53 protein-coding genes and 1 tRNA gene are annotated in these 55,326 nt (G+C 56.0%); 27 read left to right on the top strand and 27 right to left on the bottom strand.

Translation table 11 applies throughout. The annotated features are described in order from the left end of the window. The coding region (locus ACY692_RS06265) for a hypothetical protein (RefSeq protein WP_462324490.1) at positions 1 to 294 on the top strand (294 nt) is incomplete at its 5' end. A 258-nt stretch (positions 295 to 552) separates the two neighbouring features. Here ACY692_RS06265 and ACY692_RS06260 read toward each other — a convergent pair. From ACY692_RS06260 to ACY692_RS06220, 9 genes are all read right to left on the bottom strand, one after another. Further along, the gene (locus ACY692_RS06260; RefSeq protein WP_462324489.1) at positions 553 to 1,467 is read right to left on the bottom strand and encodes a universal stress protein; all 915 of its coding nucleotides are present in this window, start codon (positions 1,465 to 1,467) and stop codon (positions 553 to 555) included. Between the two features lie 125 nt (positions 1,468 to 1,592). Beyond that, the gene (tmcA, locus tag ACY692_RS06255; RefSeq protein ID WP_462324488.1) at positions 1,593 to 2,009 is read right to left on the bottom strand and encodes an acidic tetraheme cytochrome c3 TmcA; all 417 of its coding nucleotides are present in this window, start codon (positions 2,007 to 2,009) and stop codon (positions 1,593 to 1,595) included. A gap of 9 nt (positions 2,010 to 2,018) precedes the next feature. After that, entirely contained in the window at positions 2,019 to 3,341 is a 1,323-nt protein-coding gene (tmcB, locus tag ACY692_RS06250) for an electron transfer complex ferredoxin TmcB (protein WP_462324487.1), read from the bottom strand. A gap of 238 nt (positions 3,342 to 3,579) precedes the next feature. Next, complete coding sequence (gene tmcC, locus ACY692_RS06245; RefSeq protein ID WP_462324486.1) at positions 3,580 to 4,239, bottom strand: TmcC family electron transfer complex membrane anchor subunit; 660 nt, start codon at positions 4,237 to 4,239, stop codon at positions 3,580 to 3,582. A 27-nt stretch (positions 4,240 to 4,266) separates the two neighbouring features. Continuing rightward, positions 4,267 to 5,559 (bottom strand): electron transfer complex subunit TmcD, encoded by a 1,293-nt coding sequence (gene tmcD / locus ACY692_RS06240; RefSeq protein ID WP_462324485.1) that lies wholly within the window; start codon positions 5,557 to 5,559, stop codon positions 4,267 to 4,269. Positions 5,560 to 5,798: 239 nt separating this feature from the next. Further along, the gene (locus ACY692_RS06235; protein WP_462324484.1) at positions 5,799 to 8,282 is read right to left on the bottom strand and encodes a transporter substrate-binding domain-containing protein; all 2,484 of its coding nucleotides are present in this window, start codon (positions 8,280 to 8,282) and stop codon (positions 5,799 to 5,801) included. Positions 8,283 to 8,322: 40 nt separating this feature from the next. Next, a complete protein-coding gene (locus ACY692_RS06230; RefSeq protein ID WP_462324483.1) occupies positions 8,323 to 9,261 on the bottom strand; it encodes a TIGR01777 family oxidoreductase in 939 nt (312 codons plus the stop codon). A gap of 55 nt (positions 9,262 to 9,316) precedes the next feature. Beyond that, complete coding sequence (locus ACY692_RS06225; RefSeq protein ID WP_462324482.1) at positions 9,317 to 10,108, bottom strand: ABC transporter permease; 792 nt, start codon at positions 10,106 to 10,108, stop codon at positions 9,317 to 9,319. Then, the gene (locus tag ACY692_RS06220) at positions 10,105 to 10,761 is read right to left on the bottom strand and encodes an ABC transporter ATP-binding protein (protein ID WP_462324481.1); all 657 of its coding nucleotides are present in this window, start codon (positions 10,759 to 10,761) and stop codon (positions 10,105 to 10,107) included. Before ACY692_RS06220 ends, ACY692_RS06225 begins: the two co-directional genes overlap by 4 nt. A gap of 444 nt (positions 10,762 to 11,205) precedes the next feature. Between ACY692_RS06220 and ACY692_RS06215 the strand changes: the two genes are divergently transcribed. After that, positions 11,206 to 11,742 (top strand): FmdE family protein, encoded by a 537-nt coding sequence (locus tag ACY692_RS06215; RefSeq protein WP_462324480.1) that lies wholly within the window; start codon positions 11,206 to 11,208, stop codon positions 11,740 to 11,742. Positions 11,743 to 11,810: 68 nt separating this feature from the next. On the opposite strand, the gene ACY692_RS06210 is transcribed toward ACY692_RS06215, so the two are convergent. Further along, positions 11,811 to 13,085 carry an OmpP1/FadL family transporter gene (locus tag ACY692_RS06210; protein ID WP_462324479.1) on the bottom strand — a complete coding sequence of 425 codons (1,275 nt, stop codon included), beginning with the start codon at positions 13,083 to 13,085 and terminating at the stop codon, positions 11,811 to 11,813. Between the two features lie 363 nt (positions 13,086 to 13,448). On the opposite strand from ACY692_RS06210, the gene ACY692_RS06205 reads away from it, so the two are divergent. The 18 genes from ACY692_RS06205 to ACY692_RS06120 all read left to right on the top strand — a co-directional run bounded on the left by ACY692_RS06205 (position 13,449) and on the right by ACY692_RS06120 (position 32,382). Further along, positions 13,449 to 14,030 carry a TetR/AcrR family transcriptional regulator gene (locus tag ACY692_RS06205; protein WP_462324478.1) on the top strand — a complete coding sequence of 194 codons (582 nt, stop codon included), beginning with the start codon at positions 13,449 to 13,451 and terminating at the stop codon, positions 14,028 to 14,030. A gap of 542 nt (positions 14,031 to 14,572) precedes the next feature. Beyond that, positions 14,573 to 14,953, top strand: coding sequence for an NADH-quinone oxidoreductase subunit A (locus ACY692_RS06200; RefSeq protein WP_462324477.1), 381 nt, complete (start codon positions 14,573 to 14,575; stop codon positions 14,951 to 14,953). After that, positions 14,929 to 15,459: an NADH-quinone oxidoreductase subunit B gene (locus ACY692_RS06195; RefSeq protein ID WP_462324476.1), complete on the top strand. Its 531-nt coding sequence runs from the start codon at positions 14,929 to 14,931 to the stop codon at positions 15,457 to 15,459. Before ACY692_RS06200 ends, ACY692_RS06195 begins: the two co-directional genes overlap by 25 nt. Beyond that, a complete protein-coding gene (locus tag ACY692_RS06190; RefSeq protein WP_462324475.1) occupies positions 15,456 to 15,983 on the top strand; it encodes an NADH-quinone oxidoreductase subunit C in 528 nt (175 codons plus the stop codon). The genes ACY692_RS06195 and ACY692_RS06190 overlap by 4 nt, the downstream gene beginning before the upstream one ends. 9 nt (positions 15,984 to 15,992) lie before the next feature. Next, positions 15,993 to 17,138, top strand: coding sequence for an NADH-quinone oxidoreductase subunit D (locus tag ACY692_RS06185; protein ID WP_462324474.1), 1,146 nt, complete (start codon positions 15,993 to 15,995; stop codon positions 17,136 to 17,138). Beyond that, a complete protein-coding gene (nuoH, locus tag ACY692_RS06180) occupies positions 17,135 to 18,106 on the top strand; it encodes an NADH-quinone oxidoreductase subunit NuoH (protein WP_462324473.1) in 972 nt (323 codons plus the stop codon). Before ACY692_RS06185 ends, nuoH begins: the two co-directional genes overlap by 4 nt. Positions 18,107 to 18,259: 153 nt before the next feature. Beyond that, on the top strand, positions 18,260 to 18,754 hold the full coding sequence (locus tag ACY692_RS06175) for a 4Fe-4S binding protein (protein WP_462324472.1): 495 nt from the start codon (positions 18,260 to 18,262) through the stop codon (positions 18,752 to 18,754). Positions 18,755 to 18,759: 5 nt separating this feature from the next. Further along, the gene (locus tag ACY692_RS06170; protein ID WP_462324471.1) at positions 18,760 to 19,263 is read left to right on the top strand and encodes an NADH-quinone oxidoreductase subunit J family protein; all 504 of its coding nucleotides are present in this window, start codon (positions 18,760 to 18,762) and stop codon (positions 19,261 to 19,263) included. Then, complete coding sequence (nuoK, locus tag ACY692_RS06165; protein ID WP_462324470.1) at positions 19,260 to 19,568, top strand: NADH-quinone oxidoreductase subunit NuoK; 309 nt, start codon at positions 19,260 to 19,262, stop codon at positions 19,566 to 19,568. Before ACY692_RS06170 ends, nuoK begins: the two co-directional genes overlap by 4 nt. Before the next feature lie 3 nt (positions 19,569 to 19,571). After that, positions 19,572 to 21,065, top strand: coding sequence for a monovalent cation/H+ antiporter subunit D family protein (locus ACY692_RS06160; RefSeq protein WP_462324469.1), 1,494 nt, complete (start codon positions 19,572 to 19,574; stop codon positions 21,063 to 21,065). Positions 21,066 to 21,352: 287 nt separating this feature from the next. Continuing rightward, the gene (locus tag ACY692_RS06155; RefSeq protein ID WP_462324468.1) at positions 21,353 to 21,622 is read left to right on the top strand and encodes a hypothetical protein; all 270 of its coding nucleotides are present in this window, start codon (positions 21,353 to 21,355) and stop codon (positions 21,620 to 21,622) included. Then, positions 21,606 to 23,381, top strand: coding sequence for a Na(+)/H(+) antiporter subunit D (locus tag ACY692_RS06150; protein WP_462324467.1), 1,776 nt, complete (start codon positions 21,606 to 21,608; stop codon positions 23,379 to 23,381). Before ACY692_RS06155 ends, ACY692_RS06150 begins: the two co-directional genes overlap by 17 nt. A 69-nt stretch (positions 23,382 to 23,450) precedes the next feature. Next, positions 23,451 to 24,965, top strand: a complete 1,515-nt coding sequence (locus tag ACY692_RS06145) for a complex I subunit 4 family protein (protein ID WP_462324466.1) — start codon at positions 23,451 to 23,453, stop codon at positions 24,963 to 24,965. A 2-nt stretch (positions 24,966 to 24,967) separates the two neighbouring features. Continuing rightward, positions 24,968 to 26,395 carry an NADH-quinone oxidoreductase subunit N gene (locus tag ACY692_RS06140; protein ID WP_462324465.1) on the top strand — a complete coding sequence of 476 codons (1,428 nt, stop codon included), beginning with the start codon at positions 24,968 to 24,970 and terminating at the stop codon, positions 26,393 to 26,395. Between the two features lie 515 nt (positions 26,396 to 26,910). Further along, positions 26,911 to 27,663, top strand: a complete 753-nt coding sequence (locus tag ACY692_RS06135) for an OmpA/MotB family protein (RefSeq protein ID WP_462324464.1) — start codon at positions 26,911 to 26,913, stop codon at positions 27,661 to 27,663. Beyond that, positions 27,660 to 28,544 (top strand): motility protein A, encoded by an 885-nt coding sequence (locus ACY692_RS06130; RefSeq protein WP_462324463.1) that lies wholly within the window; start codon positions 27,660 to 27,662, stop codon positions 28,542 to 28,544. Before ACY692_RS06135 ends, ACY692_RS06130 begins: the two co-directional genes overlap by 4 nt. Positions 28,545 to 29,095: 551 nt before the next feature. Further along, the gene (locus ACY692_RS06125; RefSeq protein ID WP_462324462.1) at positions 29,096 to 30,187 is read left to right on the top strand and encodes an ABC transporter substrate-binding protein; all 1,092 of its coding nucleotides are present in this window, start codon (positions 29,096 to 29,098) and stop codon (positions 30,185 to 30,187) included. Between the two features lie 2 nt (positions 30,188 to 30,189). Beyond that, positions 30,190 to 32,382 carry a hybrid sensor histidine kinase/response regulator gene (locus ACY692_RS06120; protein WP_462324461.1) on the top strand — a complete coding sequence of 731 codons (2,193 nt, stop codon included), beginning with the start codon at positions 30,190 to 30,192 and terminating at the stop codon, positions 32,380 to 32,382. 112 nt (positions 32,383 to 32,494) lie between these two features. On the opposite strand, the gene ACY692_RS06115 is transcribed toward ACY692_RS06120, so the two are convergent. From ACY692_RS06115 to ACY692_RS06100, 4 genes are all read right to left on the bottom strand, one after another. Beyond that, positions 32,495 to 32,671, bottom strand: a complete 177-nt coding sequence (locus ACY692_RS06115) for a hypothetical protein (RefSeq protein ID WP_462324460.1) — start codon at positions 32,669 to 32,671, stop codon at positions 32,495 to 32,497. A gap of 207 nt (positions 32,672 to 32,878) precedes the next feature. Further along, positions 32,879 to 33,493: a LysO family transporter gene (locus ACY692_RS06110; RefSeq protein WP_462324459.1), complete on the bottom strand. Its 615-nt coding sequence runs from the start codon at positions 33,491 to 33,493 to the stop codon at positions 32,879 to 32,881. Continuing rightward, complete coding sequence (locus ACY692_RS06105) at positions 33,490 to 33,762, bottom strand: LysO family transporter (RefSeq protein ID WP_462324458.1); 273 nt, start codon at positions 33,760 to 33,762, stop codon at positions 33,490 to 33,492. Before ACY692_RS06105 ends, ACY692_RS06110 begins: the two co-directional genes overlap by 4 nt. Before the next feature lie 85 nt (positions 33,763 to 33,847). Then, entirely contained in the window at positions 33,848 to 34,045 is a 198-nt protein-coding gene (locus tag ACY692_RS06100; protein WP_462324457.1) for a hypothetical protein, read from the bottom strand. Positions 34,046 to 34,058: 13 nt separating this feature from the next. On the opposite strand from ACY692_RS06100, the gene ACY692_RS06095 reads away from it, so the two are divergent. Continuing rightward, positions 34,059 to 34,613, top strand: coding sequence for a hypothetical protein (locus ACY692_RS06095; protein ID WP_462324456.1), 555 nt, complete (start codon positions 34,059 to 34,061; stop codon positions 34,611 to 34,613). A 266-nt stretch (positions 34,614 to 34,879) separates the two neighbouring features. After that, positions 34,880 to 35,551, top strand: coding sequence for a hypothetical protein (locus ACY692_RS06090; RefSeq protein ID WP_462324455.1), 672 nt, complete (start codon positions 34,880 to 34,882; stop codon positions 35,549 to 35,551). A 29-nt stretch (positions 35,552 to 35,580) separates the two neighbouring features. On the opposite strand, the gene ACY692_RS06085 is transcribed toward ACY692_RS06090, so the two are convergent. Beyond that, the gene (locus ACY692_RS06085) at positions 35,581 to 36,597 is read right to left on the bottom strand and encodes a bifunctional heptose 7-phosphate kinase/heptose 1-phosphate adenyltransferase (RefSeq protein WP_462324454.1); all 1,017 of its coding nucleotides are present in this window, start codon (positions 36,595 to 36,597) and stop codon (positions 35,581 to 35,583) included. 6 nt (positions 36,598 to 36,603) lie between these two features. After that, entirely contained in the window at positions 36,604 to 37,527 is a 924-nt protein-coding gene (locus ACY692_RS06080; RefSeq protein WP_462324453.1) for a ParB/RepB/Spo0J family partition protein, read from the bottom strand. A 180-nt stretch (positions 37,528 to 37,707) separates the two neighbouring features. On the opposite strand from ACY692_RS06080, the gene ACY692_RS06075 reads away from it, so the two are divergent. Continuing rightward, on the top strand, positions 37,708 to 38,115 hold the full coding sequence (locus tag ACY692_RS06075) for a hypothetical protein (protein WP_462324452.1): 408 nt from the start codon (positions 37,708 to 37,710) through the stop codon (positions 38,113 to 38,115). Here the strand turns inward: ACY692_RS06075 and ACY692_RS06070 are convergent, their stop codons facing one another. The 8 genes from ACY692_RS06070 to ACY692_RS06035 form a co-directional block, all read right to left on the bottom strand. Continuing rightward, positions 38,116 to 38,886: a ParA family protein gene (locus tag ACY692_RS06070; RefSeq protein ID WP_462324451.1), complete on the bottom strand. Its 771-nt coding sequence runs from the start codon at positions 38,884 to 38,886 to the stop codon at positions 38,116 to 38,118. A 161-nt stretch (positions 38,887 to 39,047) separates the two neighbouring features. Then, entirely contained in the window at positions 39,048 to 40,055 is a 1,008-nt protein-coding gene (locus tag ACY692_RS06065; RefSeq protein WP_462324450.1) for an NAD-dependent epimerase, read from the bottom strand. A gap of 140 nt (positions 40,056 to 40,195) precedes the next feature. Then, positions 40,196 to 41,548: a glutamine synthetase family protein gene (locus tag ACY692_RS06060; RefSeq protein ID WP_462324449.1), complete on the bottom strand. Its 1,353-nt coding sequence runs from the start codon at positions 41,546 to 41,548 to the stop codon at positions 40,196 to 40,198. A 132-nt stretch (positions 41,549 to 41,680) separates the two neighbouring features. After that, positions 41,681 to 42,430, bottom strand: coding sequence for a prephenate dehydrogenase/arogenate dehydrogenase family protein (locus ACY692_RS06055; RefSeq protein ID WP_462324492.1), 750 nt, complete (start codon positions 42,428 to 42,430; stop codon positions 41,681 to 41,683). Positions 42,431 to 42,522: 92 nt separating this feature from the next. Next, the gene (gene aroA, locus ACY692_RS06050) at positions 42,523 to 43,851 is read right to left on the bottom strand and encodes a 3-phosphoshikimate 1-carboxyvinyltransferase (protein WP_462324448.1); all 1,329 of its coding nucleotides are present in this window, start codon (positions 43,849 to 43,851) and stop codon (positions 42,523 to 42,525) included. 54 nt (positions 43,852 to 43,905) lie between these two features. Continuing rightward, positions 43,906 to 44,979: a prephenate dehydratase gene (pheA, locus tag ACY692_RS06045; RefSeq protein WP_462324447.1), complete on the bottom strand. Its 1,074-nt coding sequence runs from the start codon at positions 44,977 to 44,979 to the stop codon at positions 43,906 to 43,908. Between the two features lie 10 nt (positions 44,980 to 44,989). Next, entirely contained in the window at positions 44,990 to 45,961 is a 972-nt protein-coding gene (locus ACY692_RS06040) for a 3-dehydroquinate synthase II (RefSeq protein WP_462324446.1), read from the bottom strand. 243 nt (positions 45,962 to 46,204) lie between these two features. Continuing rightward, entirely contained in the window at positions 46,205 to 47,002 is a 798-nt protein-coding gene (locus ACY692_RS06035; RefSeq protein ID WP_462324491.1) for a 2-amino-3,7-dideoxy-D-threo-hept-6-ulosonate synthase, read from the bottom strand. Between the two features lie 440 nt (positions 47,003 to 47,442). Between ACY692_RS06035 and ACY692_RS06030 the strand changes: the two genes are divergently transcribed. The 3 genes from ACY692_RS06030 (at position 47,443) to malQ (ending at position 51,994) form a co-directional block, all read left to right on the top strand. Continuing rightward, positions 47,443 to 48,300 (top strand): DNA polymerase III subunit delta', encoded by an 858-nt coding sequence (locus tag ACY692_RS06030; protein ID WP_462324445.1) that lies wholly within the window; start codon positions 47,443 to 47,445, stop codon positions 48,298 to 48,300. A 243-nt stretch (positions 48,301 to 48,543) separates the two neighbouring features. After that, positions 48,544 to 50,439, top strand: a complete 1,896-nt coding sequence (gene glgB, locus ACY692_RS06025; RefSeq protein ID WP_462324444.1) for a 1,4-alpha-glucan branching protein GlgB — start codon at positions 48,544 to 48,546, stop codon at positions 50,437 to 50,439. 4 nt (positions 50,440 to 50,443) lie between these two features. Further along, positions 50,444 to 51,994, top strand: coding sequence for a 4-alpha-glucanotransferase (gene malQ, locus ACY692_RS06020; protein ID WP_462324443.1), 1,551 nt, complete (start codon positions 50,444 to 50,446; stop codon positions 51,992 to 51,994). On the opposite strand, the gene ACY692_RS06015 is transcribed toward malQ, so the two are convergent. From ACY692_RS06015 to ACY692_RS06005, 3 genes are all read right to left on the bottom strand, one after another. Beyond that, the gene (locus tag ACY692_RS06015) at positions 51,986 to 52,795 is read right to left on the bottom strand and encodes a hypothetical protein (RefSeq protein WP_462324442.1); all 810 of its coding nucleotides are present in this window, start codon (positions 52,793 to 52,795) and stop codon (positions 51,986 to 51,988) included. The genes malQ and ACY692_RS06015 overlap by 9 nt on opposite strands. Before the next feature lie 85 nt (positions 52,796 to 52,880). Beyond that, positions 52,881 to 53,342 carry a chemotaxis protein CheX gene (locus ACY692_RS06010; RefSeq protein ID WP_462324441.1) on the bottom strand — a complete coding sequence of 154 codons (462 nt, stop codon included), beginning with the start codon at positions 53,340 to 53,342 and terminating at the stop codon, positions 52,881 to 52,883. 155 nt (positions 53,343 to 53,497) lie between these two features. Then, the gene (locus ACY692_RS06005; RefSeq protein WP_462324440.1) at positions 53,498 to 54,823 is read right to left on the bottom strand and encodes a TolC family protein; all 1,326 of its coding nucleotides are present in this window, start codon (positions 54,821 to 54,823) and stop codon (positions 53,498 to 53,500) included. A gap of 426 nt (positions 54,824 to 55,249) precedes the next feature. Here ACY692_RS06005 and ACY692_RS06000 point away from each other — a divergent pair. Then, a tRNA-Arg gene (locus ACY692_RS06000) sits at positions 55,250 to 55,326 on the top strand.

Genomic DNA, 55,326 nt, shown 5'->3' with positions numbered 1-55,326 from the left:
ACCTCCCTGCGGGTCCAGGGCGGGCATGTGGTGCAACTGAGCAGCCCCATCTGCAAGCCCCCGAGTTCTTCGCTAGGCAGGGCCCATTTCGCAACGGCGAACAAGCGTCTGGGGACGATCCTGATCCCGACACTCTGGTTCAACCTGGGCATGCTCTGGCTGCTCACCCTGCTGCTGTATCTCTGCCTCTACGCCGATCTCATCAACCGCATAGCTGCGTGTGTGGATCGCTGGATGGGTACTAAAACAGCACTTCCCGGCACAAATAGCCATACAAGCAATCATTCCGGATAGATTCGCAGAGGGGCACCCCCCGAATCGCCCGTTTTGTCGAGCCCCGGGAGACGGAAAACCAGTACGTATCCAGCCACCAATAGCCAGATCCTGTTTTGTCCCTTCCGGAAACGCCACAGCCCCATGCCGAGTTATCGTGCTGAATAGTTACGATCTGTTTTGAACAATTATCCAAAAGAATACCCCCGACAGCGTTCGTGTACCTGGATGCTGTCGGGGGTATTCTCAATACTACATTTCGCTATGGGATTCCTGGTTTCAGTCTTCTCCCTCCTCCCGTAAGCTGCCGGCAATGGCCTGATAGTTTACAGACATAACCGGACAATGGGCGCGCAGGGCCACCCGCACAACAGTGGAGCCCATAAAGGCCTCGTCCTTGGTGTCCTTGGAATGGTGGGCCATGACGATGAGGTCGGCGTTCCTCCACCGGGCGCATTTGATGATCTCCTGGTACGGGGCACCTTCCCATGCCCCGGTCGAGAATGACTCCAGTCCTTCCACCCGGTTTTCGCACTCGTGTTCAATGCGTCCGACCGCCTCCCGGCATTCCTGCTCAATGGCCTCCTGGTCCTCGCGCATCCCCTGGTAGCCGCCCTTGACATCCACGGCATGGAAGACATGGAGTCCGGCATTGGAGGTCCGGGCCATGCGCTGGGCGAATTGCAGGGCTTGGCTCGCCGGCCGGGAAAAATCCGTTGCGACCACAATCTGCAAGGGGCGCGGTTCTCTTTGCGGCCGGGGACGGGTGACGATCATCACCGGGCAACGGGCCCTCTGGCTGACCTTTTCCAGACAGCTCCCGGCCGCGCCCCAGATGGACGAACGGCACTCGACCTCCTTGGAGGCGTGGGGACCCATGACGATGAGATCGATTTTTTTCTTCCGGGCGAAGCGCAGGATTTCCGTATGGGGGAGGCCGGCCGTGACCTCATAGGCAACATCAGCAAGTTCATCCGTCATTTTACGGTAGTACTCCTCGAGATGGTCCCTCATCTTTTCCACTTCGCCGCAGGGCACAAGATGACGGACCTGGCCCCAGCCATATTCCACACCGCAGGCATGGAAGACATACAGCTTGGCCCCATTTTCCCGGGCCAGGGCAATGGCCTCCTGGGCAGCGTAATCGCTTTCGGGAGAGGGGGTGATAGCCAGCAGGATTTTTTTGAAGAACATGGATGTTTCTCCTTATTGCATCGTCAGAAAAATATCGGGACAGATGCAGGGATGGTTGTTTTTCCTTGCCTCCCGGGGCCCGGTCAGACGGACAATCCCTGGATTGTCCCTACGGATTGTCCGGGTCACTCCTTCACGTGGCATGCGCCGCAGGTCATGGGTCCCCTGCCGGTCTCGTCGTGACAGGTGATGCACCGTTTGTGGAAGGCGCGCATGAGGCCGAGTTCCCCGCTGTCGGGTCGGGCGGGATGGCACGAGGAGCAGGGATCGTCCTCTGAGGTTTCCCCTTCCAGCAGCTCTCCGTCCTCGTAGACATGATGACAGACGGAACAGTCCTCGATCTCCGCCTTTTCGTTGTGCATGTCGTGGGCGAAAAACACCGCCGGACGCTGGTGTTTTTCAAAATCGTCCGAACGTATCAGGACCATATCTTCCTGGGCCGTGGACACGCTCGGAACGACGAACAGGCCCACTACCAGGACCAGAACTGCCGGGATCCAGAAATTACCACATATCCTCTTGAATTTGTGTATCGTTCCCATATGCGTTTCCTATTTTTCCATACATTCGTAGATGATATCGATGAGGAACATGAGCTTCATATCCAGTTTATTGGCGTGGATGATGTCCTCGAGTCCGCCATGGCAGTTGTGGCACGGGGCGATACACACCGGAGCTCCGGTGTCTCTCAGCTGTTCCGCCTTGATACTGTTTCCCTGGACCCGAGTGTTCTTGAACGGCGGACCGCAATTGATCACCCCGCCGCCGGCAGAACAGCAATAGTTGTGTTCCCGGTTGGGGGTCATCTCCACAAAATTGGGACAGAATGCCCGGACCACTTCCCTGGCCTTTTCGTGCAACCCGCGCCCGCGGACGATGTTGCAGGGGTCGTGCAGGGTCACTAGCTGATCAAAGGTTTTTGCCACCTTGAGTTTGCCCGCTTCCATGAGTTCCCAGTAGAACTCTATGGCATGCATCACCCGGACGGGATGGGACCGCCACCCAAGCCACCTGTTACCCATGTCGTAAACCGACCTGAAGGCGTGTCCGCACTCGCCCATAACGATGCGCTTGCACCGAAGATCCATGGCCGACTCGAAATGTTTCTGTTTGAGCCTCCCCATGATCTCATAGTCCCCGGAGTACATGGCCATGTCGCTGTTGTCCCAGCCGGGCATGGACGGCATGGTCCAGTCCTGCCCCGTGGCGTGCATAAGCACGGCGGCCTGATAGATGAGCTGGGTCCGGAATTTGGGTTCAGGGCCGATCACGGAATAGAAGATGTCCGCACCGTCCTTGTCCAGGGGGATACGCAGCTCCGGGATCTCGTCCCTGGCCTCTTCCTCCTGCCACTGCAGGCTGTCGATCCATTCGTCGTCCTTGACCCACATCTGGTTCATGGTCGCGGCATGGCTCTGGGCCGTGTCCTGGAGATACTGCGGGGTGACCCCGAGTTTGTGGCAGATTCTGCGCGCGATCTGCATCATGTACGCCGTATCGATACCGAACGGGCAGTACTGGACGCACCGTTTGCACAGATTGCATTCCGTATATGCCAGCTGGGCCATCTGATAGATGAATTCCGGACTGACCCGTCCCTTTTTCTCCAGCAGGGGCCAGATGGTCTGGCTGACCTTGCCCACGGGGGAATAGCTCGGGTCCTTGTCGTGGGAGTGGTAGAAATGGCAGGCCTCGCTGCACAGTCCGCAGCGCACGCACATCTCGCTATAGGCCTGGAGCCTGGCCCCGGTCTCTCCTTGCAGGACCCGGGTCACCACGTCCTCGATCCGTTCCGGGGTCAGCCGGTCCACCCCGGTCTGGAGACCGACGTCGTCGATCTTGCGTTTTGATATATGTCCGATGGATTTCTTCATGGATTCTCCTTCTTACGCAACTATTCAGGTCAACATTTTTGTATTATTTTGAAATTTAACGCCAATTCGGAGTATTGACTACCAGATCCAACAAATTGGAGAAGTTAAAAAGTTCAAAATATGCATAGTTCCCGCCTGCAATTTCTAAAATCTCTAAAATTTCTAAAATTCAAAATTTTCATTCCTGGAAAATGCAGTTGAATAGTTACGATATTGCGTAGCTTTTCGAACTTGCCCGTTACCAATCCTTCGCGTGCCTGACGGCTCCGAATTCAGAGCCCATGTAGGCCCTGGAAACGGCTCCGAAGAGCATGTGACTGAGGCGGGTGAAGGGAATGGCCGCGAGCATGATCTCTCCCGCCACAATGTGCAGGATGAGCATGAGTTCGTAGTTGAAAATCTGGTGATAGGCCAGAATGCCGGTGACAAAGGGCAGGACAACGATTCCCAAAACCACCCAGTCCATGGGGCGGGTCACGAAGCTGACCTCGGGGAGCATGATCCTTCTGGCCGCAAAGAACACGCAGGCGAGAACCACGCCCATGGCCAGGATGTCGGCCAGCCATTCGGGCAGGGCCGGAAAAGATATCCCGAAGAACTGGTCCCACAGGACTACATGCCCCAGTAGAAAGATGGGGACCACGAAGAGCAGAATGTGGAACCCGAAGGTGGCCACCGTCATGGCCGGGTTCTTGCGCCAGTTGACCGTGCCGAAGGGGGTGATCCAGTGGAGGATCGACCGCATCCCGTATTTGAAGCTCATATACTCGAAGACCACCGGATCCTTCTTGCGCACCGAGCGGTACATGAGGGCCAGACGGACTAGCGAGCCGCCGATAAACAGAGTCCAGGCGACCCAGGCCAGCGGACCGACCACGAATTGATACACGCTATTCATGACTGCCTCCAACGAATTGCAGCTTGATCATCCCTTGAAATCCTCCACACGGGCCACCCGACGGAAGTACGCATCGTCCTTGATATATCTGAGCATGACCTTGTCTCCTTCAGGACTGAACACCGGGTTCCAGGCCTGGTCAAAGGATTCGCCCAACTCCCTGCCGTCCAGAACAAAGGTATATGCCCCGCCGCGTTCGACCTTGACGGCCAGGTGTTCCCCGTCGGGACTGAACACCGCGGGCCAGACCATGGCATACCGTCCCGGCCAGACCTCATCGTCCACTAAAACAGCCCATTGGTCCTTGTCGTCCTTGCCCAGGGCTGCGGCCCGACCGGTATTTGGGGCGAGAATCAGATCCGTGACCACGGGGAAACAGGTCTTCCATGCCTGACCATCCCTGGCCAGGGTGAAATGGCCGTATCTGGAGGCGACAATGGCCCAGAGGTGATTGCCGTCCACGGAGAACTGTGCATGCCAGCACTGATCGAACACGGGTTCCCAGATGGTTTCACCGTTCCTGGCCATGCCCCATTTACCCCGTTCCCGGACCGGGGCGACCACGGACGTATCGGTTGGCGAGAAAAGAGGTGCCCATACCCCGGAGAAGGCTCGGGCCCAGGTCTGGCCGTCAACGGCCACGGTGTAGTCATAGAGTGAGGTCCGCACCTGTGCGGCCACTCGGTCTCCCCTGGGACTGAATACCGGAGTCCAGGCGTTGACGAATTCCCGTTGCCAGGGGGTACCGTCCACGGCCACGGTGTAGCATCCTGCCTGGTAGGCCTGGATATCGGCCTGGGCAAAGGATTTGGTCTGCACCACGGCAGCGGATTTGTCACCCGCTCGGCTCAAGCTGAATTGGTTGGCGTTTTCAAAAAAGGTTTTCCAGGGTTTCCCATTGACGACCATCCCGTACTGCATGTCCCGCTGGGCGGCCACGGCCACAGTCTTGCCGTCGGCGCCAAAAAGGATCTTCCAGAGGAACCCGTACATCTCGTCCCAGGTCTGTCCGTTCACGGCCACGGTCCACTCGCCATCCTGGGCCACGAGTGCCACCAGTCTCCCATCCGGACCGTACCCCAGCTGCCAGATTTTCTCGAACGGAGGATCCCAGATATCCCCTTTCTCGCACACACTGAATTCAAACCCGCCGACCTTGGCCACCATGGCGATCTTCTCGCCATCAGGACTGACCTGGAATTCCTCGATCCATTCAAATTGGGTGGAACAGTATGTGGTGGTGACGATCTTTTTTTCACCCACATCCCAGTCCCAGGACTCTTTTCCCTGATCCCGTCGGTTATTGTTGGTCATAGTCATAGTCGTCTTCCATATTGCCTGAAGGTTTATGCACTCTTTTGGGTGGTAAAAAAAAATATAGTCATGATATCCAAATTCTGTCCACTCTCCGGCCAGCCTATTTGGACATATATCATTCTGTGCGTTTTCACCTGCGTCTAATGTTCACGGTCCGGGAAGAGTGGGACCCCAAAAATTCCGCACCGATGTCCTGAACACGGCCAAGGTCCAGCGGCAATCAATTTATAGTGTACCCTAAATCATCCGTTTTGACCACCCTTCCCGTCTTTGTTTCCGGTCAATTTGCGGACGAGGGTTGTAAGCTCATCGAATTTATATGGCTTGCCGACGAATCCAATCACTCCATGCGCAGGGGGGTCCTTGGACATGGGATGCGCGGAATATCCAGATGCAACGAGGATCCGGGTCTCCGGGTATTTGTCGAGCATCTTTCGGATACACGCTTCCCCACCCATCCCGGGCATGCCCAGGTCAATGATCACCAGATCGATCCGGCTCCTCTCCTCCGCATGGACCTGGAGGGCCTCTTCTCCACTCGCAGCCGTCAACACGGTATGGCCATTTTCCTCGAGAAACTCCCGGGTCAACTCCCGGATCATTTCCTCATCGTCCACCAGCAGAATGGTGGATCCCGCCGGGAGGGTATTTTCATCGGGGATGGTCTCCGGTTCGTCTATCTCTTTCTCCGGTTCCAAGTGAGAATCGGAAGGGAAATACATACTCATGGTAGTTCCCTGACCAACACGACTCTTGCACTCAACATATCCATGGTGGGCCTTGACTATTCCGTATACCGAGGAAAGCCCGAGTCCCGTGCCCTTGCCGACCTCCTTGGTGGTAAAAAAGGGTTCAAAAATATGTTCAACGACTCCGGAGGACATGCCATGTCCGTCGTCCCGGACCCGAATACACACATAATGTCCCGGCTCTAGTTCGGTCCCAGCCATGGGGCGTGGTTTCTCAACGTGGATCAGTTCCGTTTCAATACCTACCCGACCATCACCCACCAAGGCATCGGCAGCGTTCTGGACAAGGTTGAGCAACACCTGTTCGATCTGTCCCGGATCTGCTTTGATCAAACATCGGTCTTCCGTGAATTTGGTCTCCAGAACGACCATTTTGGGCACAGTCCTCTGCAAAAGGGACAGCCCCCTATGGATGATTCCATGCACATCGACGATCTCCATGCGGGGTTCCATCTTCCGGCTGAAGGTCATCAGATGACGCACAAGATCCCTGGCCCGGTTCACGCTGTACTCGGTATCCCGGAGGTACCTTTCCAATCCAGACCCCTTGCCGGTTTTCTTGGAGAGAAAGTAGAGATTGCCGGAGATCGTCTGCAAAAGATTATTGAAGTCATGGGCAATACCACCAGCCAGCGTTCCCACTGCTTCCATTTTCCTGGCATGGGCGAGCTCCCGTTCCAGCCCTTTGCGCTCCCGTTCCGCCTCCTTGATGGGCGAAACATCCAGGAAGGAGACAATACGCCGTTCCTTGTTTGGGATCGTGCCAATCGAGATGACCACATCCTTTATCTCGCCACCAAAGGCACGGATCTTGGATTCCCGTTCGAAATGCTCTTCTTCCCCACCCAAACATGTCCGAACAATTTCTCCCAGTCCCGGATCTGAAACAAGGGCGGTGAGATGCATGCCAAGGAGCATGTCTTCCTGTTCATACCCAAAGGACTGCAAACATTTACGGTTGGCCATGACCACGCGTCCCTCGCCGTCCAGAAGAATCATGCAGGTGGCCGCATTGTTGAAAACCCGTCTGTAATTGCCCTCGCTTTCCACAAGGGCCTTTTCAACCCGTTTCCGTTCCTTGAGTTCTTTATGCAGTATTTGTGTTTTCTCCCGGACCTGGCGTTTGAGAAAATAGGTCCATAAAAATCCGAGCACAAATATTACACCGATGGGAACGAGAATCCATGCCAATACAGTGAACACTTTCTTCCGGATTTGCTCCCGGGTGTATGGAGAAAACCAATGATCATGGATGGCTGCGTATTCCCCGTTTTTCTTGAGGATACTCAGCCCTTCGTTGAGCTGTGAACGTAACACGTCATCACCCTGCCTGACCGCAAAACAGTATTTACGGGGAAGGATGGATTGGCCAACCGGTTCGACATTGTCGATCCCCAGTTTTTTCATGACGTAGAGCCCCTGAATTCTGGCGATCAGAGCACAGTCCACTCCGTTCGAGACCAAACTTTCGAGAACCTCTTCCTGTTCGGCGTACCCGAAAACGAATGCAGAGAGGCCGTTTTGGAGGAGATAGTCATGCATGATGTCCCCCTGCTGGACCCCGATAGATTTATCGATGAGGTCATCGATACCGGTTATGGAAGAAGCCGTGGGTACAAAAATGGAGTGGGAAACGATGCTGTGGTGGGTGCTGAAATCGACCTTCCGGTCCCGTTCCCCCGAATAGAACATCCCCGTGATCCCGTCGATGGTCCCGTTTTCCAGCTGGGCACGGACCTCGTTCCAGGGGCCTAATGTGACACGGCAGTCGAGCCCCATGACCCCGCAGGTTTTTTGGAGGAGCTCCACGTTGAACCCCGTGGGGTTCCCGTTTTTGTCCACAAACTCATAGGGGGGATAGTCATGGTCCCCACGAAAATGGAGCGCACGATCATTTTGTGCGCTGGCAGGCAGTACCAATGCAAGCAGACATGCCGCCAGAAGAGCACATTGCAAACAATGTGAAAAATAGCCCATGGTATCCGTTCGATATTGAACATTCCGTTTGGGTTTCTTTTTATGAGCAGGCATCTTCCAGAGCTGACCGAATATCCTGGAAACGGAACCCGAATCCAGCTCCTCCAAGCCTGGTCGGCACACAGCGCTGGCTGTCCAGGAGGGCTTCAGACGCCTGACCATAGGCCATTTTGAGGGCAAAGGCCGGGACGCGCATCAGGGTGGGACGGTGAAGGACCCTCCCGAGTGTGGACGTGAACCGCTTGTTGGTCACTGGCTGGGGCGAGGTCATGTTCAGCGGACCGCTCATGGAGGCATGTTCCACGCTAAAAACAATGGCCCGGCATAGGTCATGGACATGGATCCAGCTCATCCACTGGTTGCCGTTTCCCAGCACCCCACCGAGCCCGGCTTTGAACACGGGAAGCATGGGCGCGAGCAATCCGCCTCCCTTGCCTATTACCGGAGCGAACCGGCCGATGATCACCCGATGGCCCGACGTCTGCGCATCCTCGGCTTCCTGCTGCCAGGCCCGGCAGATTCCGGCCAGGAAATCATTCCCCGCCGGGGCGTCGTCTCCAATCGTTTCGTCACCCCGGTCATCATAGTATCCCACGGCATTGGCACAGAAGAAGGCCGTGCGCTTTGCGCCCTCGAGGGCCTGGACGGCCATCCGCGTGGACAGGATGCGCGTGTCGTGGATTACCTTTTTCAGTTCCGGGGTCCAACGCTGGATGATCGGGTTGCCGACGAGGTTGACCACGACATCCGCGTTGCTGTCACGGAGTCGATCCTGCCACGAACCCGGAGCGAGAGGGTCGCCCTGCACGATATCGACGCTGTCCAGAGCATCGGGGAGAGGTTTCCTGGTGGAGCGCACCAGGGCTATCACTCCGTGTCCCTTGTCAATGAGTTGCGTCACCAGATGTCTGCCGATGAATCCGGTACCCCCAAGAATGAAATAGCGCATGGACGCGGCCTCCTGGCTCTTGTTGTTCATTTTCCTCCTGCCACAGTCGTCAAAATATTGCAAAGGGAGAGATCCCGTTGTGTCCTCAATTCCTCAGAAACATGTCCCGATTGATCCGTCCGTACGTATCGAAACTTTTCAGGGTTGAGACCATGACTGCCAGAAAGCTGGACAAGGAGGATGTGAGAAAGATGGCCACCATGATCATGAGTTGGTATTTAATGGCCACAACCGGAGATGATCCCCCAAGAATCTGGCCCGTCATCATCCCTGGCAGGGCCACCAGCCCCATGGTGGAGACCGATGCCAGCTGGGGCCCGAAGGCCGCCCTGCATGCCTCGCGTACGAAAGGACGGATGGCCTCGCTGTGGGTCGCACCCATGGATACGTAGGCCATGTACTCGTCTTCCCGCCGGATGAGCTGGGAGTAGAACCGGTCCAGGGCCACGACGTTGGTCCGGAGGATGTTGCCGAAGATCATTCCTGCCAGGGGGATCAGATACCGGGCGGAAAAAAGGACATGCGCATCCAGGACGATGAGAAAACTTGCCAGGATGACCATGGCCAGCACGGCGTAGCAGGGGTAGGTCACGGTGATGAATTTGGGGAATGCAAGACCGCTCTGTTTGAGGATGGCTCCGTTGGCCACCAGGACCATGACCAGAATCCAGAGGAGATTCAGCAGCATGCTGTCCCATTTGAAGATGTACTCCAGATAGACGGCGACCAGGGAGAGCTGGACGACCATGCGGGTGAACCCGATGATCATTTCTTTGGTCAGGCGTAGATCCAGATAGCGGAACAGAAGGCCTGGGATGATGAGCAACAAGAAGAAACAGGCGAGCTGGATGACGGAGATGTCCATGGTTGCGTTCATGCTACCCCTCCGGACTCATGTATGTGGCCCTGTTCCATGGTAAGGATCCTGGTGGCATGGCGCTGCCACTCTTTGTTGTGGGAAACCGCGATGATTGTCTGCTCGCTGGATGCCGTAACCAAGTCGATGACCCGAAAGATATTGGACTCGTCCAGGCTCGAGGTGACTTCGTCCAAAAGGTAAATGTCCCGATCCAGGAGCAGAGCCTGGGCAATGGTTATCCGCTGCTGTTCCCCGCCGGACAGGGAGTGGTAGGCGCTGGAAAGAATTTCCGGTGGGAATCCCAGGGATGCCAGAAGCGACAGTCCTTTCTCTTCATCAGGCTTGTGTAGGCTGTTGTGTTTGAACGTAAAGGGAATCTCGAGATATTCTCTGACCGTACCCTCGAAAACCAGCGGCTTCTGCCCGATGTAGGCGAAATGGTTTCTGAAATCTCTGATGGTTGCGGCATCGACGATATGCCCATCCATGAGGATATCCCCGGTGCATCCCTTGGCAAACCCGAGAATAGCCTTGAGCAGGGTGGATTTCCCGCCCCCCGAGGGCCCTTGGATGAGAATTTTATCGCCTTTATGGACCCCGAAATTGATACCGTGGAGGATGGTTTTGCCGTCCCGTTGGACGGTTATCCCTTTGAGTTCTAGATAGTTCATTGAATGTCTCAGATTTTGGGTGGAGATTTGGTATTCTGTTACGGCCATTTGTGATTATGCAGTCACTGATGACCCGCGATCATTTTTTGCCCCTCCTGGGAACGCCGAGCGTCTGCTCGGCAATGCGCCTATGGACCTGCAGGAAACATGGGCAGATGGGATACCCGGACAACCTCATGGTATCCCGCTGTGCATTCCTTACAATGCCGAGCAGACGCTCGGCGTTCCCAGGAAAAGACACAGGTTATACCAACATATTGTGTTGAGTAGTCACGACCTTTTTTTCCTTTCGAAGATATTTGATTGTATCTTCCCGATCGTGACAACATCGTTACCGGTTGGAACGTCTCTGAAAAAAACATTGCAAAATCAGTAATACGAATTTAGAAAAGGTATCCATAAACAAACACGTTTTACTCCAACCATCAACCAGGAGCACGTATCATGACCGGCTGTACCCTGACGCAGGAAGAGATTGAATCGACCAAGGCATTTCACGGACATTGGTGCCCCGGCCTGGCATTGGGCCTTCGGGTAGCCGAAGTAGGGCTCAAAGAATTCGGCAGCGCCAATGACGAGGATATCGTCTGCGTCACGGAAACGGACATGTGCGCAGTGGATGCCATTCAATTCCTTATGAGCTGCACCTTTGGCAAGGGAAACCTGATTCATCGGGACTGGGGCAAGGCCGCGTTCACCTTTTACAGCCGGGCTACCGGGAAGGGAATGCGTGTGGCTGTGCGGGAAGAATTCTGGGGAAGGGAGCTGACCAGAGAGGGGCGGATTCAGGAGATCATGAGTGCGCCTTTGGAAGAACTGCTCGCTTTCACCGAGCCCGAAGTATGCGTACCATCCAGGGCTCATCGGTTGGAAAGTCTGGTTTGTGAGGAGTGCGGGGAAAAGACCATGGAATCGAGGACACGGAGGTTTGGAGGGAGGGCGTTGTGTATTCCGTGTTTTACGAAACTTGAACAAAGATAATTTATTAACGAAAAGGCCCTATTCCATTCTGGAACAAGGCCTTTTCGTTCTTGCTTACGATCCCGCAACTAGAATTTGTAACCCACATTGATGCCTAGCATATGGCAATGAGCATCCTTGAAAGATGATTCATGTTGCTGGGTAAGTTGAAGGGTTTTGTTTATCGATACATCAATATCTGCGTTTTTATTCGGTGAATATAAATATCCATATGACAGATCTAAAGTTAATTTATCCCAATGCATCCCTGTTCCAATACTGAAGATATGCCTATCTGTCATTGGGACCATATAATCGTAATGGGCGTTGTTGATCGGTGATTCGTCAAAAACATATCCACAACGCAAATCTAACCATTCGTTATAGGCGTATTCAAGCCCTAACTGAAACCGCCATACATCCTTCCATTTTTTTTCTTCCGTGACTGTGCTCATTTCATCATATTCGAATGTAATATCTTTGTAAGAGGACCAGAGGGTATAAATGGTATCGAATTCAAGGCTTAGTTTTTCGTTAATCTGGAAAGCCAACCCCAAAGACCATGATGCGGGCAAATTCAAATATCCGACCATACCTTGGTCAACAAGGTCGATTCCGTTGGGTATATCGGAAAAATCAGCATCACCTTCAACATGTGGGTGAACCTCTCCGCGGTAGGTCAGCCCTGCGGAAAACCACTTAACAGGCTTGTAATGGACTGCAAAATTATAACCGGGAGACCAGCAATCACCAGCCATGTCGACGTCACCATCATCTTGTCCCATAAAACCAAAATAGAGCTTCCTTTTAATTTCAACTTCCATATACATGGCTTCTATTCCAGCAGCTACTGACCACTGATCATTGATTTTATAGGCAATTGTCGGATTTACTGAATAAGTTTTAACCCCAGCATAATACTCTGCATATCTGCCGATCCAATCCGAATCATATTCAGAGGCGAGTCCGAATCGTGAATATGCACCAAATCCAAACCAAAATTTATCATTTATCTGCCAAGTCAAAAATGCGTTAGGAGCGAAGCCATCTAGGCCAAGGCTTTTGGTGTCTGCTGAATCGGATTTACCAGCATTAACACCGTCGCTTATCGATACATCAATTGTCGCCTGCGGCATGAGAACCGTAAACCCGCCCAGCACCTGAATCCCAGGCAACTGCGTGATCCCTGCCGGGTTGTAGGCTACTGCCGACGGATCATCCGCCCGTCCGATCAGGGCCCCACCCATGGCGTTTCCTCTCGCACTCCATTCGTAAATCCCGAATCCCGCTCCAAATGCCGACTCTGCGAGCAGCATCAGGCAGACCAGGGTCAGTCCCATCCGTTTCCATACACGTGTGCCCATCATTCCTCCTCTGGTTATCGTACGTCGGGCCTCGTCTGCTGTAAATTCCGCCGGTCTCATTCCGGAGGAGGATTTAGGATTTCCTCACGACAAATCGACCCAACTAAATGATCGCTTAGCAAATTTAAGTGTGCGCCTACATAAAAAGTCTGACACGGTCAACACCCTTTTTTGATTCGGGAAAACCCTTTTATATACCACAGAACCCTCTGTTGACCACTTATGCTCTTTATGGATATTAAATCTTCTAGGCGAAATTTTGAGTGGGTACACAACTTATGGGATCTGGGGTGACTTCCTCCCAGCCATTCCATATAGTCAGGCTTGAGAACATACGAGGTATCGCATGATCAGGGGGATACGGTGAGAAGGACAGCCAAAGACGACATTTTTGCTGCAGCGGCCCGTCTCTTGGGGCGGTTGGGGTACGCGGAAACGACCTACAAGAAGGTCGCCAAGGAAGCGGGGGTGACCGAGGGGCTCATTGCCCACCACTTTGGGAGCAAGGAAAAACTGTTCATACAGGTGGAACGGACCATCCTACGCGACCTGCACGACAAACTCGAGGAGAGTTTGTTCTATTCCACGGACGGCCTGGGTGCTGTAACCAATTTTATAAAATGCTTTCTCAAATACTCCGTAGACAACCGGGAATGGTTCACTACCCTTCTGCGCTGCTCGCCCTTCATCCTCGAATCGGGCCCCAAGGAAAACAAGGCCATCATCATCGAATGCGAACGGACATTCCGATTGCTCAAGGATTCCGTGGCCAAAGGGATCGAGGATGGAACCATCAAGGAATGCGATCCGCACATGACTACCTACATCCTTTTCTCGACCATGATCGGAGCCACCCGTGCCAACAATATCCGCTTAAATACCCCCGCCGATTTCTATCTGGAGATAGTGGCTTTTTTCCGGAACACCCTGGCAACCAAACCATAATGGTAACTAGTCAGGTCAAAATTTTAATATCACAACATCTTAAAATTTAACGTTTAATCTGATTACTGATCAACAAACGTGGAAAATTGCCGGAGTTAGCGGACACCCAGTTTCCACCGGTTTTTTTATCCGTCCCCACAAGAGACAACGCCCCCCTTGCCCCCCCCCAAAAAACAAGCAATCTCCCACCTCAATCAGCCGCGCCGACATTCCGCTGAAACAGATAACCATCTAAATTCAATAGATATACGATAAATTTAGGTGATTTTTTTCACATGACACCCTCATGATTTGGTGTTATTGCCAACAAACGGCATGGTGCACTAATTCTTTTTTTCCCATCATTGGTCCGCATCCGCTGGTTCCATATTAACGATTGATCAAAATGCGGTTCCTTTTGGTTTTTTTGATATTCCTGTTGCCTTTTTTCCACTCAACAGGATAAGCAGACCTTTAGCCGATTAAATCTGTCCTTTTCAGCCTTCCTCCCTAGGTTAGTGCTCACGTTGCCTTCTACCTCCAACAACAGGAGAACAAACCACATGGTTTTCAACTGGTTTCATCTGGGCCTGATCGTCCTACTCCTTGTCGGCGTTCTGTTTGCCGTGGGGGCGCTCATCGTACCGACGATCCTCGCGCCCAAGGCCCGGGGCGGGGCCATGGCCATGCCCTACGAATGCGGCATGCCCCCTCAGGGGAGCGCATGGGGAAGCTTTAACATCAACTACTATTTCTACGCCCTCATCTTTCTCGCCTTTGATGTGGACGTGCTCTATCTCTTTCCCGTGGCGGTCATCTATCCCCGTACCGTTGGCTGGTTTCCCTTCCTGGAAATCCTGATCTTCCTGTCCGTCCTCGGGGCGGCCATCCTCTATTTCTACAAGAAAGGTGTCTTTACATGGCCCCGAAAGATCAAAGTATAGGCCCGCTGACCTCGTCAATCGAGCCGGAACTCATTCCCTTTGCCCTGCCCAAGAAGATATTCAACGTCTGCCGGGCCATGTCCCTGTGGCCCATGACCTTCGGTTTGGCCTGTTGTGCCATCGAAATGATGTCCGCCGGCATGTCCCGGTTCGATATCTCCCGGTTCGGGGCCGAGGTCTTCCGTCCGTCCCCCAGGCAGGCCGATCTGATGATCGTTGCCGGCACCATCACCAAAAAAATGGCTCCGGCGATCATCAATCTCTACGAACAGATGCCCGCCCCCAAGTATGTCATTGCCATGGGCAATTGCGCCATCTCCGGCGGTCCATTTGCCTTCAAGGAAAATTATTCCGTGGTCGAGGGACTGGACCTGTTCATTCCGGTCGACGTGTATGTCCCCGGCTGTCCCCCTCGTCCCGAAGGATTGCTTGAAGGGGTGTTCAAACTGCAGGAAAAAATCACCGGCAAACGCTGGTGGCCCATGCCCGAGGAAGTGAACCCATGAAAGACTGGATACCTGCCGAGTGGCTCAAGGACATAGAACCCTTCGGCCTTGCGAGCTGTGCCAACGAGGCCACGGGAACGACCTGGAATCTCTTTCTCCAGCACGAACGGCTCCGCGAGGCCGCCGCTTCCCTGGACAAGGCCGGGTACTTCCTCGAGGACATCACCGGTCTGGACGGCAAGGAGGGATTCGAGCTCATCTATCATTTCACCAAGTACGAAAAACCCTTCCGGGTCACTCTGCGAACGCTGGCGGTCCATGAGGATCCCGTTCTGCCATCCATCAGCGATATTTTTCAGGGCGCGGACTGGCACGAACGGGAATGCTACGATTTTTTCGGGATCCACTTCGAGGGCCATCCCAATCTGATACCCCTGTTGCTCCCGGACAACTTCGGGTTCCATCCCCTGATCAAGGACGCGGAAAAAAGGGTATCCCTGTTCGATTCCCTTTCCAAATGCCAGACCATCGGCATCAAGGTCCCCTGTGCCGCAAACCCGGATGATTCCGGCGATAAGGAATAGCCGACCGTTATGACCTTCAATTTGGACGGAGACTTCTACTCCCAGAATTTCCAGCAGGGCCCCACCGAGAATTCCATGATTCTCAACCTGGGCCCCCAGCACCCCTCCACCCATGGCGTGCTCCGTATCCTCGTGGAACTGGACGGTGAGTACATCACCCGTTCCGAACCCGTGCTCGGATATCTGCACCGGATGCACGAAAAGATGGGCGAGTCCAAGACCTACAATCAATTCATCCCCAACATGGGCCGTGTCGACTATCTCCATGCCCTGGCCTGGAATTGGGCCTATGTGGGGGCTGTTGAACAGCTCATGGAAATCGAGGTTCCCGAGCGGGGAGAATATGTTCGGGTCATCTCCTGCGAGCTGAACCGGATTATTTCCCACCTGCTCTGGTGGGGGGCCTATGTCATGGATCTGGGCGCGTTCACTCCCATTCTGTACGCGTTTGAAGACCGTGAGATGGCCCAGGACCTTCTCCAGCGCATAACCGGATCCCGACTCACCTACAGCTCGTTCCGTATTGGCGGCGTGGCCCACGATCTGGACGAGACCTTTATCGAGGGGGTTCGTGCATTTTGTGCGCGCATGCCCGAGCGGCTGGCCATGTTCAAGGATCTGGTCACGGACAACTTCATCCTCAGGAAACGGTGCGAGGAGATCGGGGAGATCCCGGTTGGAATGGCCAGAAAATACGGGGCGACCGGTCCGGTTTTACGTGGCTCGGGCGTGGCCTATGACATCCGCAGGGCCGAACCCTATTCCATCTATGACCGGTTCGATTTCGACATCCCCACCCGTGACACCCTGGATGCCATGGGCCGCTATCATGTTCGCCTGGACGAGATCAGTCAGTCGCTGGCTATCATCACCCAGGCCCTGGACCAGCTCCCCGGGGGAAAGATCCGGGCCAAGGTACCCAAGGTGATCAAGCCGCCCAAGGGGGAAACCTATTTCGCCGTGGAAGGAGCCCGGGGCAAGATCGGGGTATTTCTGGTCAGTGACGGCACCTCCGTGCCCTACCGGATCAAGCTGCGTTCTCCCACCTTCTCCAACCTGAGCCTTTTTTCCGAGTGCGCCAAGGGGACCCTGCTGGCCGACGCCATCTCCATCCTGGGCAGCCTGGACCTCGTCATCCCGGAGATTGACCGATGATACCTACTCTTCCCGCGGAACTGCTGCGGCTCCTCGTCTTCACCATGGCCATCCTGGCCTTTGTCTCCCTGAACGCCCTGATTCTGGTCTGGCTGGAACGCAAGCTGGCAGGACATTTCCAGGTCCGGCCCGGCCCCTTTGAGGTCGGCCCGCACGGTCTGCTCCAGACCCTGTGCGACGGGCTCAAGCTGATGAGCAAACAGATCGTGGCCCCGGCCGGCGCGGACAAACGGCTCTTCTGGCTTGCCCCGGTTCTGGCCTTTGCCCCGGTGTTTCTTTGTTTCCTGCCCATCCCCTTTGGCCCGCGACTCATGGGCATGGAATCCGGGATCGGGGTCATTCTCATTCTGGCCTTCACCGGGCTGAGCGTGCTGGCAACCATCCTGGCCGGATGGGGATCGAACAACAAGTTCTCCCTGCTTGGAGCCGCCAGGGCCGTGTCCCAGGCCGTGGCCTACGAAGTCCCCCTGCTCATCTCCGTCCTTGGCGTTGTCATGTATTCAGGATCGCTCAATTTTTCCGAGATCGTCACCCAGCAGGGAGGTTGGCCGTGGCAGTGGAACGTCATGCTCCAACCCATAGGATTCGTCATATTCTTCATCTGCGCCCTGGCAGAGTGTAACAGGGCACCCTTCGACCTGCCCGAGGCCGAAAGTGAGCTCACGGCCGGATTCCACACCGAGTATTCCAGCATGGGATTCGGGCTGTTCTTTTTCGCCGAATACACGAACATGGTCATTGTCAGCAGCGTGTGCACGGCCCTGTTTCTGGGCGGCTGGCACGGCCCTCTTGTTGACGGCTGGTGGTGGTTTGCGGCCAAGGTCTATTTTCTGATCTTTGTCATGATGTGGATGCGCTGGACCTTCCCCCGGGTACGGTTCGACCAGCTCCTCAACCTGAGCTGGAAGTGGCTCATCCCGTTGTCTTTGATCAATCTTTTTTACGTGGCCGTCCTGGTCAAGATCTGAACATGATCGACGTGGAGCGGACACTCCGCTTGTCCATGAACCGACGTCATCCCGGATTCGGTCCGGGATCTTGAGGGGCATTCCTCCAAACCATGAAGATTCCGGCCCCGGCCGGAATGACGGAAAAAAATGCAACCCGAAAAGCGACACGACATGACATTTCTCGAAGACATCCGCCAGGCGATCAAGGGGCTCTATTCCCTGGTCATCGGCCTTGGGGTCACGGGGCGGGCCCTGCTGACCAAGCCCGAAACCGTGCATTATCCACGGCAGACCGTGGACAATATCCATACCTACCACGGGCATATCGAATTCGTGCCCACGGACGCGCCACCGCATTTTTCCACATGCATCGCCTGCGGTACCTGTGCCCGCAACTGTCCCTCGGGATGCATCACCGTGGAAAAGGCGGTTCTCCCCCCGGAAATCGGCGAGGACGGCACCCCCCTGAAACCCAAGAAGGCCAAGTATCCGTCCCTGTTCGAGCTGGATTACAATTATTGCAGCCTGTGCGGACAATGCGTGGAAAACTGTCCGACCAAGGCCCTCAGGTTTTCCACGGACGTGTATCTGGCCGGATTTTCCCGGGAGGATTTCGAGTACGACCTGATCGAACGTTCCCGCAAAGCCCTCGACGACAAGGAGTGATATTCATGGATAAGATGGCTTATATCGCCTTTGGATTCTACACCATCCTCTGTCTGGGCGGAGCCCTCTGGGCCGTGACCATCCCCAGCCTGGTCCGGGCCTTCACCGGCCTGGTCATCTCCCTGTTCGGCGTGGCCGGTTTGTACTTCCTGCTGGCCGCTCCGTTTATCGGGTTGATGCAGATCCTCATCTATGTCGGCGCGGTGGCCGTGCTCATCTTTTTCGCCATCGTCATCACCGGGGCCTCGCGTGAGGCCCGGAATCGCAGTCAGACAACAATGAAGAAGCGGGCCCTGGCCTTTCTGGCCGGGTTTGTCCCGGCCTCGTTTCTGGCCATGACCGTGATCAAGTATTCCCTCGTCACCACCAACAACGCCACACCCGTTGCGGTCGAAGACCTCGGCCGGGCCCTGCTCGGCCCCTACGGCCTGGCCTTCGAGCTCATCTCCGTGGTCCTGTTCGCGGCCATGGCCGGCGCCATCCTCCTCGGATTCAGGAGAAGACAATGAACCTGTTCATCATGTACCAGCTCATCGCCCTGGGCATGCTCGCCCTGGGTTTGTACGGCCTGCTCCTGCGCCGCCGTCTCATCGGCATGCTCATCGGTGTGGAGCTCATGCTCAACGGTGCGGGGCTGTCCATCGTGGCCACCTCCCAGCTGACCCCGGCCTCGGCCCAGCTCGGCCAGCTGGGAACCCTGCTCATCATGGGACTTGCCGCGGCCGAAGCAACCCTGGTCCTGGCCATCATTATCGTCATCTACCGCCGTTTCGGAACCATCGAGGAACAGAAAATCTCCACCCTCAAAGGATGATCCATGTCTGAAATCGTCACCAGTCTCCGACTTGTCGTTCCCCTGGGGATCACCCTTGTGGCCCCTGTTCTGATCTGGCTCCTGGGCAAGGACCCCAACAAACGCGAAGCCGTATCTTTTGGCGCGGCCATCCTGACCCTGCTCTCGGTCCTGTCCCTGTTTCCCCCGGTCCTTTCGGGCAAGATCCTGGTTTTGCATCTCTTCCACCTGCTGCCGGGTATCGACGTGAAACTCTGCGCCGACGGATTGACCCTGATATTCGCCTTTGTGGCCTCGTTCCTGTGGATTCTGGCCACGAGCTACAACATCGGGTACATGCGCTCCCTCAAGGAACACGCCCAGACACGGTATTATTTCTGTTTTGCCGTGGCCATTTTCGGGGCCGTGGGCGTGGCCATGAGCGCGAACATCTTCACCCTGTACCTGTTCTACGAGATCATCACCATCTTCACCTATCCCCTGGTCGCCCACCACCAGGACGAGGAGGGCTATTCCGGGGCGCGCAAATACATCGTCTACCTCATGGGGACCTCCAAACTCTTCCTGCTCCCGGCCATGGTCCTCACCTACGTGCTGGCGGGCACCCTGGATTTCCATCTCGGCGACATGGTCAAGGGGATCTTCCCGGCCGATGCCGATCCGGTCCTGGTTACGGTCACCTATGTCCTGTACATCCTGGGCATTGCCAAGGCGGCCATCATGCCCCTGCACAACTGGCTGCCCTCCGCCATGGTCGCACCAACCCCGGTCTCGGCCCTGTTGCACGCGGTGGCCGTGGTCAAGGCCGGTGTTTTCTCCATCAGCCGGGTCATCCTGTCCGGATTCGGGGTGGAACTCTTGAACGATCTGAACCTGGGCATTCCCCTGGCGTATGCGGCGGCCTTCACCATCGTCGTGGCCTCCATCATCGCCCTGACCAAGGATGACCTCAAGGCCCGGCTGGCCTATTCAACCGTGAGCCAGCTCTCCTACATCATCATCGGTGTGGCGATGCTCACACCGGTGGCCGTGCAGGGCGGGCTCATCCACATCGCCAACCACGCCTTTTCCAAGATCACCCTGTTCTTTGCGGCCGGGGCCATCTTTGTCTCCTGCAACCTCAGAAGCATCCGCCTCATGTCCGGGATCGGGCGCAAGATGCCCTGGACCTTCGGGGCCTTTGCCGTGGCCTCGCTGAGCATGATCGGTATCCCGCCGGTGTGCGGGTTCGTGACCAAATGGTTTCTGGTCAACGGCGCGGTCCAGACCCATCAGATCATCCTCCTGATCGCCCTGCTGGGAAGCACCCTGCTCAATGCCGCGTATTTCGGACCGGTCGTGTACAAGGCCTTTTTCGGCAAACCGGCCCATGCCGAGCTGCCCTTTGCCTATGAAGGGGTCAAGGAGGCCCCCTTGTGCATGGTCATTCCCCTGTGCGTCACCGCGGCCATTTCCGTGGTCATTGGCATCTATCCGGAACCGGTCCTGCAACTCATTCAGATTTTCAGGGGGATCTAAGGCAGTCTTCGTCTGGGACACAAAATTTTTTGGAGCCAACCGTGATCGGACTTCAAGACAATGAGATTGTAGGGGCACCCCGTGCGGGTGCCCACAATTCAGCGATGTCGCAATCATAAGGTTCCTCGCACAAAGGGCACCCGCACGGGATGCCCCTACCGAACCATCTTCGGAGCAAAGGTTCTTGAGAACCCCAATATTCCGGAAAGGCTTAGTTTTCCCGGTTTGGATCCGTGCAGGCCCGTAACACATCATCACACAACCTCTTTTCAGGAAACGGAACCGTCATGAGCCTTACCTCCTCGTTTTCAGGATTTCTCATCAAGGCCCGGAACAATGCGCCTATGTGGAAAAAGGCGCTGTTCATCGCCCTTGGCATTCTTGTGGGGATCAATATTTTTCTCCATCCCCACCACGCCCACTTCACCATGGAAACCTCCATCGGATTCTGGGCCGTTTTCGGGGTCGCTGTCAGCGTGGCCATGGTTCTGGTGCTCAAGAAAATCATCTACCCCCTGATCAACAAACCCGAGGCGTTCTATGACCGGTCTGAGTAATTTTCTCCATCCGGCCCTTGGCTTTTTCGTCCTGGCCGTCATTCTGCCCTTTGCCCGGAACAACAAGGCCTGGCGGTGGCTTTTGCCCCTACCGGGGCTGGTGGCCATCTTCGCAGTTCTGACCATGGACCAGGGAACCTATGGGTTCATGGGCTGGCTCGGCCTGGACATGGTTTTCGGCCGTGCGGACAAGCTCTCGATCATCTTTGCCCATGTCTTTGCCATCGAGGCCCTGATCGGGATGGTCTTTGCCATGCACGTGGAGGACAAATACCAGCACATCGCCGCGGCCCTCTACGTGGCCGGCGGTTTCGGGTGCGTGTTTGCGGGCGATTACGTGACATTGTTCCTCTTCTGGGAACTCATGTCCGTGGCCTCCACCTTTGTCATCTGGCTGGCCCGGAACAAGCGGTCCACCCAGGCCGGCTTCAGGTATTTTCTGTTCCACACCCTGGGCGGTCTCTTCCTCCTTGCCGGACTGCTCCTGCGCTATGGGGATCTGGGCACCTTTGCCTTCACCGCGGTCCAGCCGGGTTCGGCGCAGCTCTATGACTGGCTGATCCTGCTCGGATTCTGCGTCAACGCAGCAGTTGTTCCCCTGCACGCCTGGCTGCCCGATGCCTATCCCGAGTCCACGGTGACCGGGGCGGTCTTTCTGAGCGCCTTCACCACCAAGACGGCCGTGTACGTTCTGGCCCGTGGCTTCTCCGGATTCGAGATCCTCGGCATCATGGGCGTGATCATGACCATCTACGGTGCCTGCTACGCCACCATCGAAAACAATGCCCGACGCATTCTCTCCTATCACATCGTCTCCCAGGTGGGGTACATGGTCGCGGGTATCGGTATCGGCACGGCCATGACCGTGGATGGGGCCTGTGCCCATGCCTACGCCCATATTCTGTACAAGGGACTTCTGTTCATGGCGACAGGCTGCATCCTGTACGCAACAGGAACGGCCAAGCTGACACGATTGGGCGGCCTGGCCTCGCGCATGCCCCTGGTCATGTTTTGTTATATGGTCGCTGCGGTTTCCATTTCCGGCTTCCCCCTGTTCAACGGATTCATCTCCAAGAACATCACCATTGCCGGCGCCGCCATGTCGCACCATACCTGGCTGGCGCTGGGCATGGAAATAGCCGCAGTCGGTACCTTCCTCTCAGTCGGCATCAAGCTCCCCTATTTCGCGTTCTGGTCCAAACCCGAGTACACCGGTGGGGTCAAGGAACTTCCCAAAAACATGTATGTAGCCATGTTCATGGCCGCGTTTCTGTGTTTTTTCACCGGTGTCTATCCCCAGGCCCTGTACAGTCTGCTGCCGTTTCCCCTGGACTACCATCCGTTCGCACCCTGGCAGGTTCTGGCATCCTTGCAGCTTCTTGGATTCACCGGGCTTGGGTTCTACCTCTGTCGGAAGATCATCGCCCCCCACGAAGGGCGGAACCTGGACTTCGATTTCCTCTACCGCATCGTGGGCTGGATCGGTCTCTTTCTGGCCAAGTATCCCGTGGCCATGATCGATTCGTGGTGGACCTCCGTATACCGTAAGATCGGCATGGCCGGGCTCCTGGATATGGCCGGGGGCTCTTCACGGTTCGACGCCAAGACCATTGACGGCGTGGTCGACGGAACAGCCACCTCCGTGGTCGGGATCGGCGGATTTCTGGCCAAACTCCAGACAGGCAAATTGTCCGACTATGTCGGCCTGGCCGCCCTCATCGGCATCGGAACCATCGCAGCGGTCTATTTTTTCATCTAAAACAAGAAGTCATCAGACCTACGGCCGTGCCCGTCCATGGCCCCAACCATCTGATCGGAGTCGGCATCCATGACCCTCACGAGTCTTATCGTCTTTCCCCTTGCGGTTTCGTTTCTTCTGGCCTGGCTGCGTACCGACCGGACCATCCGGCTGGTCACCCTCGCGGCCGGATTCGTGGAGATGGCCCTGGCCTTTCCGTTTGTCGGGTTCGACATCCACGCCACGGGTTTCCAGTTCGTGGAGCAGATCCCCTGGGTGCCCCAATGGGGGCTTTCCTATTATCTGGGCATCGACGGGATCAGTCTGCTGATGATCCTTCTGACCATCCTGCTTCTGCCCCTGTGCGTGCTCTGCTCGTGGAACTACATCGGCAAGCGGGTCAAGGAGTTCCACATCTGCATGCTGCTCATGATTTCGGTGTGTATCGGGGTTTTTGCCGCCCTGGACATGGTTCTCTTCTATGTCTTCTGGGAGGCCATGCTCGTCCCCATGTTCCTGATCATCGCGGTGTGGGGCGGGCCCAGACGCAAATACGCCTCCATCAAGTTCATCGTGTACACCCTGTCGGCGAGCACGCTCCTACTGGTGGCCATCATCGCCTTTTATTTCCAGACAGGGACCTTTTCCATCCCCGTGATCATGGCGAGCGAGTTCTCCTTCAGGTTCCAGTTCTGGGCCTTCCTGGCCCTGGCCCTGGCCTTTGCGGTCAAGGTGCCCATGTTCCCCTTCCACACCTGGCTTCCGGCCGCCCATGTGGAGGCGCCCACCGCGGGCAGCGTGCTCCTGGCCTCCGTGCTCCTGAAAATGGGCACCTACGGCTTCCTGCGGTTCTGTCTGCCCATGACGCCTGACGCATCCGTGTACTTCGCCCCGCTGATGATCGGTATCTCGATCGTTTCCATCATCTACGGCGGTCTGGTGGCCCTGGGGCAGAAGGACATGAAAAAGCTCATCGCCTATTCATCCGTGGCCCACATGGGGTTCGTCACCCTGGGGATCTTTGTCTTCACCACCAGGGGCATCGAAGGCGCGGTCTTCCAGATGCTCAACCACGGGATCACCACCGGTGCCCTGTTCATGCTCGTTGGTGCCATCTACGAACGGACCCACAGCAGGGAGATCGCCGACAACCTCGGGCTCGCCAAGTACCTGCCCGCGTATATCGGCTTTTTCGGATTGTTTGCCATGTCCTCACTGGGCTTTCCCGGAACCAACAGTTTTGTGGGCGAGGCCCTGGTTCTCATCGGCGCCTTCCAGAACAACATCTTTGTCGGTGCTCTGGCCATCCCCGGTGCCATGCTCGCTGCGGCCTACATGCTCAGACTTCTCCAGAAGCTGGCCTGGGGCGGACCATCGGCGGGCAAGGGACTTGCTGATCTGGACCGCCGTGAATGGGCGTACATTCTTCCCCTGGCCGTCCTGGTCCTCTACCTCGGTCTGGCCCCGACCCTGACACGGATGACCATCGATGCCTCCATTCCCAAGACCATCAAACGGGTACGGGCCGTGCTCAAAGACCAACGGCCCGATCTGGTCTCCCACATGACCGTCACCACCCCGAAGTCCCCCCAAGGAGTGCAGTAACAATGACCAGCTCCCCTGTGCTTTCATCCATCATCACCCTCGGCCCCGAGCTTTTTCAGCTCGTGTTCATCGCCGCCCTGTTCCTGGTCTCGGTCTTCAGCAAGGAGACCAAAAAGACCGGTTGGATCGCATGGGCTTCTCTGGCAGGTGTTCTCATCGCCTTTGGCGGGCTGGGGAGTCAGGGCATGTTCTTTGCCGACGCCTACCGGGTCGACGGGCTGTCCCAGTTCTTCAAACTGGCCATAGCTATCGGTTTCTGCATCACCGTGTTCAACGGCAAGAAACTCCCGGGAGTGGAGCCGTTCAAGCGGACCGACTACTATCTCATGCTCGCCCTGAGTTCCTGGGGACTCATGCTCCTATCCAGCGCGGTGGAATTGATGACCATGTTCATCGCCCTGGAGATCTCCTCCTACAGCCTGTACTCGCTCATTTCCCTGCGCAAGGGGAGCAGACCCGCTGCCGAGGCGTCCATCAAGTACATCCTGTTCGGCGCAGCGGCCACGGCCATCTCTCTGTTCGGCCTCTCATACATCCTGGCCTGTGCCCACACATCGTATCTCTCCGGATTGACCGGGAAGATCACCATGGATTGTCCCATTGCCATGGTCGGGACGACCATGTTTCTGATTTCATTCTTTTACAAACTGGCCCTGTTTCCCTTCCACTTCTGGTGCCCTGACGTGTACACCGGGGCGACCAACGAGACGGCCGCCTTTGTGGCCACGCTCCCCAAGCTCGGGGCCGTGGTCGCTTTGATCCGGATCACCAATCTGGTCCTCCCCGGTGTGGCCATGACCGATGTCCTGGCCATCCTGGCGGCCCTGTCCATGACCTACGGCAATCTGGCCGCCCTGGCCCAGAAGGACATCAAGCGAATTCTCGGGTACTCCAGCGTGGCCCATGCCGGATACGTGCTCATGGGCGTGGTGGCCGGAACTGACGCGGGTATGGCTGCAGCCGCGTTCTACGGACTGGCCTATGTGTTCATGAACCTGACCTGTTTCTGGGTCATCGCCCGGGTCGCGCCTGGCGGTGACAACCTAGAACTGGACGACCTCTCCGGGATGTACAAATACGCGCCCGCCTATGCCCTGGCCCTGGCCGTCGGGGCCTTTGCCCTGGTGGGCATGCCCCCGACCATGGGTTTCACGGGCAAGCTCTTTTTGTTCACCTCATTGTGGGGGCACGGTTATGACTGGCTGGTCATCCTCGGAGCCATCAATACGGCGTTCTCTATCTTCTATTATCTGAATCTGGTCAGATATGCCTACACCCGCGAGCAACAAACCCCCAGAACCATCGACGCCACACTAGGAGCCCGGGTCATGGCCCTGTCCCTGGCCGGTATCGTTCTGGTGCTCGGCTGCATCCCCTCCGGTGTATATCAAACGGCCCTGGCTGCAACCCGCTCCATTTGGGGGGCGTAATCCCGCAACAACAATCAGAATTGCGGATTGAAGGATTTTAAAAAATTTGAGAGATTATAGACGGTTAAACAGCGGTAGTTGTCAGAGCCTTTGTCTGGGCAGGTCGAGCGCCGCGGGCGTCTGAATGCCTTTGTTGGTTTGCAGGCTTCCTGCGTTAACATGTAGGCCTCTTTTTTCTTACATTCTCCAGTTTCTTGATGTCTTTGATCAACACGCAGATTTGACGGTAGATTTTATCATGTAGTCATAATGAAATTCCGTCCTGAACAGTTCCGTTTATCCTTGCAAGATCCTCTTTTTCAGGGAACCTCCATTCGCTGACCCACGCGTGCTCCATGAACGCGGCGGGGCGTGATCCCGGACCATCGGAATCACGCCCCGTTTTGTATGGTCCACCCGTCTGTATCCCCCCCTCAAGGTGCTGGTTGGATGACCCGGCATCTTCCTTGCTTAAACTACCCCAAGCCCAATTCCAACAAAATTTTGACCCTTCCAATCACAACGTACAGGATGCCATGCACCACCAATACCCCCCCCTTTCTCATCGTGGAGAGACACTTTCCGGGTTCCCCCTGGAAACCTCGGACAATGGTTCGGATGCAAATTCCTGGGCGGTTCCCTGGTCGGACCTGATGATGACCATGTTCATCCTCTTTGCGGTTCTTTTTGCCTTTGCCAGTGCCAAGCGGGATTTTTTCCGCGAGATCCGGGAAGACATCCATGGTGTTCCCGAGAATGTCCGTCAAGAACTTGACCAGCCCCGGTCGCGGACCACGAAACTCCGTACCGTGCATCGGGAAACCTATACCGGTGTCCAGACGGAACAAAGCATTGGCCTCCGTCCAACCGACGATGCTGACGTGCTGGCCAGAACCATGCAATCCCCCAAACTTATAGCATTTACCCTGGACCGGCCCATTCTTTTCAACCACCTTTCCGCAAATCTCGAACCCAAGGCGGTTTCCTCTCTTCGAACCGTGCTCCCGATCATCCGTAAATCCAATCTGGAGATCCAGGTCATCGGATATACAGACGGCCTTCCCGTGCATACCCCTGAATTCGAAGGAAATTGGGAACTGGCGACCGCCCGGGCCATGACAGTGGCGCATTGGCTCATGCGCGAAGGCAATATATCCTCTTCAAGGATCACGGTCAGTGGCCGTGGTCCCAACGATCCCCGGGTTCCTAACACCTCCCGGGCCAACCGGATCCAGAACAGGCGGGTCGAGATCATTTTGACCAGAAACCGTCAAGGAACGCGATCATGACCAAAAAGAACATTATCGGCGCGGGAGTATGTATCTCCATCTTCTTGCTCGCCTTTGTCTTCTTGGACAATAGGCTGGCCTTTTTGAACCTGAGCGGTCTGGCCGTGGTTGTCTGCGGCACGATGGGTGCGATTTTTTTGAGCCATCCCTCTGGAAATCTATCCAGGGCACTGAAAACCGGGATCCGTGCCTACTCGACAACCCCGCCCGATCCGGGGACCATTGTGCAGTCTCTTCTCGAACTGTCCATCAGGTCGCGGTGTCACGGACTTTTGAGCCTGGAAAAAACCGCCGGGGAGCATGGTGTCGCTTTTCTTCGTAACGGTCTCGCACTCCTCGTGGACGGGTATACCGACAAGGAAATCAGAGAAATTTTGTCCATGGAGACCACTTTCTTCCGGAACCGTCGGGAGCAGAGTGAGGCCATATACAGGAACATGGGCAGAATAGCCCCTTCATTCGGGGTGGTCGGGAGTGTCATTGGATTGATAGGGATGCTTTCCGGGCTTGGCGATACCGGCACAATCCTCCAGACCATACCCGTGGCCCTGACCTCCACCCTGTACGGCATCGTTCTCAATCAGTTTTTCTGTACCCCCATGGCCGAATGCATACGTGGAAGAACCAATGACGAATTGTTGAATGCATCGATCATTCTGGAGGGCGTTCTGGCCATCAAGAAGGAGCAGAACCCCCATAAACTGGAAAAGCGGTTATCCTCCCTGCTCTCCCCCTCCGAAAGGCATGCAACCACAAGAGATTTTGCAGCCATACGACAAAAATACATTCGGCTGGTCCGCCAACAGGGAGAAGGGGTCCGCTCCCACCCACATGATGCGGGGTCCGCAGACCCCCTTTCCGCGGCACGGTCCGGCGTTTAACACCGCTCCCCCGGACCACCACCTTTGCGCACACCAAACGGGCGGGCCACGTTCACTGTGGCCCGCCCGTTTGGTGTGCCAGCGGTATCTGTGCCCCAACCTTCTTTTGTGCGCCAAGGGTACATCCCCCTGTCCCGTAGTTTTCTCCCCCACGGGGAAGTTCCAGACGGCTGGAATCATGCATAAAAGACCACCGGCGAGAACCAGTATATCCCGGCCAACCTGTTGGGCTGGATCAATGGAATCCGCCAAACCGTGCGTATTGATTTTATAACACAATAAGAGCATGTTCCAGATGTGTCGCCACCATTGGGGGGATGGTTCCCGTTTAAGCCAAACCTACTTTGGAAGCCGTCGTCTTCAAATTTACGGATATGTGTTCCGCTATCAAGGCTTAACAGGCTACGAGCTTATCAGCTCATGAGCTGATAAGCTCGTAGCCAAAAAATTCTTGTATCGATCCATCACCAGAACCCACGTTTTCAAACTGGTTCTGGTTTAGGTCCGATCCTCCCCAACCTTTTTCCGATAATTTATTCTGCAACATACCTATGCGCGGTCCTATTACTTGTCTCCTTGCCCTCCTCCTTTGCCCCCTGTGGGTATGCGTATCCTTGGTCCATGCGTCTTTTTCTACCTTTCCTTCCCCCGAGTCGGCCAGGGTCTTTATCGTCCATAGTTACAATCCCGACCACGTTTGCGACGCCCCCCAATCCAAGGGGATCGAGCGCGCCCTGACCTCTCCAACGACCACCGACCTCTCCATTGAAATCCGTCATTTTTATATGCATACCAAGATGGTCTATACCAGCGGGGCGGCCATTGGGTTGAGGGGCAAATTGGCCCTGCTCCAGATACAAAGATACCGTCCGGATCTGGTCGTGACCATTGACGACAATGCCTTTAGAACCGTCGGATTGCCCCTGGCCAGGGACCCGTCCCAAAAAGTTGTCTTTTGTGGCCTGAACAATCCCCCCGAGTATTTCGACGCCACCCAGGATTTCATGCAGTCCCGCAACCATCCGGGAAAAAATGTCACCGGCATCTATGAAAAACTCTACCTGGAAAAATCTCTCCAGGTCACCAAGGAGGTATTGCCCGACTGCACCAAGGTCGCGGGGATAACCGACTTCACTCCAACGGGCCAGGCCGTCGCCAGACAGATGACCCTGGAATCGGATTCAGAGAGCCTCCCGGTCTCCTGGTACCTCTATCGTGTCAGAACCTTTGAAGAGTACAAAGAGCTCATCGCCGGGTTCAACCGCGACCAGTCTCTTGGGGCGATCTACCCAGCGGCCCTGAGCCTACCGGACAGGCATGGAAACATCCTTTCTGCCGGGGAAATATTTGCATGGACCATCAACCACTCATCCATTCCGGAAATCCCCCTTAATTTCGATTTCTCCCGGATGGGGTTGTTCGGCGGGGCCGCGGTCCGGTTCGAATCCATGGGATACGCGGCCGGACTGTACGCGCTCGAAATTTTGCGCGGCCAGACTCCCGGAAGACTCCCCATTGTGGATGCCCCGGAATTCGCCATTGTCTTCAACACCGCACGGGCGGCCATGCTCGGTATCAAAATCCCACTCCCCATACTCAGCGCCGCTGACATCATTTACACAACCATACCCTCCCTCGATTAGCCATGCCCCCTTCCCAAAAGATTTCCCTGCAGAACCGTTTACGGAAAGCCTGGTTGCTTTTCCTCCTTCTTCTGGGCCTGTCTGTTGGATGCCTTTTTTGGTATATCATCTCTCTGCAGCAGCAAACCGTCACCTCCGAGCTCCACCGGGAGGCGGTGCTGGTCGAGCAGATGCTCGAATACCGCCTCCTTTTCAACCATAGACAGGCCTCGACCATTGCCGGGGACAGTTCCCTGCGGGTACTCCTCCAGCTACAGCTCTGGTCCCAGCTTGGAAGCAATCTTGCAGAATTTTCCAAGGAACGTCCCATCCGGGCGGTCTGGGTCCTGGGAAGGGACGAATCGGTCAAGGCCGCCAGTCGCCCAGAAGTGGAGGACTTCTGCCCGATGACCCTGTCCGGGCCATCCGAACGGCTCATGGTCCACAAAGGACGCCTGAACCACCTGATCAGGCGGGCCATCCACTCCCGGGATAACCGGCTGCTCGGGTTTCTGGTCATAGCCTTTATCTACCCGGAGCAGTCCTTCCTTGACCAGCTCGGCGAGGACGAAAACCAATTTATCGCCCTTGTCCGTGGCAACGAGATAGTCGCCGCGTCCTCTGACCTGGACCTTGGGGACCTCCAAGCAAGCCGTTTGCAAGCGGGGCGTACCATCGAGGTCAAGGTCCGGACCTTTCCCACGACATTTCTCGTGGAAAAGGCTTCCCTCACTCTGTATACGTGGGATCTGACCCTCTACCTGCTCAGGGACTTGGAGCCGATCCAGGCCCCTTTACACACGCTCGGTCTGATACTCGGATTGTTTTCCTTGCTGGTCGTGTGCGGGAGCTTCCTCTTTTACGCCTACATCAACCGACACGTCATCCACCCGATCACCTCCCTCGCCCAGGCGGCCAAAAAAATCCGTACAACGGATTCCATAACGCCGCTCAAGGAGATCGCCTATCCGTCAAGCTCCAAGGACGAAATCTGGGACCTGATCAACTCCTTCAAGACCATGGTCGGTTATCTGAACAAGGCCAGGAACGAAGCGGAATCCTTGAGCTCCATGAAAGACGCCTTCCTGGCCACTGTCAGCCATGAGATACGCACGCCCCTCAACGGCATCTTCGGCATGACCCAGCTTTTGCAGCGCTCCGGCCTCACGCCCAAACAGGAACGCTATGCATCGAACATGATCGTCTCCATCCATACATTGTTGAGTATCATCAACGATGTCCTGGACATTTCCAAAATCAAGGCCAAGGGGTTCACCATCTCCAACCAACGGGTCGACCTGCACCAACTCCTCGAATCCGTCTATCAGGCACACATCCCGGTGGCCAAGGCCAAGGGCCTGGAAATGCGTTTCGAGACCGAGCCCCTGCCCGGCTTGGTCATGACCGACCCTCTCCGTTTGCAGCAAATCTTGAACAATCTCATCAGTAACGCGCTCAAATTCACCCACTCCGGGTACGTCCTTCTCGCGGCCAAATCCTTCCCGGACCAGGACGGTCCCGACACCGCCCGGGTCCGCTTCATTGTTGCCGATTCAGGCATCGGGATTCCCGAGGATAAGCAAGCATCTGTTTTCAATGCCTTCTCCCAGGTGGACAGCGGATTGGCCCGTAAATACCCGGGCACGGGGTTGGGGCTGTCCATCGCCTCGGAACTCGTTTCCCTGCTGGGTGGCGACCGGATATTCCTCCACAGCAACCCCGGGCATGGGAGCAGATTCTTTTTTTCCCTTGGACTGAAACGGTGCACAGAAACCGAACCCCCATCCGGTTCCGGGAATATCGCGGAGACGACAGGGGCCACGGCCACGGCCTTCAGCGGGTTGTCCATTCTTGTCGCGGAGGACAACCCCATGAACCAGGAGCTGGTCCTGGAAATATTTGAGCTCCTCGGTATCGAGAACTATCACATGTGTTCCAACGGCCAGGCGGCACTCGATTCGTTGGCGTCCGCCCCTGACCGCTACGACGCCCTCATTCTGGACATCCAGATGCCGGGTATGGACGGATTCACCGTTGCCCGGACCATACGCGACCATTCCAACCCTATCCCGATCGTCGCCATGACCGGCCTTGCCGGGGACAAGGACAAGCAACGGAGTCGAGAATGCGGCATAGACTACTTTCTGAGCAAGCCATTCTCTCTCGAAGACCTCGAATCCATATTGGTCACCCTCGTATCCAGGTCAGCGCCGTAGCCCTACTCTTTTCTCCAACCATCCATTATACAAAAAAATCCCCGGAACATGCGATGACAACATGGTCCGGGGATTTTTCTTTATCCCATCCAAAAAGCGTATAATATGGCGGTTACAAATTCTTATCCCGGACGATCATCTGCTCCTTGCGCAATGGGCACCACTCCGGACGCTTTTTTTCATCTGCCGGGATCTCCTGATGAACCACCGAGGCAACCTTGCAGCTTCGTTTGCCGTCGTGGACCTGGTGGAAGGGACAATCAGTACACTGTGTAACCACGTAAATCATAGCATTCCTCCATATGTGGCAATGTGATGTAAAAAATTCGCAACTATTCAGGCCAAGATATCAGTGTTGCAACATGTTCAAGTTTACGGCCCAATTTGCGTGGTCTCCGGTGATCAAAAAAATCCAGAAAAAAAGGAGCCGCTCGGACTGAACCGCGGTGGTAACGATCCCCCCATCAGGACCGGAAAACATATATGCCACCCCCTCTCAAAAGGGAAGCTCCAGGGCCAGGAGGAACGGCACCAGGATCGGAACGAGGCAGGTCAAAAATATTCCGCTGATCACTGAAGTCATGGCGTATTTTTTCCCCGAGCATCTGACGACGATCGGCAGGGTCGTATCCATGGCCGTTGCCCCTCCAGATGCTATGGGACCCAGGGGGCCCGTGAGCCGGACCATGAGCGGGGCGGCCACGATGGTCGTCACTTCCCTGGCGATATTCGCCACCAGGGCGATGGTTCCCAGCTCGTCACCCCGCAATTGGGAAATGAGCACACTTGAAAGACTGTAGTAACCAAACCCTGCGCCGACCGCTGCCCCTCCGGTCCAATCGACGCCGGTGATTACCAGCGAGACAGCCGCCCCCCCGAGGATCGACCCGATGACGACAGATGCGGGGACGATAAGGTCTTGTTTTCCAATCCGGAGTATATTCTGCAAAAAATTGCTGTCACTGCCCATACCCAGTCCAACGAGGAAGATAAGCACGTACAGGATTCCCATCTCCAATGATGGCACCAGATATTCTTTGGGAACGGTCCCTGTGACCCCGGCAAGGATTCCGGCTAGAAAAAAAGCGATAAGGATGCAGGAATCCTTCATGGCCGCCCCGCCGCACGTCCGGCCAGCAGACGACAACATCCGATGCTCGCACATACCCCTCCCAGGGCAAAAAGGAGGCCGCTGGAGCCGAGACGGGGAAGCTCGGCCATAAGATGGTCGTCAACCCCCATCGATAGTCCGAGGATGAACAACAGGCTATACAAAGCACATCCGGAAAGACGCCTGGCCAGCTCGAGCAGCCTCCGGCGCCCTCTGACCATGAAACCCAAAAATATCCCGCCCAAAAATACACCTATGATCGTCAACATGTTTCCGTATATCCCTATCCCTGGTTATAGTCATCCGTACCGTGCGCAGTACTGGCCGCTCTCACCCAAAAATGTAGAAAACCATTCATGGAGCCATGGCGTCAAGCATGTGACCGTCCGGAGCCATGGGGTCCCGATCGCCCAGTCTGTATCCGTTGCCGTTCTCCGGCGTAGGGTTGAACAATCCCGTTGCCTCTGCCCAGAATTCGGCATATGGGGTGGGGATGAGACCCTGATAGTCGATGACGGACCCGCTCCACTTTCCATCAATCGACCCAGCCAAGGATGGAGGCTCCATGGATCGTTCAAGGTATACCATTATGGTCCAGGTATGGACCCTGTTCCTCACAATCGGCCTTGCCTCGTGCTCGGTTTCCCATGCGCCCATGGTCCATCCAAGCCGGTTATCCCTGTCCATTGATCTGGAAACAATCCTGGACAATCTGGACAGCTACCGGTCCTATTTTTGTGCCCGCTCCTTCAATCCATCCGCCCTCATGTTCGTTCCACACGCCTCCCCCTTCACCGTCATCCCGGAAAAACGCGGACTGGGCGAAGGGTGGAGCCCCGTCGAAGATCGGGCTGCAATCCTCCAGATGATCGGCACCATCAGGGACAGAGACCGGCTGTCCCATCCTGCCCTCAAGGCCCTTGTCCGCCCCCTCGACCAGGGCGGCTCCCCCCAGGCAAAGGACGTCCTCGGATTCATCTTCAGTTCGGCATCAACCTTTGCCCGCCCCCTCGAGGGGGCCCCCCGGACATACAAGGTCTACCAAATCCCCGAAATCCCACGTATGGGGGAACATGACAAAAGATGGCTTTTCTGGGGAAACGGCTTGGACGGTCCATGACCCGCTTCTGTCGAACAACGAAGCCCTCCCCGAGACGAACCCGGGTTGCCCCTATCCCCGGGGGCGACCATACACCGGAAACCGCCAGAACTCACGCACCATCCGTTGACAGGCATACAATTTCTCCGGTAGCAAAAAAAAAATTTGTCTGTCAGCTATCGGTATGTATCAATATTGGTACGGATTTGGTCCCATAACCATTTTATCCTTGCGACTCACGGTACAAACCCATCCGTAATCGACCTGACCTTCCCCAAGAGGACACCATGAATGATTGGCTCAGTTTGACGGCCATGGCCCGGCGGCTCCAAATCCCTGAACCGACAGCCAGGCGTTACGCAAAACTCTTCGCCTCCTACCTTCCACACAGAAAGATCGGGCGGATGACCATGTACGCCCCTGATGCCGGTTCCATCTTGACCAGGATCTCCGAGCTGTACTCCAAGGGACATAAAAAGGAAGAAGTTGAGGCCCTTCTCCAAAAGGAACTTCCAAAGACCATCGATATCGACGCACCAACAGAATCCCAGGCATTGGTCCGGTCCGACAACAGCGAGCTCCAGGCAAAACTCGTCCAGTTCCTGGAAGTCGTCAGCGATCAGAGCAAGAAAATTGATGCGCTCATGGAACGGGACAATCAGACAAGTGCGACCATCGCCCTGCTAGAACAGCGCCTTGGGGAAGAGACGTCCCATCGCCAGCGTCTTCAGGAATCGTCGACCCGGTGCAAACAGGCATTGTGTAAACTCTACCATGCCCACAAGGACCACCATGCGATGATCACCGCACTCCGTGAGCACCCGGTTGCCGAAAATAGCTCCGGGAACACCACGCGGCTCAACGAACGTCTGGACCAGCTTGAAGAAATGTTCCTCGATGACATGGGTAAACTCCAACAATTAATGAACCACGTGCTCACCAGCAGCGACAGCAAGTGATGGTGTCTCCCACCTGAACCTTCCGGGATTCATCCCTCCATCTCGTGCCAATAGCTGATCTCGGGCAGCCTGCTCCCCTCCAGCCAACGGACGAGATCATCCAATTCGACAGCGGCCGTCCCCACCTGGCCCACGACAATCCCGGCGGCGCAATTGGCGAGAACGCACCCCGTCAACAGATCCATCCCCGCGCTCAAACAGAGGGCAAGGACCCCGATTACGGTATCCCCGGCCCCGGTGACGTCGAACACGTCCTGGGCGACCGTTGGGATATGTGCAACCCGTCCATCTTCAGAAAACAGGACCATGCCCCGCCCGCCCAGGGTGATGAGAAGATTCTGCAGGTTTTTCTCCGCGATGATCCGCCGTCCCACCCCGAGTATCTCCAGTGGGGTTTCCATGGATCCTTGCACGCTCTCTGCGGCCTCCTTGGCGTTGGGGGTCATGAGGTAATGGTCCCCATAGATCCCGTAATTCTCGATTTTGGGATCGACAAACACCCTTCCATTGGGCAAGCATCCCCTCAAGATCCCCAGGACCTCGGGGCAGATGACCCCCTTGCCGTAATCCGAAACGACACCGCTCCCAACATTCTTGCCCCGCGCGCCAAGGGTCTTTGCGAACCGCTCCCTGGTTGCCGGAGACATGCGTCCCTTTTTCTCCTGGTCCACCCGGAGCATCTGCTGGCTCCCGGCGATGATCCGGGTCTTGATGGTCGTTGGACGTTTTGTACGGACCAGGTGGTGTTCAATGTTCTTGTCATCCAGCAGCCCCTCGATTTTTGCTCCCGCAGCATCGTCCCCGACCATGGACACGAGACACGGCGATCCCCCGAGCCTCTTGACGTTTCTAGCCACGTTCCCGGCCCCTCCCAGCTTCCAGGTCTCCCGTTCGACCGAAACCACCGGGACGGGTGCTTCCGGGGATATCCGATCGGCCCATCCCCACTGGTAATGATCGAGCATGATGTCCCCGACGATAAGAACAGGTACGTCCCTGAGACCTCCAAGACTCTCCAGCAGTGCACGTTTCTCGATCATGGTCATGCGTGTCTATACCTCCTCGTCCATTCGGCCGGCACCCTGCTCCATGATCCTCAGTATCCGCTCTCTTTCCCGGCTCGTGGCGTAGCTCAGGGTGATGGCCCCCTTGGCCGGCCCCCCAGTCACCCGGAGCGAAAGTCCCTTGCGTTTTCCCATGAAACCCTCCAGCTCGGATCGGCACTGTTTGCAGAACCGTTTGGCAGCCTCCTTGGCCGGGCCATCCTCCTGTCCGTCCTCCAAATCCTTTTTGGCGATCATGTTCCGCACAAGGACCTCGGTCTGGCGGACATTGAGATTTTTTGTGACGACCTGACCATGGACGTGATTCTGGCCCTCCGGCGTGTCCATGGAAAGATAGGCCCGGGCATGGCCGGGGGTGATCGCCTTGTTCTCCAGATCCTCTTTGACCCGCTCCGGTAGATTGAGCAGACGCATGCTGTTGGCCACGGCTGAACGGCTCTTGCCCACCCGGTTGGCCAATTCCTCCTGACTGAGACCGAGCTCGTCCCGTATGCGGTTCAACCCCATGGCCTCTTCAATAGGGTTGAGATCCTCGCGCTGCAGATTTTCAATGAGGGCAATGGCCAGGGTCTCTTTATCGTCTATCTCCCGGACCAGGACGGGAATGGTCAAACGGTCCGTGCGCTGAGTCGCTCGCCACCTCCTTTCTCCGGCAACGATTTCATACCCGGTCTGGTCGTCCTTGCGGGGACGGACCAGTATCGGCTGCAGAACCCCCTGGGCCTGGATGGACCGGGCCAGGTCATCGATCCCCTCTTCGGAAAAATGCTGTCTGGGCTGGGCAGGATTGGGAAAAATCTCGGACAAGGCGACTTCCGTGGCCCCCTGCATCTCCTCATCCACCGGATCGGACCCGGACCCCTTGAGCAATAGGTCCAGCCCCCTTCCAAGTCCTCTGTTCTTGACGCTCATAACATTACCTTGCTTTTTCGTTCCCCATGATTATAAACGCTATCCGAGACGCGTGTGTGGCATGGGTCGCAGGACCCCTGCCGAATGCACGCCCCGGCCTACGCTCCCGACCCGGGACAGCCGGGAACGTTTTTTTGCCAAACAGCTAACCGCTCAAGCCAACAACCAGGGAGTGATCCAATGGGCACACAAAAAAATATTACCCCGCTTTACGACACCCAGGGAACCATGTTTGGTGTCTTCATTTCCCCCGATCTTTGGAAGGCCATCGCCAGCGAGGTCCAGCCGATCATTGACCGCCATATTGAAAAATCCCGGCCACCGGTGCCCGAACCCATGGATGACTGGAACCGCCTCTTGGATTTCTGGGACTTCCCCTACGGGGTGGACATGGATGTCACCTGTGAGCAATGTGGGAACACCACCCAGGATTGGACGGCTGACGATCCGAGAAAATTCCGGCTCAAGGCGGCGAACATCGGTGGAATGACCACGTTCCAGTGCATGGAATGCAAGGCGAGGATTACCAAACAGCACTTCAAGGACAAAATCGCCTGCACCTGCACCCCTTTCAGCGAAAAAAAATAGTTACAAGGATGAGCTAGTCCCCAGAATCTCCCGGGCCAGAGCGATATAGGCCTGGGTCCCCGTCGACCTGATATCATAGGTGATCGCAGGCTTTCCGTGGCTCGGCGCCTCGGAAAGCCTGACATTTCTGGGGATCTTGGTCCTGAACGTCTTGTCCGGGAAATAGGTCCTGACCTCGTTTTCGACCTGGAACGAGAGTCGGTTGCGCTTGTCGAACATGGTCAGGACGACCCCCATGATATCCAGCTCCGGGTTCAGTCTCTTCTTGACCGCTTCATACGTCTGCACCAGCTGGGCAACCCCCTCCAATGCATAGTACTCGCATTGCAGGGGAATGAGCAGTTCCTTCCCGGCACACAGGGCATTGACCGTCACCAATCCCAGGGACGGCGGGCAGTCCAAAAAAATATATTCATACCGCTGTTCCAAGCCGCGCACCAGGTTGGCCACAAAAAATTCCCGTTTCTTCTCTTCTACCAGTTCCAGATCAGCGCCCACGAGATCATGGGTGGACGGAAGAACATGCAAATACGGGAGTTCGGTTCCGCACACCGCACCCTCGGCCTGGTCCACATCAAACATCGCCGTGTACAGATTACGGCTTTTCTCTCCCACATCGATTCCCAATCCACTCGAGGCGTTGGCCTGGGGGTCGCAGTCGACAACCAGGACGTTCTTTTCCATCACAGCCAGCGACGCCGCCAGGTTGACGGTTGTCGTCGTTTTGCCCACTCCCCCCTTCTGATTCGCCACAACGATAGTTCGAGCCACTCTCGCCTCGCTTGTTTTTTGGGTATTGTTTCACGTGAAACATCTCATGACGGCCATTCGCCATGACCTATACGGGGACGAGTGAATCGGTGTCAATGTGAAACCCAAAAAAAAGGCAGCGGGTTTTTCCGCTGCCTTGGATTCTCCCAGAAAAACATTGGCTAGACAGAGTAGTATTCCTTGTACCAACCAATAAATTTTCCGATCCCCTCCTCGATGGGAGTCTGCGGTTTAAACCCGACATCCCGCATGAGATCGTCCACATTGGCATAGGTGGCCGCAACGTCACCGGGCTGCATGGGGAGCATCTCCTTGATCCCCTTGCGGCCGAGATGGTCCTCGATGACCTCTATGAACCGGCCGAGCTCCACGGTATTGTTATTCCCGATGTTGTAAATCTTGTACGGTGTCGGTGCCGAGCCCGGATCAGGAGCCGTCGGGTCCCAATCGGGGTTGGGTGCCGGGGTCTTGGCTGTGACGCGGACCACCCCCTCAATGATGTCGTCGATATAGGTGAAGTCACGTTCCATTTTGCCGTGATTGAAAACCTGCATGGGCTTTTGGTCAAGGATGGCCTTGGTAAAAAGAAACAGGGCCATGTCCGGACGGCCCCATGGGCCGTACACGGTGAAAAAACGCAGTCCCGTACAGGGGAGGTTGTACAGATAGCTGTAGCTGTGGGCCATGAGTTCGTTGGATTTCTTGCTGGCCGCATACAGGCTGATGGGATGGTCCACATTGTCGTGCACAGAAAAAGGCATGGACGCATTCAACCCATAGACGGAGCTGGAAGAAGCAAAAACCAGATGCTCGACCTTGTTATGGCGGCATCCCTCGAGAATATTGGCGAAGCCAAGGAGATTGCTGTCCACATAGGACAGGGGGTTCATGATGCTGTATCTTACCCCTGCCTGGGCTGCCAGATTGACGACATGGGTGAATCCCCGGACCGCAAAAAGTTCCTGCATGGACTCCCGGTCGGCGAGGTCCATTTTGATGAAGGTAAATCCGTCACGCCCTTCGAGCATGGCCAGTCTGTCCTTCTTGAGGGCAACCGAATAATAATCATTCAGATTGTCGATGCCGGTGACGGCGTGTCCCTGGTCGAGAAACCGTTTGCAAAGGTGGAATCCGATAAACCCGGCGGCACCTGTGACGAGTATATTCATGGAGTCTCCTGATGTGGGTATGGGCATAGATTGTGTTTTCTGGAGGAGTTACAAGCACGAAACCCCGGCAGGGTCAAGAACGCAAAAGCCCGGAGGCAGCGCCTCCGGGCCGGAGTTGTGTCCTCGGAAAATCTGCGCGACTACAGCAAGGGGAAGTACTTCTTGATTTCAAAATCGGTGATCTGGGTCCGGTACTCATCCCACTCGACCTTTTTGTTGTCGATGAATTTTTTGAAGATGTGTTCACCCAGTGCGTCCCGGACGACACCACTCTCTTCCAGACAATGAACAGCCTCGATCAGGCTTCCGGGAAGATTGCCGATGCCCTTGGCAGCGCGCTCCGCATCGTCCATGTCGTAGATATCCTCTTCCACCGGGGCCTCGAGGACATAGTTCTCGTCCATCCCCTTGAGACCGGCAGCGAGCATGGCCGCATAGGCGAGATAAGAATTACAGGCCGGATCCGGGGAGCGGAGTTCTATACGGGTCGCCGCTTCTTTGCCCGGTTTGTACATGGGCACACGGACCAGGGAGGACCGGTTGCGCCGTGCCCAAGCGATGTACACAGGGGCCTCGTACCCGGGAACAAGGCGTTTGTAGGAGTTGACCCACTGGTTACAAATGGCGGTCAGCTCCTTGGCGTGCGTGAGGATACCGGCGATATAGGATTTTCCCTCGGCGCTCAGGCTGAACCCGTCCTTGTCATGGGCGTCGAAAAAAATGTTCCTGCCGTTTTTGAACAGCGACTGGTGCACATGCATGCCCGAACCATTCACCCCAAAAACGGGTTTGGGCATGAACGTGGCGTAGCACCCGTGTTTGCGTGCCACTTCCTTGACGATGACCTTGTAGGTGATGGCCGTGTCCGCCATTTTCAGGGCCTCGTCATAACGCAGATCGATCTCGTGCTGGCTGGGTGCGACCTCGTGGTGGGAGTATTCCACCTTGATGCCCATACGTTTGAGGGAGAAAATGATGTCCCGGCGGATGTCATTGCCCAGGTCCAGAGGAGGGGCGTCAAAATAGCCCCCCAAATCGGTGTAGGACGGTTCCCGGTCGTTTTCAAAAAGAAAAAACTCCAGCTCAGGGCCTACATACATTGTATATCCCTTTTCCGCAGCCCGTGCGAGCATCCGCTTCAATGCGTAACGGCTGTCGCCCTCGTACGGGGTGCCGTCAGGCTTGACGATATCGCAGAACATTCGGGCCACAGGACGTTGCGTGGGCCGCCAGGAGACCATCTGGAAGGAAGAGGCATCGGGATAGGCGATCATGTCGCTTTCATGGATCCGACAAAATCCCTCGATAGAGGAACCATCGAACCCCATCCCCTCTTCAAAGGCGGCCTCGAGCTCGCTGGGCGTGACCTGAAAACTTTTGAGGGTACCAAGGACATCCACGAACCAGAACTGGACAAAGGAGATACGATAGTCCTGAACCGCCTTGATAACATCATCCGAGGTTTTGCAATTAAAAATGGGATATTCTTCCATGGTGTTTTCTCCTGCTAAGAGGGTGACAAGTGGGTGGGCCGACCCGATCCCGCATTGGCGTGGTGCGTCCACGAAAAGACGGTGGAAACTGGTCACGGAGAATAAACAATTTTGTAGATAATGGCCAGCAGATTATTCCCACCACTGGAGGGCCCTGTCACGGAGGAGCTCATAATCGCCGGCCGCCGCCAGGCCGAGGACCTTGAGATACTTACGGATAGAGGTGGCCATGTACGGATTGTTCTCGCACAGGGTCCCAAACAATGGTCCATCCTCCACAACCATTTTTTGGGCCGCATCCATACGCCTGGCAAAGGACGGGGTGAGAAATTGCTCCAGGGTATCGTCATGTTCGTGGGCACAAAAATAGGCCAAGGTGCCCACATAGTTGAGGCCCTGAACAAAGGCCATGGCCTTGTCATGTTCGGCGGGATCGGTTCGGAATGTGGCCAGGGAACACATGGCTAAAACTTCTTCAAGACGCTCGGCACCCTCTGGATCGCGTGCCGGGCAGATGGCCACGCGGAGATCTTTCTCGCTGGGCTGGGGGCCGAACAGGGGATGGGTCCCAACGACGGACCCGGGAAAGGCCTGGAGCATTTTTTCAATGGGAAGGGTCTTCACCGAGCAAAGGTCGGCCAGGATGGTCGTCGGGCGTAAGAGTCGCGAAATGGCCCCGAGGCAGCGGTCCATGGCCGGGATGGGCACCGCGAGCAGGACCAGATCCACGTTAGGAACAACCCTGGAAAGCAGGTTGATATCCATGGGCAGGTCAAACCCATATACGTCCAGTCCGATGGAGAGAAAACGGTCCATAAAAAACCCGCCCATGTTCCCGCGGGAGCCGAATATGGCCACTTTTTGCAAAAAAGGAGAAATCATCACACAACCCGTCTCGGTAAAAAAATGGAGGGAAGGCCCCTACGGATGGAAAATCGGCACAACCATACAGCAGGAAGATGTCCGATGGCTGATCAGTCCGATGGTCCACCAGCCCCTTGAAGAACCTCCCCCCACAGCTTCCAAAAACCGGGAAAGGACTTGGACACACACCCCGGGGCATCAAACACCGGCTCTATACCGCCACAGCCGAGGATACTCAAACTCATGGCAATGCGGTGATCGCTGAAGGACGAGAGCGAAACCCTGGCTCCGGGCCCAAAAGGCCGCGGATGGATAACCAGGCCGTCATCGAGCACATCGACCCTCTGTCCTGCAAGCCGCAGTTGGGAGGCGACCGCTTCGAGACGATCGCTCTCCTTGAATCGGAGATGAGCAACCCCGCGGATCTCGGTGGGGCCGGACGCGAAACAGGCCGCAACCGCGACGGTGGGGACGATATCCGGACAGGAAGACATGTCCACACGGGTTCCGGTCAACCGGGAAGGAAACACGGTACAACCGTTTTCGTCCCAAACGGACGCGGCCCCCATGGTCTTGAGAATATCGAGGACGGCCCGATCCCCCTGCATGGAGTCAGGACGGATGCCAGAGACGCATACCGGCGATGACCCGACGGCCCCTGCCGCCAGAAAATAGGACGCGTTGGACCAATCGCCCTCCACTGCGTATTGGGAGATGGCGTACGTCTGCGGTTCTATGCGGAACCTGACGGATTCAGGGGAAACAGCCTGAAGGGTCCGCCAATCAACGGATTCCCATCGGGTATCCCCGCCTGTCTGGACGTCCACTGCGACCCCGAAATCCTCCATAACCTGAAGGGTGAGAGCCACATACGGCCAGGAGACCACTTTGCCGCCCTCGAGAGAAATGGTCACCGTATCCTGGGCAAAGGGAACGGCCAGCAGCAAAGCGGACAGAAACTGGCTGCTCTCGGAAATATCGATGGAGACCCGCTCACCAAATGTCCCGGCACTGTGGGCGATCAGGGGCAAAAAGCCCTGTTTTTCCTCAAAAGTAAACGTGACCCCGAATCTGGACAACGCCTTGACCAAAGCGGTCATGGGACGATCATGCATCCGCCCGGCCCCATGGATGCAAAAATCACCGGCAAAAGCGGCGATGACGCCGGTGACCAGACGACACGTGGTCCCGGATTCGCCCACGAAAAGATCAACGCGTTGGCCGGAAAAATCGCGCCCCCCTGTTCCCTGAACGTAAAACCCATGGTCTGCGGGTTGGAACCGTGCTCCCAGACATTGGAGGCACTCACGGGTGCGATCCAGATCATCACTGGCAAGTACGTTTGAAACCACGCAGGCTGACGGTGACAGGGCCGCGCAGATAAGGGCACGGTGAGACAGGGACTTCGAGGGGGGGGCGGTGATGGATACGGTTTTCATGGCCTTGGTGAGTAAAAGGGTCCGGATTGATGGTGCACAGGGAGAACGCCGGGGTTATTCGGTCCAGGTGGTGTAACTTCCCAGGATACGCAGGGACTGGGCCTGGTCCCGGAGCTGGTCCATGACCGTGGTTGTTGCCGGATCGGTAAGATCGGTCTGCAGATCGATGAAAAAAGCGTACTTCCATCGTTCAAGACGCAGGGGGCGCGATTCCAGCTTGGTCATATTGATCCCGGCATCGGAAAAAATGGCCAGAATGCGTTGCAGGGATCCGGGTTTGTCGGGAAGGGTCATCAAAAGCGAGGTTTTGTCACGGGATTCGCCCGCGTAGGGGTGTTTGGCAAGGATGAGAAATCTGGTCCAATTGTCGGGTTCGTCCTGAATATCCTGGGCCAGACAACGCAGGGTCTCTCCCGAGCCAAGAGAAATGTGCCCGATCACCGCGCCGCCCGGATATTCGAGGGCCGATTCGACCGCCGCTCCGGTGCTTTCCGTGGGAACGAGTTCGGCCTGGGGCACGGCATTTCTGAGCCATCCGGTACACTGGGACAGGGCCTGGGGGTGGGAGAAAACATGGGTCACTCCGTCCAGATCACCCGACGTGCAGTGCAGACAATGGCTGATACGGGAATAGGTCTCGGCCTGAACGGAAACCCCGTAGCGTAAGAACAGGTCCATACTCTGGCCGACCCCACCGTTGAGAGAATTCTCAAAGGGGACGATGCCGAGCTGGGTCTTGCCAAAGGCCACTGCCTGGAACACGGATTCAAGATCCCGCTGCGGTACATAGTCCAGACTCGAACCAAGGGCTTCAACCCCGGCGTAGTAGGAAAATGTGCCCTTGGGACCCAGATAGGCCACGGTGAGCGGGGCCTGGAGTCTGCGGGAGGAGGACATGATCTCCCGGTAAATGCTGCGCAGATGCTCATTGGGCAACGGACCGGTATTGATATTCTCAAGATTGAGGATGAGGTCCTTTTCCCTCTTGGGATTGAGGATGGGAAAATTGCCCTTGTTCTTGACCGTGCCGACCTGGAGACTGAGTTCGGCCCGTTTATTGAGAAGTGCGAGCAGCTGCGAATCGACCTCATCGATGGAATGCCTGAGCCCGGCAAAAGGATCATTCATGACCACTCCCCTATTCGCGGATATCTTCGGTAATGCGCATGCCGAAATGACGGCCGGCCACGTCCTGATGGCAGAGAATGCGATCGCCCGGAGCCAGGAGAACCACACTCACCGGGGTTGCGTCATCACGGACCAGGCGGATGGTCTCGGCGTTCTGCAAAAAAACACATCCGGTTCTCCCACCGATCTTAGCGGTGACCATGAGCATGGGACGGACTTCGGTCTTGCACCGCCCCACCACGGCGGTGGTAGTGTTTCCGTCGGCTCCCACGATGAGCACCTCCCGGCCGGGGACGAGTTCCTCGAGATAGGCTGTGCGGTCATCGGGAAGCATGCCGTAGGAATGTACCCCGCCGGCATTGATGCGGAAAGGCCTGGGAGCGACATAGGGATTGGCTTCGGTTTCCGCATGGACCAAAAAGGAAAAACCGCTGGTGTTGCCCACGAGCATGCCCTGGCCGGTATCCAGGAGTGACAGGGTATCCACGCAGACGCGATGACCGAGTCCCACAGGTGTGACCGAGATAACCTCGGCGGATTCAAGGGGCATGGTCCCTTGGGATAGCTTCATTTCGCGTACGATATCCTTGAGTTGAGAAATAGCCTGGGGCAGGACGACAAGGGTGGATACCCCCATTTCAAGAATACCGGCTCCCACGCGTGCCGCGTCGAGGGAATCCACCTCAAGACCGAGGGCAGGTTCCTGAGCGAGGATATTTTCCACAGGGATGATCTCCCAACCAATCCCGAGAACGGCTCCACGTTTTTCCGACAGGGCGGCAACGACCTCTTCCTCGTCTTCCTTGCGGGTTAGGGTTTTGAAAAAAATTGCATCGGAAGGGATGACGGGAACCCGCCCAAGGGCTTCGATTTCCGGAACATGATCAGGATCAGTAATGATGCCGTCCACACCGGACTCCAGGGCCAGGGTGACATCATTTTTGGAAAAGGGAACAGCTTTGAAATAGATGGTTCGGCGCATTGTGGATATCCTTTCTGAAATCTCGTAGCAACGTGGGCATGGACGCAGTCGTGGAGAGTGACGTGGCTACAGCGAGTGATTACATCCCATGATGACCCGGACGGGGCACTGCCTGTTTGACAACTTGGTGTTTGCGGACAGAATGCTCAGAGGAGCTAGCGGCCCAACAGCCCATGTGGGGGCATCGGTACGGATAATTGTCCCCTTTGGAGAGCGAACGAAACATTCCAAAACCGGGTGGGTTCAGGCAGCCAACATGTTCATGGCTCTTTCCACTCCCTGCCCTTTGTGTACAATGGCGTGCAGGGCACTGACCAGACCGGTCGGGTCAGGGTCCTGGAAGACATTGCGGCCAATGGAAAGGCCCGCACCGCCGGCACGGACAGAATCGTGGGCCATACGGAGAATATCGTCACGCGTATCCATCTTGGGCCCCCCGGCAATGACCACGGGGATCGAACACCCCTCGCACACCCTGGCGAATGAATCAACATCACCGGTGTAAGAAACCTTGACGATATCGGCGCCGAGTTCTTCACCAATCCGGGCGCAATGGGCGACGACGGAGGGAGCCATAGAATTGGAAATCTTGGGGCCACGGCCGTAGATCATGGCCAACAAGGGCATGCCCCATTCCTGGGCGACCTGCGCTACCTGGCCGAGATCGGCGAGCATGGACGATTCTGTCTCATCGCCAAGGTTGACGTGCACGGATACCGCATCAGCGCCCATCTTGACCGCTTCTTCAACCGTGGCAACCAGACGTTTGGCATTGGGGCGGGTGGAGAGGTCCGTGGACGCGGACATGTGCATGATCAGGGCGAGGTCCCTGGCATGTCCGGCGTAGGCGGAACGGACCAGCCCTTTGTGCATGAGCACGGCATCGGCGCCGCCGGCAGCTATGTTGTCCACCGCCTTTGTGGGTGAGATCAGGCCGGGAATGGGACCGAGGCTGGTGCCATGGTCCATGGGGACAAGAATGGTTTTACCGGATTCGGCATTGAGGATACGCTCTAAACGAAGATCTTTTCCTGCCTGCATGATGTCCTCCCCGCTGGTGCGGATGTTTTGGGTGGGAAGGGTCAGGGGAGAAGCCGGCGTCCGGATGAAAAAAAGGGCCGCCGGCATGTCGCCTGCGGCCCTTTTGGTAGATGTGTGCAAATGGTAAAAAACTACACGCCCCCGTCCAGACCACAGGTCAACACAAAATAATACCAAAAAAAGAAATATGCGTTGGAGAAGAGGGTCTGGTTGGATGAGTTCATGGAATTCCTTTTGCCCGAGGGGTTCGGAGGCGTCAAGGGTTTTTTTCAGATGCCATTGAGTGGGAATGTAAAAAAAGGGGACAGATGGGACAAGAACGAAAATCGCATTGACAAGACCCCTGACAGATGGGGAAAGTAGAAAAAATATCCGTCGAAAACGGGTGTACGCATGGATCACAACCACCACATCCCCACCAAACCGGACCGATGTTTCACATGGAACATACCGATCAAAAAAAACCGCTCCGCCCCCTTGGCCAGGATAGAATAGTACGCTATCTTGACACATTGGCCCATGATGCTCCCAATTCACTCCTGCTGGAGGGGGGGAATGGGGCTGCCCGTTTCGAGCTGGCCCTTTATTGGACAGGGCTGCTCAATTGCCAAGAGCCCTCCCCCCCCTGTTCAAATTGCCCCACGTGCCTCCAGATCAGGGAGCAGGTCTTCAGGGACATGGAAATTATCGACGGCAGAGATTCGCAGATACTTATCGCCGATGTCCGCAAGGTAAAGGGGTTCATGGGACAGTCACCAAGCGGCGCGGGCAAGAGGGTAATCATCCTCGCCGGGGCACAGAATATGGATCTTCCTGCGGCCAACGTTCTGCTCAAGTCGATGGAGGAACCGGGCCCCGGGAACGTTTTTGTTCTGTTGACCCCCCAACGGGGAAATCTCTTGCCCACACTGGTATCCCGGAGTTTCGTACTCACACTGCCCTGGCCGAAGAACGAAGAACCCGCCGAGGATATCCTGGAGTGGGAGCAAGCCTTTGTCCGGTTTTTGGATACGGGTCAGGACTGGTTCGTACGGACAGGGAAAAAAAATAGCGTGGACGCGAACCTGGCAAAAAAAATGCTGCTCAGATACCAACGGGGTGTCGTCCATTATTCACAAAAAAAAGACACCACTCCACTGAGCGCCTATCTGGTGTCCCGACAAAACAACACCGTTTTTGACCGGCTGGAGCATATACTGTCCCATGGGCTGGACGCACTGGAAAAACGGACAAATCCCGCATTGGTCATGGATTGGACCGCGGTCAGATTCTGGGAGACGCTACAGGCAAAAGAATGATGACCGACCTTTCTTCCATGGTCCTCCAAACATCCACATGCCTCCAGTTGGATGAGATACGCAAAGAGACCGCGTGATTCCCCCAGCCCGGCATAGCCGGGATTACAGAGCCGCGCAGGACCCTGGAATGTACCAATGCAATCCCTGCCAACAATTCCCGGACCGGATCCGGGACCACGTGTCGGCTGTTACGGCTGTTTTAGACCGACTCATGCCGATCATGAGAACCCTACGGGCGAGCATATGATTACCGACCACGACATCTATCTCTTCAAACAAGGACGCCACTATCGGCTCCACGACAAACTCGGGGCCCACCCCATGGAGTATGACGGGGAGACCGGAACACGGTTCGCGCTATGGGCCCCGAACGCACGATCCGTCCATGTCATTGGGGCCTTCAACCATTGGGATCCGGCAGCCTCCCCGCTCCGGGTCCGCCAGGATGGTTCGGGGATTTGGGAAGGGTTCATACCCGGAGCGGAGGCCGGACAAGAGTACAAATTCCGTCTGGAACAGGGAAACGGCGATGGAATAGCCGAAAAGGGAGACCCCTTTGCCGTCTATTGGGAACGGGCTCCGCGGACGGCCTCGAAAATCTGGGACCTCGATTACGACTGGAATGATGAACAGTGGATGAGGGATCGCAGAGAAAAAAACGGGCTCAAAAGCCCCATGTCCATCTATGAGGTCCATTTGGGGTCATGGAGACGGAGCCCGGACGACCCGGACAACTATCTGGACTACCGGACACTGGCCCACCTCTTGGCCGACTACGTCCTGGAAACGGGTTTCACCCACGTTGAGATCATGCCCATCATGGAACACCCGTTTTATGGGTCGTGGGGATACCAGACCGTGGGCTACTTCGCACCGACAAGCCGCTACGGGACACCGCAGGACTTCATGTACATGGTCGATCACCTGCACCAAAAAGGGATAGGGGTGATCCTGGACTGGGTGCCGTCCCATTTCCCCACGGACGGACATGGTCTGTACAGGTTCGACGGGACCTGCCTGTTCGAGCACGAAGACGTGCGCAAGGGGTTCCATCCCGACTGGCACAGCTCCATTTTCAATTACGGCCGGTACGAGGTCCAGGCCTATCTCATCAGCAGCGCCCTGTTTTGGCTCGACACCTACCATGTGGATGGTCTGCGGGTGGATGCCGTTGCCTCCATGATCTACCTGGACTATTCAAGAAAAGACGGAGAATGGATTCCCAACCAATTCGGGGGGAACGAGAATCTTGAGGCGTTGGAATTTCTCCGCCGCCTGAACACGGTCGTTTACGAACACCATCCCGACGTTCAGACGATTGCCGAAGAGTCCACCTCCTGGCCCATGGTCTCCCACCCCGTCTATGTGGGAGGGCTGGGTTTCGGCATGAAATGGAACATGGGCTGGATGAACGACACGTTGAGCTACATGGCCAAAGAGCCGGTCCACCGCAAATTCCATCAGGACCAGCTGACCTTCAGCATCTGGTACGCCTACACTGAAAACTTTCTCCTCCCGCTTTCCCATGACGAGGTCGTGCACCAGAAAGGATCCCTCCTGGACAAGATGCCCGGGGATCCCTGGCAAAAAATGGCCAACCTGCGGCTTCTTTTTGGGTACATGTTCGGGCAGCCCGGGAAAAAACTTATTTTTATGGGGGGCGAAATAGGACAATGGAGAGAATGGAACCACGAATCCTCCCTGGACTGGAATCTTCTGGATTATCCAGCCCATAGAGGAATCAAGGAATGGGTCAAGGATCTGAACCGGACCTATGCGCATGAGCCGGCACTGCATGCCTGGGACTATGAACAGGCCGGCTTTTCCTGGGAAGATTGCCACGACGCCGACCAGAGCGTACTCACATTCTTCCGTAAGTATGGGGACGAAATCATCCTGGTCGCCTGCAACTTCACGCCTGTCCCCAGACACGGGTATCGGGTCGGTCTGCCTTTGGGCGGCACATGGAAAGAGATACTGAACAGTGACGGGGACCGTTACGGGGGAAGCAACGCCGGCAACGGGGGGGGGGTCGAGGCCATGGAGACCAGCTGGAACAATCGTCCCTTTCTCGGAGAGTTGGTCCTCCCGCCCCTGAGCGTGGTTTTTTTCAAACCCCAATTCCTGGCCCAGGGCTGAACCAATGGACAGGGCGAGCGGCATTCTCCTGCACATTTCCTCCCTCCCCTCGGATTACGGGATTGGAGACCTTGGACCGGGCGCGCACCGGTTCGTGGACTATCTGGCCCAATCCCAACAATCCTATTGGCAGATCCTCCCGCTGACACCCACCAACAGCGGGACGGGCAATTCCCCATACAATGCCTACTCCGCCTTTGCTGGGAACCCCTTGTTCATCAGCCCGGACATCCTCGCCGAACAAGGATATCTCCGCCCTGAACACCTTGAGATACCGGGTTTCGCCCCGGACCGGGTCGAATACGCAAACGTGGGGATGTGGAAATCGCACATCCTGAATATCGCCTTTGAAAACGGTTTGTCCTGGCTTCCCGGACGGGAGAGCTATGCACGGTTTATCGGTGCGAACCGGGCATGGCTCGACGACTATGCCCTGTTCGCGGCCCTGAAAGAACATTTCCAGGGGCTTCCCTGGTACTACTGGCCGGAGACGATCAAGCTGAGAACCCCCGGGGGTATGGGACAATGGCGGGAACGGCTCAGCCTGGAAACCGAACGGGAACGGTTCAAGCAGTATATCTTCTACGGACAATGGAACGGACTCAAGCAGTACGCTACGGACAGGGGGGTGCGTCTGTTCGGGGATATGCCCATCTATGTCAGCCTGGATAGTTGCGACGTCTGGTCACACCCGGAGCTGTACGAGCTGGACACAAAACGGATGCCTATCTACGTCGCCGGGGCGCCACCGGACTATTTCAGCAAACAAGGACAATTGTGGGGCAACCCGGTCTACAACTGGGAACGGATGGAGCAAAACGGCTTTACCTGGTGGATCGAACGGTTACGCCACAACGGGTCTATGTACGACCTGGTCCGACTGGACCATTTCCGTGGATTCGCCGCCTATTGGCAGGTGCCCGCGTGCTCGAAAACCGCCCAGAACGGGGTCTGGCGGCCATGCCCGGGACGGCGTCTCTTCCAGCGGGTCCGTACGGAACTCCCGGAGGTGGATATCGTTGCCGAGGACCTTGGGCACATTACCGAGGACGTCCGCGCGCTCATGGCCGAATTCGGCTTTCCAGGGATGAAGATTCTCCAATTCGCCTTTGCGGATGACATGCCGAACAATCCATACATCCCCCACAACATCGGACCGAACAGCGTCGTCTATACCGGAACGCATGACAACAACACCCTGTTGGGATGGTACACCAACGACATCGGTTCCCGGGAACGGCGGCTTGTCGCCGAATACCTGGGTACGGACGGGGAAAACAGCGAGATAGTCTGGGGAATGGTCCGCATGGCCATGATGTCCGTGGCAGAGCTGTGCGTCTTTCCACTCCAGGATCTCCTGGAATGCGATAGCAGGGCACGGATGAACACACCGTCGAAAACCGAGGGGAACTGGGACTGGAGGGTGCAGGGGGATAGGCTCACCCGCGAACTGGCCCAAAAACTTGCCAGGATGACCTGGCTGTATGGCAGGGGTGGAACAAGAGATTCGACCCAAAAACGGGCGCTCACGACAGGAAAAAAGGAATCAGGATAACATATAGGACTTGGCGATCAAATACATATCATCATAGGATACATGCTCGGTCAGGGCCACACCCAGTTCCGTGGACATATCCATCTTCCATTCGCTTTCCTCGAGGATCACTTTCTTTTGCAGGTTGAGACGATATTTGACAAAATCCTTGTCAAAACCATCCCTTATCAGATTCAACCCCTCGAGAAAATAGCTGTTCCGGATATACTCGACAAAGGGATCGAGCCCCGCGACTCCTTTGCGCCTGACAAGCATACAATAGACGACCAGGACGATCAGCAACGCCTCCGGCTTCATCCGGATATGTAGGGACATGAATTTCTTTCGATTGAAGGAGCCGTTGTCCAGGTTGGAAATGATCAGTTGGGCGACCTCGAAGACCTGTTTTTCAAAAACCGGGGAGATAGCGAACTTCGACAGAAAACGGACCATGACCTTCTGGGGATTTTCATTGTCGGCTATACCCAGAAGGGCGATGGCCAGAAGCACGAACTTTCGGTGCAGATCCCCCAACAAGACCTCTTTTTTGGCCTTGGCGAAACGCCGGATGGATCCGGGGTCCAGGGTAGAAGAACAGAGCTCCAGGACGTGACGGACAAAAATTTCCTTTGTGTGCGCAGCCTCGGTCAGGAGTAGTTCGGAGTTTTTTTTCTCCAGAAGGACTTTTTTCAACGAAAGCCAATAGGCCGCCACCCCTTCGACAGGCATGTCGACCATGTCGAATTCCGCCGGGATTTTTTTGGTATCCCTGGCCCTCGCCCCGAGCAACAATTCCCTGACCTGCGTATTGATGTCACGCACGTCCCTGTTCCCTCCTCACTGCTTTGATCCGGTCCTTCTCCCAACCACCCCGACTCGTGTACGGACAACGCCGGTCCCGCAACCATCACTCGAAACAGAATTCCACGGCAAAATTACCAAACTCGGTCTCAAAGGGAATGGCGACGACAGCGGCCCTGGTCATATGGGAAATCACGTGGTTGTCCCCCATGATCACCGACGGGGTCGATCCTTGCAGCTTGAGTCCCATATCGGAAAGCCCCAGTCGGGCATGCCCGGAAATCATATTCGAGACCTCCCCTACCGCATCCTGAACATCCTGCATGATATCATCCACATCATCCCCAAGCATCCGCTTGACGAGCTGAACAGCGCATGTCTTGGAAAAGGAGATGGCAAACGTGCCGTTTTTGTCACCAGTGATCCCGATAATCGCGGAAACATCCCCCTTGGCCACCTTCTCCTGTTTGACATAGGGTGCACCCGGCTTGGATTCCAACATGGCCATGGTCGATAGAATATTCTGGGTGGCCTTGATGAAAGGCTTGGCAATCTCTACATCGGTCATCCGGTTCTCCTGGCTCAAATCGTTGATGGTGAAAAATTGTAATCACTTCCCTGACAAAACAAATGGCCACCCCGCCTCCAGGACGCCTACACGGGAGCGGACCACAGCCGAGGGGCCCTCGCCGCCTCGGCGAGCCGGCACATGCCACAGCCTCCTCATTGGAACCCCAACCCATTGTTCCTGACCCCCATGGCATTGTACAAGGAGGCCAGGGCCTGCTGGTAATCCGCCAGGGCCTGGGTCTTGTCGGCCTCGGCCTGGGTAACGTTGGCCTGGGCGTCGAGTACGTCAGTATTGGTTCCCACCTGGGCCTCATACCGCGCCTTGGCCATGCGGTAACTCTCCCGGGCCGAGACCAGGGCCTTCCTGGTCACTCCGATGCGCTGGGCGGTCTCCTTGAGGGTGTCATACGAGGACTTGACCTGGAAAGCGATCTCGTTTTGCAGATTCTTGTAATCCTGTTGCAAAACAGCGACCTTTTCCCTGGCCTGTTTCCAGGAATGGTAATTGGTGCCGGATTCAAAAAAGCGGTATGAAAGGGTCACCTGGGCCGTCCAATAGTCATTGTCCCGTTCTCCAATGTAGTCATTCCCATAGGCATCGAACTCGTCGCCGTGGGAATAATAATCAATGTCGGCACCTACCTGTGGATAAAATCCACTGGCAACCTCCTTGGACTCTTTTTCGGCCACGGCGATAGTCTTGGCAGCGATTTCCATATCTGGCCGGTGGTTGCGAGAGGTGTCCAAGCAATATTGCAAATCATGGCGAAAGGGTACGAACGACAACTCACCGAGATAGTTGACATCTTTTTTGACAGGAATATCCAACAGGGTGTTGAGCCTGGAAGCCTGGACCCGCACAGCGATCTGAGCGGCCAGAAGCTGCTGCTCAGCCCGCGCCACGTCGACCTCGGCCTGGAGGACATCGAGTTTGGGGCGTAGGCCCACTTCATAGAATGCGCCTATCACCTTGAGTTGGGACTCCAGGCGGGTCAGCGAGTCCTCGGCACTACGCACGTTTTCCCGGGCCTGCAAAAGGGCCAAAAAGGTGCGCCGCACATTGAGGATGAATGCCTGGGTAGCCTGTTCCAAACGTGCCGTAGCCACATCCCTGGTGAGGCGGGATTTTTCCAGATTGCTCAGGAGTCTGAAACCGGTGAACAGGGGCTGGTGCAGGTTGATGTTGAGCAACCAATCGTCTTGAGCCATTGTGGCAGAGGGCGTATCGTGTTCCTGACGCAGATAGCGATAGTTGGCGGTCATGGAGGGCCCAAGTCCGCCCGTTGCTGCATCGATACCATATTCAGCAGCCCGTATCTCCTTGCGCAGGGATTCCAGCCGAGGATTGTCCCGCAACCCCTTGGTAATGCACTGGTCCATAGTCAGGGTCAAAGGAGCCGCAGCGCTCACGGAACACGGGATGGACAAAAACAGCACGATCGCTGTCAGGACTAACGGGTAGGAGGGTCTGGGACGCATGATATCGCCTCCCTAAAGCAGGCGTTTTTGGCTCGGTTGCTCAAAGCAAATGAGGGGTGAGACTATATCCGACATGTGGCATAACACCAGGTCTCTTCTTCCAATTCAGTCAAAAAATCAAGGCATGCGGAGCAATTGAAAAGGCGGGCGCGGCCCTTATGATCGGCATCCCCGTTATAAGTTGGCTCATTGGGCAAAAAAACATTGAACTTTTTTCCGATTGGGGCTAGCTCGTGTATCTTAAAAAATGGTCCCAAACAATCCCGAAAGCCTATTTCCGTCAATCCGTTCCACCTGAAGGAGGACGCCATGCTGTACACAGGACTCATTCTTCTCACAGGACTCTGCACCCTCGGACTCATTCTCTGGGCCCTGAACAACGAACACGGCCACGTCACCGAGGACTAGCCCCTGTGAACCATTACTGCTTCCGTAGCTCAGCTGGATAGAGTGCCGGACTTCGAATCCGTGGGCCGCAGGTTCGAATCCTGCCGGGAGCACCA

Source organism: Desulfoplanes sp. (assembly GCF_054921335.1).
This window is presented reverse-complemented; position numbering and strand designations above follow the sequence as displayed.

What these genes read in the sequence shown, in the direction of transcription:
- ACY692_RS06120 (WP_462324461.1), top strand. Translation starts at nt 30,190, where the DNA reads ATGCCCCCTTCCCAAAAGATTTCCCTGCAGAACCGTTTACGGAAAGCC.
- ACY692_RS06075 (WP_462324452.1), top strand. Translation starts at nt 37,708, where the DNA reads ATGGGCACACAAAAAAATATTACCCCGCTTTACGACACCCAGGGAACC.
- ACY692_RS06145 (WP_462324466.1), top strand. Translation starts at nt 23,451, where the DNA reads ATGACCCTCACGAGTCTTATCGTCTTTCCCCTTGCGGTTTCGTTTCTT.
- ACY692_RS06140 (WP_462324465.1), top strand. Translation starts at nt 24,968, where the DNA reads ATGACCAGCTCCCCTGTGCTTTCATCCATCATCACCCTCGGCCCCGAG.
- ACY692_RS06260 (WP_462324489.1), bottom strand. Translation starts at nt 1,467, where the DNA reads ATGTTCTTCAAAAAAATCCTGCTGGCTATCACCCCCTCTCCCGAAAGC.
- nuoH (WP_462324473.1), top strand. Translation starts at nt 17,135, where the DNA reads ATGATACCTACTCTTCCCGCGGAACTGCTGCGGCTCCTCGTCTTCACC.
- ACY692_RS06225 (WP_462324482.1), bottom strand. Translation starts at nt 10,108, where the DNA reads ATGAACGCAACCATGGACATCTCCGTCATCCAGCTCGCCTGTTTCTTC.
- tmcA (WP_462324488.1), bottom strand. Translation starts at nt 2,009, where the DNA reads ATGGGAACGATACACAAATTCAAGAGGATATGTGGTAATTTCTGGATC.
- ACY692_RS06200 (WP_462324477.1), top strand. Translation starts at nt 14,573, where the DNA reads ATGGTTTTCAACTGGTTTCATCTGGGCCTGATCGTCCTACTCCTTGTC.
- ACY692_RS06155 (WP_462324468.1), top strand. Translation starts at nt 21,353, where the DNA reads ATGAGCCTTACCTCCTCGTTTTCAGGATTTCTCATCAAGGCCCGGAAC.
- malQ (WP_462324443.1), top strand. Translation starts at nt 50,444, where the DNA reads ATGGACAGGGCGAGCGGCATTCTCCTGCACATTTCCTCCCTCCCCTCG.
- nuoK (WP_462324470.1), top strand. Translation starts at nt 19,260, where the DNA reads ATGAACCTGTTCATCATGTACCAGCTCATCGCCCTGGGCATGCTCGCC.
- ACY692_RS06195 (WP_462324476.1), top strand. Translation starts at nt 14,929, where the DNA reads ATGGCCCCGAAAGATCAAAGTATAGGCCCGCTGACCTCGTCAATCGAG.
- ACY692_RS06160 (WP_462324469.1), top strand. Translation starts at nt 19,572, where the DNA reads ATGTCTGAAATCGTCACCAGTCTCCGACTTGTCGTTCCCCTGGGGATC.
- ACY692_RS06125 (WP_462324462.1), top strand. Translation starts at nt 29,096, where the DNA reads ATGCGCGGTCCTATTACTTGTCTCCTTGCCCTCCTCCTTTGCCCCCTG.
- ACY692_RS06105 (WP_462324458.1), bottom strand. Translation starts at nt 33,762, where the DNA reads ATGTTGACGATCATAGGTGTATTTTTGGGCGGGATATTTTTGGGTTTC.
- ACY692_RS06065 (WP_462324450.1), bottom strand. Translation starts at nt 40,055, where the DNA reads ATGAATATACTCGTCACAGGTGCCGCCGGGTTTATCGGATTCCACCTT.
- ACY692_RS06040 (WP_462324446.1), bottom strand. Translation starts at nt 45,961, where the DNA reads ATGCGCCGAACCATCTATTTCAAAGCTGTTCCCTTTTCCAAAAATGAT.
- glgB (WP_462324444.1), top strand. Translation starts at nt 48,544, where the DNA reads ATGATTACCGACCACGACATCTATCTCTTCAAACAAGGACGCCACTAT.
- ACY692_RS06175 (WP_462324472.1), top strand. Translation starts at nt 18,260, where the DNA reads ATGACATTTCTCGAAGACATCCGCCAGGCGATCAAGGGGCTCTATTCC.
- pheA (WP_462324447.1), bottom strand. Translation starts at nt 44,979, where the DNA reads ATGAATGATCCTTTTGCCGGGCTCAGGCATTCCATCGATGAGGTCGAT.
- ACY692_RS06095 (WP_462324456.1), top strand. Translation starts at nt 34,059, where the DNA reads ATGGATCGTTCAAGGTATACCATTATGGTCCAGGTATGGACCCTGTTC.
- ACY692_RS06060 (WP_462324449.1), bottom strand. Translation starts at nt 41,548, where the DNA reads ATGGAAGAATATCCCATTTTTAATTGCAAAACCTCGGATGATGTTATC.
- ACY692_RS06090 (WP_462324455.1), top strand. Translation starts at nt 34,880, where the DNA reads ATGAATGATTGGCTCAGTTTGACGGCCATGGCCCGGCGGCTCCAAATC.
- aroA (WP_462324448.1), bottom strand. Translation starts at nt 43,851, where the DNA reads ATGAAAACCGTATCCATCACCGCCCCCCCCTCGAAGTCCCTGTCTCAC.
- ACY692_RS06210 (WP_462324479.1), bottom strand. Translation starts at nt 13,085, where the DNA reads ATGGGCACACGTGTATGGAAACGGATGGGACTGACCCTGGTCTGCCTG.
- ACY692_RS06035 (WP_462324491.1), bottom strand. Translation starts at nt 47,002, where the DNA reads ATGCAGGCAGGAAAAGATCTTCGTTTAGAGCGTATCCTCAATGCCGAA.
- ACY692_RS06220 (WP_462324481.1), bottom strand. Translation starts at nt 10,761, where the DNA reads ATGAACTATCTAGAACTCAAAGGGATAACCGTCCAACGGGACGGCAAA.
- ACY692_RS06080 (WP_462324453.1), bottom strand. Translation starts at nt 37,527, where the DNA reads ATGAGCGTCAAGAACAGAGGACTTGGAAGGGGGCTGGACCTATTGCTC.
- tmcD (WP_462324485.1), bottom strand. Translation starts at nt 5,559, where the DNA reads ATGACTATGACCAACAATAACCGACGGGATCAGGGAAAAGAGTCCTGG.
- ACY692_RS06215 (WP_462324480.1), top strand. Translation starts at nt 11,206, where the DNA reads ATGACCGGCTGTACCCTGACGCAGGAAGAGATTGAATCGACCAAGGCA.
- tmcC (WP_462324486.1), bottom strand. Translation starts at nt 4,239, where the DNA reads ATGAATAGCGTGTATCAATTCGTGGTCGGTCCGCTGGCCTGGGTCGCC.
- ACY692_RS06130 (WP_462324463.1), top strand. Translation starts at nt 27,660, where the DNA reads ATGACCAAAAAGAACATTATCGGCGCGGGAGTATGTATCTCCATCTTC.
- ACY692_RS06150 (WP_462324467.1), top strand. Translation starts at nt 21,606, where the DNA reads ATGACCGGTCTGAGTAATTTTCTCCATCCGGCCCTTGGCTTTTTCGTC.
- ACY692_RS06190 (WP_462324475.1), top strand. Translation starts at nt 15,456, where the DNA reads ATGAAAGACTGGATACCTGCCGAGTGGCTCAAGGACATAGAACCCTTC.
- ACY692_RS06170 (WP_462324471.1), top strand. Translation starts at nt 18,760, where the DNA reads ATGGATAAGATGGCTTATATCGCCTTTGGATTCTACACCATCCTCTGT.
- ACY692_RS06010 (WP_462324441.1), bottom strand. Translation starts at nt 53,342, where the DNA reads ATGACCGATGTAGAGATTGCCAAGCCTTTCATCAAGGCCACCCAGAAT.
- ACY692_RS06030 (WP_462324445.1), top strand. Translation starts at nt 47,443, where the DNA reads ATGGAACATACCGATCAAAAAAAACCGCTCCGCCCCCTTGGCCAGGAT.
- ACY692_RS06115 (WP_462324460.1), bottom strand. Translation starts at nt 32,671, where the DNA reads ATGATTTACGTGGTTACACAGTGTACTGATTGTCCCTTCCACCAGGTC.
- ACY692_RS06005 (WP_462324440.1), bottom strand. Translation starts at nt 54,823, where the DNA reads ATGCGTCCCAGACCCTCCTACCCGTTAGTCCTGACAGCGATCGTGCTG.
- ACY692_RS06110 (WP_462324459.1), bottom strand. Translation starts at nt 33,493, where the DNA reads ATGAAGGATTCCTGCATCCTTATCGCTTTTTTTCTAGCCGGAATCCTT.
- tmcB (WP_462324487.1), bottom strand. Translation starts at nt 3,341, where the DNA reads ATGAAGAAATCCATCGGACATATATCAAAACGCAAGATCGACGACGTC.
- ACY692_RS06055 (WP_462324492.1), bottom strand. Translation starts at nt 42,430, where the DNA reads ATGATTTCTCCTTTTTTGCAAAAAGTGGCCATATTCGGCTCCCGCGGG.
- ACY692_RS06085 (WP_462324454.1), bottom strand. Translation starts at nt 36,597, where the DNA reads ATGACCATGATCGAGAAACGTGCACTGCTGGAGAGTCTTGGAGGTCTC.
- ACY692_RS06185 (WP_462324474.1), top strand. Translation starts at nt 15,993, where the DNA reads ATGACCTTCAATTTGGACGGAGACTTCTACTCCCAGAATTTCCAGCAG.
- ACY692_RS06135 (WP_462324464.1), top strand. Translation starts at nt 26,911, where the DNA reads ATGCACCACCAATACCCCCCCCTTTCTCATCGTGGAGAGACACTTTCC.
- ACY692_RS06235 (WP_462324484.1), bottom strand. Translation starts at nt 8,282, where the DNA reads ATGGGCTATTTTTCACATTGTTTGCAATGTGCTCTTCTGGCGGCATGT.
- ACY692_RS06230 (WP_462324483.1), bottom strand. Translation starts at nt 9,261, where the DNA reads ATGAACAACAAGAGCCAGGAGGCCGCGTCCATGCGCTATTTCATTCTT.